This is a genomic window from Lentilactobacillus senioris, from assembly GCF_026798195.1.
Lineage (GTDB): Bacteria > Bacillota > Bacilli > Lactobacillales > Lactobacillaceae > Lentilactobacillus > Lentilactobacillus senioris_A.
Genome location: NZ_JAPQEZ010000001.1, coordinates 1 through 57,671, shown reverse-complemented (window position 1 = coordinate 57,671; position 57,671 = coordinate 1). Strand labels below are relative to the sequence as shown.

At 40.4% G+C, this 57,671-nt stretch carries 50 protein-coding genes (1 of these 50 running past the window's edge); 36 read left to right on the top strand and 14 right to left on the bottom strand.

Annotation, left to right across the window (positions count from 1 at the left end; translation table 11 throughout):
• Both OXT66_RS00250 and OXT66_RS00245 read left to right on the top strand, forming a co-directional pair.
• Positions 1–136 carry the 3' portion of an NADP-dependent oxidoreductase gene (locus OXT66_RS00250; protein ID WP_268595079.1) on the top strand. Its footprint begins 965 nt before the window's first position, so only the last 136 of its 1,101 coding nucleotides appear in the window; the start codon falls outside the window, past its left edge; its stop codon occupies positions 134–136.
• A gap of 30 nt (positions 137–166) precedes the next feature.
• Positions 167–595: a pyridoxamine 5'-phosphate oxidase gene (locus tag OXT66_RS00245; protein WP_268595078.1), complete on the top strand. Its 429-nt coding sequence runs from the start codon at positions 167–169 to the stop codon at positions 593–595.
• A 36-nt stretch (positions 596–631) separates the two neighbouring features.
• On the opposite strand, the gene OXT66_RS00240 is transcribed toward OXT66_RS00245, so the two are convergent.
• Positions 632–1,213 carry a DUF4811 domain-containing protein gene (locus tag OXT66_RS00240; RefSeq protein ID WP_268595077.1) on the bottom strand — a complete coding sequence of 194 codons (582 nt, stop codon included), beginning with the start codon at positions 1,211–1,213 and terminating at the stop codon, positions 632–634.
• Between the two features lie 165 nt (positions 1,214–1,378).
• Between OXT66_RS00240 and OXT66_RS00235 the strand changes: the two genes are divergently transcribed.
• Complete coding sequence (locus OXT66_RS00235; protein ID WP_268595076.1) at positions 1,379–2,326, top strand: aldo/keto reductase; 948 nt, start codon at positions 1,379–1,381, stop codon at positions 2,324–2,326.
• A gap of 758 nt (positions 2,327–3,084) precedes the next feature.
• Here the strand turns inward: OXT66_RS00235 and OXT66_RS00230 are convergent.
• On the bottom strand, positions 3,085–4,020 hold the full coding sequence (locus tag OXT66_RS00230; protein ID WP_268595075.1) for an alpha/beta hydrolase: 936 nt from the start codon (positions 4,018–4,020) through the stop codon (positions 3,085–3,087).
• A 160-nt stretch (positions 4,021–4,180) separates the two neighbouring features.
• On the opposite strand from OXT66_RS00230, the gene OXT66_RS00225 reads away from it, so the two are divergent.
• The 6 genes from OXT66_RS00225 to OXT66_RS00200 all read left to right on the top strand — a co-directional run bounded on the left by OXT66_RS00225 (position 4,181) and on the right by OXT66_RS00200 (position 10,062).
• Positions 4,181–4,522 carry a PadR family transcriptional regulator gene (locus tag OXT66_RS00225; RefSeq protein ID WP_268595074.1) on the top strand — a complete coding sequence of 114 codons (342 nt, stop codon included), beginning with the start codon at positions 4,181–4,183 and terminating at the stop codon, positions 4,520–4,522.
• Positions 4,522–5,199: a DUF1700 domain-containing protein gene (locus tag OXT66_RS00220; RefSeq protein ID WP_268595073.1), complete on the top strand. Its 678-nt coding sequence runs from the start codon at positions 4,522–4,524 to the stop codon at positions 5,197–5,199. Before OXT66_RS00225 ends, OXT66_RS00220 begins: the two co-directional genes overlap by 1 nt.
• Positions 5,183–5,995, top strand: coding sequence for a DUF4097 family beta strand repeat-containing protein (locus OXT66_RS00215; protein ID WP_268595072.1), 813 nt, complete (start codon positions 5,183–5,185; stop codon positions 5,993–5,995). Before OXT66_RS00220 ends, OXT66_RS00215 begins: the two co-directional genes overlap by 17 nt.
• A 111-nt stretch (positions 5,996–6,106) precedes the next feature.
• Positions 6,107–7,297 (top strand): iron-containing alcohol dehydrogenase, encoded by a 1,191-nt coding sequence (locus OXT66_RS00210; RefSeq protein WP_268595071.1) that lies wholly within the window; start codon positions 6,107–6,109, stop codon positions 7,295–7,297.
• 194 nt (positions 7,298–7,491) lie between these two features.
• Positions 7,492–8,919 carry an arginine-ornithine antiporter gene (gene arcD, locus OXT66_RS00205; protein ID WP_268595070.1) on the top strand — a complete coding sequence of 476 codons (1,428 nt, stop codon included), beginning with the start codon at positions 7,492–7,494 and terminating at the stop codon, positions 8,917–8,919.
• A gap of 21 nt (positions 8,920–8,940) precedes the next feature.
• Positions 8,941–10,062, top strand: coding sequence for an aminotransferase (locus OXT66_RS00200; RefSeq protein WP_268595425.1), 1,122 nt, complete (start codon positions 8,941–8,943; stop codon positions 10,060–10,062).
• Positions 10,063–10,320: 258 nt separating this feature from the next.
• Here the strand turns inward: OXT66_RS00200 and OXT66_RS00195 are convergent, their stop codons facing one another.
• Complete coding sequence (locus OXT66_RS00195; RefSeq protein WP_268595069.1) at positions 10,321–11,511, bottom strand: multidrug effflux MFS transporter; 1,191 nt, start codon at positions 11,509–11,511, stop codon at positions 10,321–10,323.
• Positions 11,512–11,629: 118 nt separating this feature from the next.
• Between OXT66_RS00195 and lepB the strand changes: the two genes are divergently transcribed.
• Positions 11,630–12,217, top strand: coding sequence for a signal peptidase I (gene lepB, locus OXT66_RS00190; RefSeq protein WP_268595068.1), 588 nt, complete (start codon positions 11,630–11,632; stop codon positions 12,215–12,217).
• 40 nt (positions 12,218–12,257) lie between these two features.
• On the opposite strand, the gene OXT66_RS00185 is transcribed toward lepB, so the two are convergent.
• Positions 12,258–12,899 (bottom strand): histidine phosphatase family protein, encoded by a 642-nt coding sequence (locus tag OXT66_RS00185; protein ID WP_268595067.1) that lies wholly within the window; start codon positions 12,897–12,899, stop codon positions 12,258–12,260.
• A 102-nt stretch (positions 12,900–13,001) separates the two neighbouring features.
• On the opposite strand from OXT66_RS00185, the gene OXT66_RS00180 reads away from it, so the two are divergent.
• The 3 genes from OXT66_RS00180 to OXT66_RS00170 are packed head-to-tail and all read left to right on the top strand — an operon-like array spanning position 13,002 to position 15,771.
• A complete protein-coding gene (locus OXT66_RS00180; RefSeq protein WP_268595066.1) occupies positions 13,002–13,763 on the top strand; it encodes an exodeoxyribonuclease III in 762 nt (253 codons plus the stop codon).
• A 50-nt stretch (positions 13,764–13,813) separates the two neighbouring features.
• Positions 13,814–14,386: a DUF536 domain-containing protein gene (locus OXT66_RS00175; protein ID WP_268595065.1), complete on the top strand. Its 573-nt coding sequence runs from the start codon at positions 13,814–13,816 to the stop codon at positions 14,384–14,386.
• 59 nt (positions 14,387–14,445) lie between these two features.
• Positions 14,446–15,771 (top strand): C1 family peptidase, encoded by a 1,326-nt coding sequence (locus OXT66_RS00170; protein WP_268595064.1) that lies wholly within the window; start codon positions 14,446–14,448, stop codon positions 15,769–15,771.
• Positions 15,772–15,805: 34 nt separating this feature from the next.
• Here OXT66_RS00170 and OXT66_RS00165 read toward each other — a convergent pair whose 3' ends face one another.
• Positions 15,806–16,354, bottom strand: a complete 549-nt coding sequence (locus OXT66_RS00165; protein WP_268595063.1) for a hypothetical protein — start codon at positions 16,352–16,354, stop codon at positions 15,806–15,808.
• Between the two features lie 185 nt (positions 16,355–16,539).
• Here OXT66_RS00165 and OXT66_RS00160 point away from each other — a divergent pair, with 185 nt between their 5' ends.
• Together OXT66_RS00160 and OXT66_RS00155 are read left to right on the top strand one after the other, a co-directional pair.
• The gene (locus OXT66_RS00160) at positions 16,540–17,241 is read left to right on the top strand and encodes a response regulator transcription factor (RefSeq protein WP_268595062.1); all 702 of its coding nucleotides are present in this window, start codon (positions 16,540–16,542) and stop codon (positions 17,239–17,241) included.
• Complete coding sequence (locus OXT66_RS00155) at positions 17,219–18,499, top strand: sensor histidine kinase (RefSeq protein WP_268595061.1); 1,281 nt, start codon at positions 17,219–17,221, stop codon at positions 18,497–18,499. The genes OXT66_RS00160 and OXT66_RS00155 overlap by 23 nt, the downstream gene beginning before the upstream one ends.
• Before the next feature lie 601 nt (positions 18,500–19,100).
• On the opposite strand, the gene OXT66_RS00150 is transcribed toward OXT66_RS00155, so the two are convergent.
• Together OXT66_RS00150 and OXT66_RS00145 are read right to left on the bottom strand one after the other, a co-directional pair.
• Positions 19,101–20,267 carry a hypothetical protein gene (locus OXT66_RS00150; RefSeq protein WP_268595060.1) on the bottom strand — a complete coding sequence of 389 codons (1,167 nt, stop codon included), beginning with the start codon at positions 20,265–20,267 and terminating at the stop codon, positions 19,101–19,103.
• A 68-nt stretch (positions 20,268–20,335) separates the two neighbouring features.
• On the bottom strand, positions 20,336–20,485 hold the full coding sequence (locus OXT66_RS00145; protein ID WP_268595059.1) for a hypothetical protein: 150 nt from the start codon (positions 20,483–20,485) through the stop codon (positions 20,336–20,338).
• Between the two features lie 85 nt (positions 20,486–20,570).
• On the opposite strand from OXT66_RS00145, the gene cls reads away from it, so the two are divergent.
• Complete coding sequence (gene cls / locus OXT66_RS00140; RefSeq protein WP_268595058.1) at positions 20,571–22,031, top strand: cardiolipin synthase; 1,461 nt, start codon at positions 20,571–20,573, stop codon at positions 22,029–22,031.
• A gap of 396 nt (positions 22,032–22,427) precedes the next feature.
• Positions 22,428–23,018: a sugar O-acetyltransferase gene (locus OXT66_RS00135; protein WP_268595057.1), complete on the top strand. Its 591-nt coding sequence runs from the start codon at positions 22,428–22,430 to the stop codon at positions 23,016–23,018.
• A 32-nt stretch (positions 23,019–23,050) separates the two neighbouring features.
• Here OXT66_RS00135 and OXT66_RS00130 read toward each other — a convergent pair whose 3' ends face one another.
• Complete coding sequence (locus tag OXT66_RS00130; protein WP_327058984.1) at positions 23,051–24,211, bottom strand: hypothetical protein; 1,161 nt, start codon at positions 24,209–24,211, stop codon at positions 23,051–23,053.
• 2 nt (positions 24,212–24,213) lie between these two features.
• On the opposite strand from OXT66_RS00130, the gene OXT66_RS00125 reads away from it, so the two are divergent.
• Together OXT66_RS00125 and OXT66_RS00120 are read left to right on the top strand one after the other, a co-directional pair.
• Positions 24,214–24,342 (top strand): hypothetical protein, encoded by a 129-nt coding sequence (locus tag OXT66_RS00125; RefSeq protein WP_268595056.1) that lies wholly within the window; start codon positions 24,214–24,216, stop codon positions 24,340–24,342.
• A 42-nt stretch (positions 24,343–24,384) separates the two neighbouring features.
• The gene (locus OXT66_RS00120) at positions 24,385–24,591 is read left to right on the top strand and encodes a hypothetical protein (RefSeq protein WP_268595055.1); all 207 of its coding nucleotides are present in this window, start codon (positions 24,385–24,387) and stop codon (positions 24,589–24,591) included.
• Positions 24,592–24,624: 33 nt separating this feature from the next.
• Here OXT66_RS00120 and OXT66_RS00115 read toward each other — a convergent pair whose 3' ends face one another.
• Positions 24,625–25,515 carry an ArsR/SmtB family transcription factor gene (locus OXT66_RS00115; protein ID WP_268595054.1) on the bottom strand — a complete coding sequence of 297 codons (891 nt, stop codon included), beginning with the start codon at positions 25,513–25,515 and terminating at the stop codon, positions 24,625–24,627.
• Between the two features lie 210 nt (positions 25,516–25,725).
• Between OXT66_RS00115 and OXT66_RS00110 the strand changes: the two genes are divergently transcribed.
• From OXT66_RS00110 to OXT66_RS00100, 3 genes are all read left to right on the top strand, one after another.
• Positions 25,726–26,703 carry a glycoside hydrolase family 43 protein gene (locus OXT66_RS00110; protein WP_268595053.1) on the top strand — a complete coding sequence of 326 codons (978 nt, stop codon included), beginning with the start codon at positions 25,726–25,728 and terminating at the stop codon, positions 26,701–26,703.
• Between the two features lie 17 nt (positions 26,704–26,720).
• Positions 26,721–28,037 (top strand): oligosaccharide MFS transporter, encoded by a 1,317-nt coding sequence (locus tag OXT66_RS00105; protein ID WP_268595052.1) that lies wholly within the window; start codon positions 26,721–26,723, stop codon positions 28,035–28,037.
• A gap of 108 nt (positions 28,038–28,145) precedes the next feature.
• Positions 28,146–29,642: an alpha-N-arabinofuranosidase gene (locus tag OXT66_RS00100; RefSeq protein WP_327058983.1), complete on the top strand. Its 1,497-nt coding sequence runs from the start codon at positions 28,146–28,148 to the stop codon at positions 29,640–29,642.
• Between the two features lie 42 nt (positions 29,643–29,684).
• Here OXT66_RS00100 and OXT66_RS00095 read toward each other — a convergent pair whose 3' ends face one another.
• Complete coding sequence (locus OXT66_RS00095) at positions 29,685–30,734, bottom strand: aldose epimerase family protein (protein ID WP_268595051.1); 1,050 nt, start codon at positions 30,732–30,734, stop codon at positions 29,685–29,687.
• 405 nt (positions 30,735–31,139) lie between these two features.
• On the opposite strand from OXT66_RS00095, the gene OXT66_RS00090 reads away from it, so the two are divergent.
• From OXT66_RS00090 to OXT66_RS00075, 4 genes are all read left to right on the top strand, one after another.
• Entirely contained in the window at positions 31,140–32,756 is a 1,617-nt protein-coding gene (locus tag OXT66_RS00090) for a xylulokinase (protein WP_268595050.1), read from the top strand.
• A gap of 7 nt (positions 32,757–32,763) precedes the next feature.
• Complete coding sequence (locus tag OXT66_RS00085; protein WP_268595049.1) at positions 32,764–33,492, top strand: L-ribulose-5-phosphate 4-epimerase; 729 nt, start codon at positions 32,764–32,766, stop codon at positions 33,490–33,492.
• A 21-nt stretch (positions 33,493–33,513) separates the two neighbouring features.
• Complete coding sequence (araA, locus tag OXT66_RS00080) at positions 33,514–34,938, top strand: L-arabinose isomerase (protein ID WP_268595048.1); 1,425 nt, start codon at positions 33,514–33,516, stop codon at positions 34,936–34,938.
• Between the two features lie 424 nt (positions 34,939–35,362).
• Complete coding sequence (locus OXT66_RS00075; RefSeq protein ID WP_268595046.1) at positions 35,363–36,460, top strand: GntR family transcriptional regulator; 1,098 nt, start codon at positions 35,363–35,365, stop codon at positions 36,458–36,460.
• Positions 36,461–36,503: 43 nt separating this feature from the next.
• Here the strand turns inward: OXT66_RS00075 and OXT66_RS00070 are convergent, their stop codons facing one another.
• Together OXT66_RS00070 and OXT66_RS00065 are read right to left on the bottom strand one after the other, a co-directional pair.
• Entirely contained in the window at positions 36,504–37,022 is a 519-nt protein-coding gene (locus OXT66_RS00070) for a QueT transporter family protein (protein WP_268595045.1), read from the bottom strand.
• 83 nt (positions 37,023–37,105) lie between these two features.
• Positions 37,106–38,416: an NCS2 family permease gene (locus OXT66_RS00065; protein WP_268595044.1), complete on the bottom strand. Its 1,311-nt coding sequence runs from the start codon at positions 38,414–38,416 to the stop codon at positions 37,106–37,108.
• A gap of 220 nt (positions 38,417–38,636) precedes the next feature.
• Between OXT66_RS00065 and OXT66_RS00060 the strand changes: the two genes are divergently transcribed.
• The 9 genes from OXT66_RS00060 (at position 38,637) to OXT66_RS00020 (ending at position 52,267) form a co-directional block, all read left to right on the top strand.
• Entirely contained in the window at positions 38,637–39,209 is a 573-nt protein-coding gene (locus OXT66_RS00060; RefSeq protein WP_268595043.1) for an NAD(P)H-binding protein, read from the top strand.
• Positions 39,206–39,553: a hypothetical protein gene (locus OXT66_RS00055; protein ID WP_268595042.1), complete on the top strand. Its 348-nt coding sequence runs from the start codon at positions 39,206–39,208 to the stop codon at positions 39,551–39,553. The genes OXT66_RS00060 and OXT66_RS00055 overlap by 4 nt, the downstream gene beginning before the upstream one ends.
• A gap of 339 nt (positions 39,554–39,892) precedes the next feature.
• On the top strand, positions 39,893–43,426 hold the full coding sequence (locus tag OXT66_RS00050; RefSeq protein WP_268595041.1) for a PD-(D/E)XK nuclease family protein: 3,534 nt from the start codon (positions 39,893–39,895) through the stop codon (positions 43,424–43,426).
• Position 43,427: 1 nt separating this feature from the next.
• Entirely contained in the window at positions 43,428–47,186 is a 3,759-nt protein-coding gene (gene addA, locus OXT66_RS00045) for a helicase-exonuclease AddAB subunit AddA (protein WP_268595040.1), read from the top strand.
• A 90-nt stretch (positions 47,187–47,276) separates the two neighbouring features.
• A complete protein-coding gene (locus OXT66_RS00040) occupies positions 47,277–47,867 on the top strand; it encodes a L,D-transpeptidase (protein WP_054671952.1) in 591 nt (196 codons plus the stop codon).
• Positions 47,868–47,986: 119 nt separating this feature from the next.
• Positions 47,987–48,784 carry a transporter substrate-binding domain-containing protein gene (locus OXT66_RS00035; RefSeq protein WP_056977235.1) on the top strand — a complete coding sequence of 266 codons (798 nt, stop codon included), beginning with the start codon at positions 47,987–47,989 and terminating at the stop codon, positions 48,782–48,784.
• Between the two features lie 15 nt (positions 48,785–48,799).
• Complete coding sequence (locus OXT66_RS00030) at positions 48,800–49,495, top strand: amino acid ABC transporter permease (protein WP_268595039.1); 696 nt, start codon at positions 48,800–48,802, stop codon at positions 49,493–49,495.
• Complete coding sequence (locus tag OXT66_RS00025; RefSeq protein ID WP_268595038.1) at positions 49,495–50,235, top strand: amino acid ABC transporter ATP-binding protein; 741 nt, start codon at positions 49,495–49,497, stop codon at positions 50,233–50,235. Before OXT66_RS00030 ends, OXT66_RS00025 begins: the two co-directional genes overlap by 1 nt.
• Before the next feature lie 151 nt (positions 50,236–50,386).
• A complete protein-coding gene (locus tag OXT66_RS00020) occupies positions 50,387–52,267 on the top strand; it encodes a S53 family peptidase (RefSeq protein ID WP_268595037.1) in 1,881 nt (626 codons plus the stop codon).
• A gap of 294 nt (positions 52,268–52,561) precedes the next feature.
• Here OXT66_RS00020 and OXT66_RS00015 read toward each other — a convergent pair whose 3' ends face one another.
• Entirely contained in the window at positions 52,562–53,095 is a 534-nt protein-coding gene (locus OXT66_RS00015; RefSeq protein WP_268595036.1) for a GNAT family N-acetyltransferase, read from the bottom strand.
• A 285-nt stretch (positions 53,096–53,380) separates the two neighbouring features.
• Between OXT66_RS00015 and OXT66_RS00010 the strand changes: the two genes are divergently transcribed.
• Positions 53,381–56,080, top strand: coding sequence for a hypothetical protein (locus tag OXT66_RS00010; RefSeq protein WP_268595035.1), 2,700 nt, complete (start codon positions 53,381–53,383; stop codon positions 56,078–56,080).
• Between the two features lie 47 nt (positions 56,081–56,127).
• On the opposite strand, the gene OXT66_RS00005 is transcribed toward OXT66_RS00010, so the two are convergent.
• Positions 56,128–57,294, bottom strand: a complete 1,167-nt coding sequence (locus tag OXT66_RS00005) for a thiolase family protein (RefSeq protein ID WP_268595034.1) — start codon at positions 57,292–57,294, stop codon at positions 56,128–56,130.
• Positions 57,295–57,671: the final 377 nt, after the last annotated feature.

Here is a 57,671-nt window from a genome sequence, read left to right as displayed (position 1 = left end):
AGGTACCACCTTAGGAAAAGTTTTAGTTAATGTTAGTCAACCTAAACCTAAGGAAATTGAAGAAGATTTAGAACCAGTTGTAGAATCAGAAACACCAGAAATTTCAACTTCGGTTACTCCAACAGAAGCTGAATAGCGGTTAAATATTAAGAGGGGAGCAGGATTGATGGAGACTGAGATGATGAACCAAGCGCTACAAGCGGCTGATAGATTAGCGTTAAGCACGTCGCTAGCTAATTTAGCGGATGTGAAAATTGTTAATTTCGTGTGGTACCCTGAACGACCAGGCGTGTTATATTTTGCTGCACTCAAAAATAGTGCTGCTATTGCTGTTTACGAACAACATCCAGATGCGGCGTTAGTTACGATCCCTCGTGATGAAACATTACAGGGTTTATTTGTCCGATCCCACCACGTTAATATTGAGCATGCCGCTCAAACGATGCCAGAGTTATTACCTAGGTACTTGGAATTAATTCCAGGCTATCAAAAAATCTGGGATGCTTTAGGAGAATCATTAGTGGCCTTTGAAATTAAACTGCCATCAGCGGTAGTGACCTCTGCTTTAGGAAATAAACAAACTTTTAAGTTCTAACAAAAACCAGCCCTCACAATTAGTGAATGGCTGGTTTTAATATGCGGCAATTTTGGCTTGTTTGATTTGTTGTAGCGTGTTGGTATCTAGTAGATGCTGGTTTTTAGCTTCGGTGACACTCATTTCTACCCAGCTGGAGTTAATGTTGAAATAGTATGATTTATGGTCGAGTTGGTTATTATTGTGCGAAAAATCAAACCAAAATTGACTGTCAGCAGAATTGTAGAGCCAATAGCCAGTCTTGGTAATCAAGGTGGCTGGTTGTTCGATCAGGGTCACCTTAGTGATGGCCGCTTGTGAATCAGTTTTAGAAATGGTGGGCTGATCGGGATATTGTTTGAAATAATAAACTCGTTTTTGATTATTAGGAGTGCCATCATCGTAAAGTAAGATTTTAGGGTGATCCTTGATGGGAGAATAGAGCATACTACCACTAGAATCAATGAACATATGCATTCCATAATGGTTTTGGTGGTTAGTAGCAATTAAGTAACTAACCAATGCTATTAATATTAAAGTGACACTGATGATAATTGGGCGAAATTTCCATTTGCGGTGAAATAAATACCCAATCAGAATCAAGATTAAGACAATTCCAATTCCAATTCCAATTAACATGTTTGATCTCCTCTTAAAAACGTTGCTTTATTATTATTGCTGAAATTAAATGATTTGACTAGTCTTAGTTTGTGAACGTTAGTGATTTTTAGAAAAGGGATTGGGTTATTTGATTGATCTCTGTATAATGAATCTTAAAATAGCGATTACAAGGAGGAAATTGAGATGACACAAGCAAACGTAACCATTGGTAAGAGTGATGTAGAATCAACGCCGTTAGGATTAGGCACCAATGCAGTTGGTGGGACGAATCTTTTTCCAAATTTGCAAGATCAAACGGGGTTAGAGATTGTTAAGGCAGGACTAGATAACGGTATTAAATTATTAGATACTGCCTATGTCTATGGGCTAGGCCATTCTGAAGAATTAGTTGGCCAAGCTATTAAAAATTACGATCGACATTCCTTTGCACTAGCTACTAAAGGGGCTCATGATTTTAGTAGTGGCAGTGAGGTAATCAATAACGATCCAGCATTTTTAATTGCTCAAGTAGAAGCCAGTCTTAAACGACTCCAAACTGACTACGTAGATATTTACTATATTCATTTTCCGGATGACCATACCCCAAAAGCCGAAGCAGTGGGGGCCTTACAACGGTTAAAGGAACAGGGCAAGATTCGGGCAATTGGTGTTTCTAACTTCTCACTAGCTCAAATTAAAGAAGCTAATGTGGATGGATATGTTGATGTAGTAGAAGATGAGTATAGCTTATTACATCAAGAAAATGCACAGGTGATGATGCCTTACCTAAAGGATCATCAAATTAGTTTTGTACCTTACTTCCCATTGGCTTCAGGGTTATTAACCGGAAAATATACTAATGAAGTAACATTTACAGATGATGATATTAGAAGTCAGATGCCAGACTTTACTGGCGAGCGCTTCAAACAGATTTTAGCGGCGGTAGATCAAATTCGACCAATTGCAGCTAACCATAATGCTGATGTTGCCCAGGTAGTCTTAGCCTGGTACATGCAAAATCCGTTAGTTTCGGTTGTCATTCCGGGAGCTAAGCGACCAGAGCAAGTCGCAAGTAATGCGACAGCTATGCAAATTGAATTAAGCGTGGCAGAATACGAAACGATTTTTAAAGCCTTTGCTGCTTTTAAATAAACGAAAAGAACGCGATTGAAGTCGCGTTCTTTTTTATTGGTACTCAAAAGTACCCGAAGCGTAGTAGTCGGCTGAGTTTCAAAAAACAAAACTCTAGCCAACCTTGCGAAGGTTCAACTAAATTCCTTTCAGAAATTTAGTTTCTCTCTCCAGCACTTTATAAATCGGCTTCACCTCACTACTTTTTCCGTCCAACATAAAAATGCTAAATAACGATTTGAAAAGCAAATCGAACTATTCAGCATTTTTTCATTGGTACTCAAAAGTACCCGAAGCGTAGTAGTCGGCTGAGTTTCAAAAAACAAAACTCTAGCCAACCTTGCGAAGGTTCAACTAAATTCCTTTCAGAAATTTAGTTTCTCTCTCCAGCACTTTATAAATCGGCTTCACCTCACTACTTTTTCGTCCAACATAAAAATGCTAAATCACGATTTGAAAAGCAAATCGAACTATTCAGCATTTTTTCATTGGTACTCAAAAGTACCCGTGAGGTTCAGCACTGTAATCTAAAACGGCTTCGGCACTCAACTAACTCACCTAACTACAAAATAACAGGTAGCGGCATGCGCCGAACTACCTGTTATTTTTAGGTTAGAAACTCGTTAGTTCCCGAGTCCCTCAGCACTCTATCCTAAATCGGCTTCAACCAACTTATTTCCTCCGCCTAAATAAATAACAGTCAATAGCGACCATTCGGGCCGAACTATTGACTGTTATTTGCTTAGTGCTCAGAAATAAACCATGTTGGTCTCAGCACTCTATTCAATCAAATACTCATCCAAAAATTTCTTAACTCTTCGGCGGTATTCCTCTGGATTAATCCAAAAGCTTTCTGCATGCGTAGCATTAGGAACAATCCACTTTTGTTTAGGCCCCTTAGTAGCCGCATAGTTTTCGTTAACCATCTCAGTCGGAACGTAGGTATCTTTTTCACCGTGGATGAAGAAAATTGGTAGCTTATTGTTAGCCAATTGATTAATAGAGGAAACTTGTTTCAAATTAAACCCTTGGCGGCGTTTGTTAATCAAGCTCACGGCAGGCACAATTGGATATTTGGGCATGTGATAGAGCTGTTTTAACAAATAGGTCAATTCACTATTAATATCTGAATAGCCACAGTCGGCAATGATTAATTTGACTTGTTCCGGTAGTTTTTCACCACTTAGCATTTCTACTGTGGCTCCGCCCATAGAAACCCCAAAGAGCACAATGCAGGTATTGGCGCCACCGTAGTTAATAATTTTGGCGATCCAATCCAGATAATCTAAGCGGTCTAGCCAGCCAAAGGTAATATATTTACCGGCAGAATTACCGTGAGCTCGACTATCGGGAAGCAAAACGTTAAAGCCTAAATCATGAAACATTTTGGCATAATTGGCCATGGTTTCGCCATTGCCCTTATAGCCGTGGGCTACGATAACAGTATCTGTACTGTAATGTTCAGCTGGAATAAAAATAGCACTTAGTTCTTCATCTGTATTTTCATTTAAATGCCAGATTCTAGTCGGTTGGGTGTGAAGCCAATCAACATAACCATAATAATCAGCAGCGTATTTTTGTTTTTCTGCAGAGGTGGGTGGGACTTCGTTAACCCGGTTAAAAACAAATTTATATAAACGTTCGGAAGCGTCTAGCAAGCCGGTTGCCGTAATAAATGGAAGGGCAATCGCGGCAGCAACGGTTTCTTTTTTCATGTTAGTTCAATCCTCCTACGAGCTTTAAATAGCATATTACCAGTTTTAGCACGCATTTGAATTAATTTCAACGGATCTGCCTCCAACTTAAAAAAGGTTTGACGTCTATACTATATGTCGTATAATATTAAATTGTAATTAATAAAGGACGGAAAAAACTATGGAAATTCAAATTAGTTCGGAATTGTTAGATGGTTTAGTGCTCTCTCTGTTAACTAAAGAGGATTATTACGGGTACGCGATTACTCAAGAAATTCAAAAGACAATTAATATTTCTGATTCGACCATGTATCCGGTATTAAAACGACTGCAAAAAAATGATTGGTTGACTACTTATGATCAACCATTTCAGGGACGCAATCGGCGCTACTACAAAATTACGACGACAGGAACTGAACATCTAGAACAATTATTAGGGGCTTGGAAAGTTTATAAGCAGAATTTGGATAGTATCTTTGATCAAACTCAAATTCCGCCAGTGGCTTTAGGAGGACAGGGATAATGGCAAGGGATGTACAACAATATTTAGCTGAATTAAGAAATCGCTTGGTGGGACATTTAACCGCTGAAGAAATTGATGATGTAGTGGAATTTTACGCCGAATACTTACAAGACGCGGGACTAGTTACCAAATCAGAAGTGGAAGCACGTTTGGGGACCCCCAAGCAGCTGACCCATAAGGTGTTAGCAGATTATTCTATTAACACGGATGAAAGCCATTCGGAGGCTGGTTCTAGTGATCAAGCGGTTAAAGAAAAAATTCAAAAACAGGACGGCCGGTCCAACGTAATGTTGATTTGGTTGGTGATTTTAGGAATTGCGTCAACGCCATTAACGATTCCGCTAGCTTTAGCGGTGTTAGCAGTATTATTTGCGGGAGTGCTGACCGTAGGTGCTTTATTATTTGCGGCCGTTGTAATGGTGGGAACGGCATTTGTGTTATCAATTGCTGCTATTTATATTGGCATTATGATGGTACTAACGAACGCTAACGTAGCACTCTTTTACTTAGGAGTCGGGGTCACCGGTCTGGGAGCCCTGTTTATTGGCATTCCAATTGCAATTAGTGTGTTAAAGTGGGCCGTTGCTATGATTGCGATTGCGATCAGTTGGCTTTACCGTAAGATCACTAAGAAGCAACCGAAAGTAAAGGGGGATAACCATGAAAAAACTAATTAAATTCGGGGTAGTACTGTTTATTGGTGGATTAATTGCTACCTTTATTGGTTGGCGAATGGGTGGGGTTCAACCAGTGTCGATCGGCAAAGACTTGGAACCTAAGATTGTCCATGAAGAAGTTCGGAACAAAACTTTACCTACGATAAAAGAAATTGATCTAGATGTTACGGATGCTAACATCGCAATTCGGCGTGGTAAGCACTATAGCATTCGCTTAGAAGATCGAAACGTGGGAAAGCCTACTTATCGTGTGAGTCAGCAAAAATTAACGGTAACTCAAGATTGGAGTGACAGCTTTAGCGGGGGGATCGATTGGCAAGCTGCCCCGGTCCACAATATTGTCATTATGGTGCCAGAATCAGCGGTATTAACGAACGTGAAAATTAATAATGCGAATGGTCAGATTAACTTGACTGATAATTATATTAATCGCTTAGAGACTTCTCAAGGTGATGGTGATTTATTTGCTACTAGGGGAACGATTAAAAATTTTGTGATTAACAGTAATGATGGTAACGTGCATCTAACTCAGCTGAGGGTTACTAACGGACAAGCCAAACTAAGAGATGGTAGTTTCGAAATGGATAGTGGTAAACTAACTAATAAATTAGTGGTTAACAACTACGATGGGCTTAACCGGGTGAACGGTGTTGCAGCTAAGGGTTATTACCTACAAACTACTGATGGAAAAAACCGACTTAAGAGTAAAACCAGTGACAGCCCAATTATTCAACATGCAGAACAAACTCCGTTAATTAAGTTGATTAATCATGATGCCAATAACGTTGTTAATTAAAAACCAAGAACTTTCGGTTAATTTTAGCCGAAAGTTTTTTAGTCTTTAAGTGCCAACTTTACTTACTTGTCGTATAATGGGCTTACTACTTATAAGGAGGCCCCAATTACTATGCAAGATTTTCGCTTTCATAATACTACGGACATTCGCTTCGGAACTGACGTTATTGATGCCGGTTTACACGATGCGGTAACTCAATTTGGTAACAATGTGTTGCTCGTTTATGGTGGGCAATCGATTAAAAAATCAGGATTATATGATCGAGTTAAGGCTTTATTGCACGATCTAAACATTACGGAACTTTCCGGAGTGGAACCTAACCCTAAAATTGATTCAGTTAGAGAAGGGCAACGTTTAGCTAAGGAAAACAACGTGGACGTTGTGTTGGCCGTTGGTGGTGGTTCTGTTATTGATGCCAGCAAAGTCATTGCTTCTGCATACTACTACGATGGTGATCCTTGGGATTTAGTGGTTAAGGCTAACGGTGCTGATCGGATGAAGTTAAACCAATTACCAGTGGTTGATATTTTAACTTTGGCAGCTACGGGAACCGAAATGAACTTTGGTTCTGTGATTTCTAATCCTACTACCCATCAAAAATTAGGGACTCAAGGTCCTAATAGTCCAGCCGTGTCTTTCTTGGATCCTACCTTGACTTACACAGTTTCAGCTTGGCAAACTGCAGCGGGTTCTATCGATATTTTCAGTCATTTGACGGAACAATATTTTGATGCTCAACCAGCTAACGATGCTTCCAAAGGGATGATCGAAGGTTTGATGCGGGCAGTAATTAAGTGGGCCCCAATTGCTTTGGAACACCCTGATAATTACGATGCGCGGGCTAACTTAATGTGGTCTGCAACGATGGCCCTTAACGGAATCGTTCGGTTAGGCGGCCAAGATGGCTGGACCGTGCACTCCTTGGAACACGAACTATCAGCTTACTACGACATTACCCACGGGGTGGGATTAGGAATCCTAACTCCCCGCTGGATGAAATTTATCTTATCAGACGACACTGAAGCATTATTTGCTCGCTTCGGTCGTAACGTTTGGCATATTGATAATGGTAGTGATCGTGAAATTGCTGAATTAGCCATTAAGAAGACTTATGAATGGTTGAATCTGATGCAAATTCCAATGACCTTACCAGGTGTTGACATCAATGATGATCAATACTTTGATGCTATGGCGCAAAGTGCCGTTAAAGTTGGTCATTTAGACACCGCACCTTACGTAAACTTGAGTGTAGAAGACGTTAAGAAGATCTATCAAGATTCAATGACGCCAGAAGAATTTTAATATTAAATAATGAGATCCTAGTTTCTACTTTATTAGTGGTGATTAGGATCTTTTTATCTGGCCTAATTTAAATTATGAACAAAAGGGGGGTGCTTATGTAAAGAAAAAATGAATGCCAACCATTAGATTTGCCATTAGGGTATTATTATCATTAAAATAAACATAATCATAATAGAGGTTAGGATGTGAAGACGATGAATAAAGATGAACTAACTGGTAATGTAAACGGAATTAGTCTGCCGTCTTTAATTGCGATGGTAATTACGTCTGCTATTGGAGCGGGAATCTTTGCGTTAACGTCTGACTTAGCAGTGGGGGCTTCGCCTGGTCCAGCCTTGATTGCTTGGGGAATTGTAGGGTTTGGCATTTTAATGTTAGCCCTTAGTTTAAATAATTTAGTGTTAGAACGTCCAGAATTAGAAGGAATTTTTGCTTATGCTCAGGAAGGTTTTGGTGACTTTGCTGGTTTTATTAGTGGCTGGGGATATTGGCTGTCAACCTGGTTAGGTAATGTGGCCTTTGCCACTGTGATGATGAGTGCGATTGGTTACTTTGTACCGGCATTTAAATCAGGGCAGAGTGTGATTGCTATTGTGTGTGCCAGCATCGTTTCGTGGACCTTAACTTGGTTTGTTAGTCGTGGGGTGGAAAATGCAGCGTTTCTTAACGCCATTATCACGATTTGTAAGCTGATTCCACTCTTCACGTTTATTGTCATCGCCATTTTCTTATTTAAGAGTCAAATCTTTACCGCCCATTTCTGGAACAATGTATCTGGTAATTTTAACGGTGGAAAAGGCGTTGGTGACCAAATTAAGAATTGTATGATGGTGATGATGTGGGTTTTCGTAGGTGTCGAAGGAGCCGTAAACTTATCTTCAAGGGCTAAACGTAAATCGGATGCCGGTAAAGCTACCATCATAGGTCTATTGTGTTTAATCTTAATTTACGTTTTAGCATCTATTTTGCCGTATGGTTATATGAGCCGTACAGAATTGATGAATTTAGATCAACCGGCGATGGTTTACATTTTTAAAGATATGGTTGGCACTTGGGGTGGAGCGTTTATTAGTATCGGGCTAATTATTTCATTGTTTGGTTCCTGGATTTCTTGGACCATGTTACCGGCAGAAACAATGCGGCTGATGGCTGATGAAGGACTTTTACCTAAGTTTTTTGCTCGAGAAAATAAATATAAAGCACCATACATTGCCTTAATTGTTACTGCTGGTCTAGTGCAACTGTTCTTAATTTCACTGCTGTTTATGGATAGTGCTTATAATTTTGCTTACTCCCTTTGTACGGCAGCTGTGGTAATTAGTTATATCTTTGTTGGGGCTTACCAAATGAAATTTGCTTGGCTTAAACAGCAAAAGGGGCAAGTTTTAATCGGCTTTTTGGCCTTAGCCTTTCAATGCGTGGGAATATACTTAGCTGGGTTACAATATGTATTATTATGCTTAATTGCATATGTACCTGGAATTTGGTTTTTTGTCAAAGCCAGAAAAGAAAAGCATCATGATCGCGTGTTATTCCCATATGAATGGATTTTGACGGCTTTAATTTCCCTCGGCGCAATAATTGGAATTATGTTATTATTGATGAATAAAATTTCGGTTTAATGCATAAATGGAGGAATGATGATGGTAGAGATTGCTGGATTTGGTGTTGAAGCATGGTTAAATGAATGGGAAACCACGGCCCACTATGATATTTCCCAGAGTACGATTGCATCATTAACGTTAGCTGAATTAGTGGCTTTGGATCCGTCAGCTGGTGCACAATTATTAACAGATATTAAAAAAAGCAAGTTGAATTACGGCCATATCGAAGGTTCCTCGGCATTTAAGCAAGCAGTAAGCCAATTATATGATCACATGCCGGCAGAAAATATTTTGCAAACCAATGGAGCTACGGGAGCTAATCATTTGGCCTTGTATGCCTTACTTAATCCTGGCGACCATGTGATAGCTGAATATCCATCGTATCAGCAATTGTATGATATTCCTAAATCATTAGGAGCTGAAGTAGATTTTTGGCCGATTGAAGAAACTCGCGACTGGCAGCCCAGTTTGGCTAAACTAAAAGAATTGATTCGTCCGGATACGAAAATGATTTGCTTAAATAATGCCAATAATCCGACTGGCACCGTATTGGACCGTTCATTTATGAAACAAGTAGTAGCCATCGCTAAAACAGTGGGAGCATATGTTTTAGTCGATGAAGTTTATCAACCATTAACGGCTGACTTGGATTACAAATCAATTGTGGATTTGTATGAGCGCGGGATTGCCACCAATTCACTGTCAAAGACTTATTCAGTTCCGGGAATTCGAATTGGCTGGACGGCTTCTAATGCAGAAGTGGCCGACATTTTTCGGACGTTTAGAGATTACACAATGATTTGTGGGGGCGTATTTGGTGATGTGGTGGCCACTTATGTATTACAACATCGCGACCAAGTATTGGCTCGCAACCAAGAACTAGTCGGGCGTAATCTTAAAATATTAACCGATTGGGTAGCTCAAGAACCGCGTGTATCGTTAGCAATTCCGCAAATGGTATCGACTTCGTTTCCTCGCCTAGAGATTCCAGAAGCAACTGAACCATTTTGCCTCCGACTACTAAAAGAAACCGGGGTACTCTTGGTGCCGGGAGAACGGTTTGATTTGCCTGGTCATGTGCGGTTAGGATACTGTGCACCAACACAGGTATTACAAACCGGTTTGAAATTGCTATCTGAATTTTTGCGACAATACGATTAAAAAGTGAGCTTAACTATTTCATATTCTTTTTTTAAGTTGGGATTAAGGCGGAGTGATTATTATTACAGCATAGTCAATTACAAATTGACTTCTTCAAACATCTAATAGGTTGTAAAGAGGTGACCGCAGCTAATCGACAAGGCCAAGGCGGGACTCAGCATCCCGATTAAACCAAACTCTAATCTATTCCACTCTATTCTTACTAATTATCCCCCTTACAAAAAAACCACCGCAAATGCGGTGGCTTTTTTATGGGAACTAGCGCTTGTAGTTAACCCGTTTGAGTAAACTTAATCCGGCAGCACAACAGAAGACTAGGGCAGCTGCCATTGGGGTATAGGTATGAGTTCCCATTAAGCCCACAATGGGAGACATTAAACTGCTGACAGCGTTTTGGAAAACTCCCATTAAAGCAGAGGTTCCGCCAGCATTACTACTGTTACTGTTCATGATGATCGAAGTGATCGTAGTAAGGAGCATTCCAATAAAGATAACAATAAAGAACACTAAGGAAATCACTAGGAACAAATTATGCCACATGAACGAACTGGCCAAGAGGATTAAACTTAAAACTCCGGCGCCGGTAAACGCAAACCAGGTTTGCGATAGAATCGAATATTTTTGGGATAAACGACCAGGAAGTGCTGATCCTAAAGCAATTCCTATTCCATTTAAAGCATAAAGCAAACTAAAGCTTTGCACTGATACGTGAAACTCGGTTTGAAAAACAAATGAAGACGCGGAAATATAACTGAAAAGGGCGCCGTAGATTAAGCCGGCTAAAATAATTAACCGTAAAAAGCTGCGATCAGTTAAGAGCTTAAAGGTGTCGGTAATCGTAGAAGTGGCACTGCCAGTGATCCGATCAGCTTCGGGTAACGTTTCGGGTAGGCCCACAAAAATGGCGATGACAACTGCTAAGCCGATGATGGCTAGTAAAACGAAGATACCTTTCCAGCCGGTATATTTAACCAAAAAGCCCCCAATGACCGGAGAAATAACTGGAAAAATACCGTTCACTGCAGAAAGCATCGCATAGAATTTGGTTAGAAGGGCGCCAGAAAACATGTCTCTGGCAATAGCTCTAGATAACACTTGGCCACTAGCGCCGGCCAGTCCTTGAATGAAGCGTAAACCAATTAGCATGTAGGCAGAAGTGCTAAATGAGATTAAAAGTGAAGTAATTCCAAAAATAGCAAAACCAATTAAAAGGGGATTTTTACGACCGTATTTATCGCTTAGTGGACCGGCAATAATTTGCCCTAAGGCTAATCCTAGTAAACAAGAGCTTAAGCTCATCTGAATTAAACTAGCAGGAACGTTTAAAAAGGTGCTCATTTCGGGTAATGCTGGTAAGTATAAGTCAATAGATAACGGACCAGTAGCACTGATGGTTCCCAGTAAAATAGTTAACCAAATACGTTTAGCAGTAGAGGGGTTAGTGTTCATAATTGCCTTCTTTCTATTAGATAGTTCGGAGTTTTAAGCCATAGGTCAACTTATGGTATAATCGATTGTGATTAAGTGCTGCCATGAATACGACAGCAAATAAAAGGAGTATTAGTTGATGAAAACAGTTAAAGAAATACTCAGCTGGGTTGTCCCAATTGCGATTGGGTTAATCATTGCTCTATTATTACGGGCATTTGTTGTGACCGTAGCTCGAGTAGATGGGCCTTCAATGGAACCTAACTTGGTAAATAATGAACGGATGATCGTTTGGCGACAAGCGCCAATTAAGCACTTAAGTGTAATTGTTTTTGATGCCTATGGAGAAGATCCTAGTGCTAAAACTAAGGGAACAGATTACGTTAAGCGGGTAATTGGCCTCCCAGGCGATACCGTTTCTAGTAAGGATGGTAACTTGTACGTTAATGGTAAGCTAGTAAAACAAAACTTTATTAGCAAGTCAGAACGCACTTCCGGTACTGGTAATTGGGATTTGAAGTCCCTCTCATCTCAATGGAGTGAGTATAACGGAGTTACCAAGGTTCCTAAGGGACAGTACTTCGTAATGGGTGACCACCGTAGTGTTTCTAATGACGGTCGTTATTGGGGCTTTGTCTCTAAGAAGAACATTATCGGGGTGGTAAAGGTTCCATTTTGGGAAACTGATAAAACTCAACGCGATAACGTTAATAAGTTAGCATATTAATTAGCTAAAAAGCTGGTACAAATTGTACCGGCTTTTTTTATTATCCATTATATTCAATAATTTGTGCGTTGCTAGGGTCAGTAACGTCAAGTTTGGTGATACTACCATTATTAGGTTGGGGCATAACTGGTTGGCCGGGTGTTAATAAAGTCGCTAAGGTTCTAATATAGGTACCATGGCTCACTACGATAGCCGCTTGTCCATCCTCTAAACTGTTGCTCAAATGAATTAGTGCCTGGTTTATTCGTTGAGCTAATTGATCACCCGTTTCTGCTTCGTGAAAGGGGTCTGCGGCATTCATGAAGTCACGAATTTTAAGAATGCCATACTGTTCAACTAGATCTGGTTGGTGTCGGAATCCCTTAGGACCACCAATCATGTTCCAGGTTAACTTAGAGTCTAATCCTTCAAAGGAGCCAAAGTATGCCTCTCTTAAATCAAGAAGGCGTTCTGGAACTGGCATTGGTTGATTTTGTTGAGCCAAAATAATATCTAAGGTATCCATTGCTCGACCTAAATCTGAGCTAGCTGCGTAAGTAAAAGTGACTCCAGCTAATTTATTACCGGTGGTGGCGGCCTGTTGTTTGCCTAACTCGGTTAAGGGGGAGTCAACCCAGCCCTGCATTTTATTGAAGTGATTCAACAGGGTTTGTCCGTGACGAACTAAATAAACTGTTTTCATAATTACGGCCTCACTTAAATTAAACTGCTTCAATTTTAGCATATCTGGCCAGGCACACCAACCAGGCTATGATAAACTAAGGGTAATTGAGGAGGGAAGTTAATGACAAAGTTAATCTCTTGGAACGTTAATGGTATTAGAGCTGCAGTTAACACGCATGACTTCATAGCTACCTTTAACCAGTTGGATGCTGATGTTTTTTGTATTCAAGAAACTAAGGTTCAAGAAGGGCAAATTGAATTGGAATTACCTGGCTATCATCAGTACTGGAATTTTGCGGAACGTAAGGGTTATTCTGGAACTGCTATTTTTACCAAGGAAGAACCGTTATCCGTTTCTACTGATATTGGTAATGAAGAATTAGACCATGAAGGGCGGGTAATTACTGCTGAATACGCAAATTATTATGTGGTGTGCTGCTATACGCCTAATGCGCAACCGAAGTTAAAGCGTTTGGCGTTTCGCCAACAATGGGATGCTGTCTTTTTAGACTATCTCCAAAAATTGAATGCTGTTAAACCAGTAGTAGTTTGCGGAGATTTAAATGTGGCTCATGAACCTATTGACTTGAAAAATCCCACCAGTAATCACCATAACCCCGGCTTTTCAGATGAAGAACGAGCTGATTTTAGCAACTGGTTGGCTGCAGGATATGTAGACTCATTTAGAATGCTGCATCCGAATGAAGCAGGGATTTATTCTTGGTGGAGCTATCGCTTCCATGCCCGTGAGAATAATTCGGGGTGGCGGATAGATTATTTTGTCGTTAGCGAAATTTTGGCGGATCAAATTGCGGCGGCTGAAATCTTAACTGACATCTACGGTTCCGATCATTGTCCAGTAGAACTTGATTTTGCAAACTGACTTCGCGAACTAGTTTGCGATGTGCTATAATGTTTAGCGAGGTGAACAGTATGTCAGAATCTATTAAAGATATTGCCGATGAAATCGGGGTATCGAAAACTGCCATTCGCAAACGAATGACGGACGAGTTCCGAAAAACGCGAACTGAAAAACAAGGTAATAAAATTTTAATTACCGATGAAGGGGTTGCGGAACTAAAGGAACAATTTAAGGCCAGCGGAATCACTGAACAAGATACTGCTGAAGATGACGATCAAGTTGATTTGGCACGTCAAGAGCTAGGTGTCTTGAGCGAGCAATTGACCAGTCAGTCTGATCAATTAAAGGAAAAGGATCGTCAAATTGCTGAATTACATAAGTTGTTAGATCAATCTCAACAGTTACAGTTAGATGTTCAACAACGAATGAAGCAATTAGAAACCAGCAAGGCAGAGGTTAAAGCAATTGAAACAGCTGAACAACCACAGGCTGACAATGAAGCAAAACCAGGTAAAGTGAAGTTAGAAGGCCAAGCTGATGAGGCGGAAACTGAAAAAATTAATCCGTTACCTCCTCGCAGTGAAGATGCAACTAGCACCACTACCAAAAGAAGATGGTGGCCATTTGGTCGCCAAAAGAAATAAAAAGTCGGCTGAAGGCCGACTTTTTTAACATCAAAATAGATTAGAAGGGAAATGATAGTATGGCACAGTTTGGTCAACCATTAGAACCAGCAGAATTAACCCAATTAAGCAATTCGTTGCATAAAGATCCCAATGCAGAAGTGTTAACTAGAACTATTACCCACAATGGTATCGACGCAGCGGCGTTTGATCCACAAGTGGCAGTGAGATTAGATCCGGTCTTTTCCTTAGAACTAGAAACGGGCAAAGTCACTAATCAAAAACGGAGTGGACGGTGTTGGCTATTTTCAGCTGCTAATATGTTGCGGCACCAATTTGCTAAGCAATACAAAGTGAAAAATTTTGAACTCTCTGAAAAATATCTATTTTTCTGGGACAAAATTGAACGGGCTAATATTTTTTATGACCGGGTGATTGCCACAGCTAGTCGGCCGTTATCTGATCGAGAAGTGAGTTTTTACTTTGAAATGCCAGATGACGACGGTGGGCAGTGGGATATGGCCGCAGCATTAGTTGAAAAATACGGAGTGGTGCCGGTTAGTGTCTATCCAGAAACAGCCAATTCTGAGGATACAGGTGCGTTAGCTGCCAATTTGAACCGGAAGTTAAGACAAGATGGCCTGCAATTACGGCAACTGATTGCAGAAGAAAAAAGTGATGCTGAAATTATTGCGGCCAAGGAAAACATGCTTGCTGCGATTTATAAAATTACCGCCTACGCCTTAGGCGAACCGCCAATGCAGTTTGACCTAACGTATCGCGATGATGATAAACAGTATCACCGAGTAACTGGTTTAACCCCGCAACAATTTTATCAAGATTATATTGATATGGACTTAAGTGAGTATGTGACGGTGACTAATTCACCGGATAAACCGTTGAATCAGTTATATCGATTACCTAGTGAAGAAAACGTGGTGGGCGGTCGCCAAATTCAATTTTTAAACGTGGAAATGGACGTATTGGAACAGGTAGCGTTAGCTCAGTTGCAAGATGGCCAAGCAGTTTGGTTTGGTAACGATGTAATGCAACAAATGGATCGAAAACGGGGATATTTAGACAGTAATTTGTACCGCTATTCCGAACTGTTTGGCGTAGAGTTACAGATGACTAAGGCTCAACGCCTAGAAACCCACGAAGCAGCAGTGTCTCACGCCATGACCCTTACCGGTGCCGAAGTGGTGGCAGATAAGGTAACTAAGTGGAAAGTTGAGAATTCTTGGGGCGCTAAAAACGGTGAAAACGGCTACTTTACGATGAGTGCTGATTGGATGAACGACTTTGTATACGAAGTGGTCGTGAATAAAAAGCATCTAACAGACACGCAACGAGAATTATTAACTAAAGCGCCGGTGGAATTACCTGCTTGGGATTCACTTGCGTAATAAAAAAACATGCCGATTGGCATGTTTTTTTATGTTATTGAACTGCTACTAAAACTTGATTGGTTTTATCGTAATCTAAATCACGAACTACCTTGTAGCCAGCTACTTTTAAGCCGGTAGTTTTATTGGTGCCACTGATTGGATTGCCTACGCTAATAGTTTGATCCATATCAAGTCCACTTAGTTGCCCCTTCATACTGATTACGGGTTTGGTCTTGGATGTGTTTTTGAAGGTGTAAGTTAAAGTTCCTTGCTTGTCTAATGCATTGGCCTTCTTAGCGGCATCAAAACTCTTATAAATTTTATCAACACTATAGATAGTTACCTTGTTGCCTTTGAAGTAATAAGCATCAAAGCCAGATTTACTTTTGGCGTTTAGACTGCCAGCCATGTACCATAATTTGTTACCTTTAGTTAAGTTCGTTTTGGCGTCGGTGTTATTTGGGTTGGTGTTTTGCATACTTGCTTTACTACTGTCATTACTACCATTAGATTGGGACTTAGAATTACCGCAGCCGACCAAGATAAGAGCCAGTGCGAATGCAGCACTTACTGCAGTTAAAATTCGAATTGCTTTTTTCATATATATCACCTCTCCGGCTAAAATATCATAAATATTAGGGGAATACTAGCCTTTTAACTTTGAATTAATAATTCTTTGATAAACTGAAACCGGAGATTAACATAAACGAAACTTAAAAAAGAAAAGGGTCTCATTTGACTTTTGGGAAGCAAAACTATTTACTATAGATATTACGAGGTAAAGATATGAATAAACCAACAATTTTAATTGTCGAAGATAATAAAGAACTGGCCAGTGGGCTTGCGGATTTTTTAACGGATACCGTTACCGTTAGAAACGCTTATGATGGTTATACCGGTGAAGAAATGGCACTGGATCCTGATGTGGATTTGATTGTCTTAGATATCATGTTACCGGGACAAGACGGGCTGGAATTACTGAAAAATATTCGCCAATTTGGTAATGATACGCCGGTTTTAATTTTGACGGCCAAAGATACCATTGTGGACAAATTAAAGGGATTTCAAGCGGGCAGTGATGACTATTTAACTAAGCCGTTTCATCGAGAAGAGCTGTTGATGCGGGTGAAATCATTACTGAAACGCGCCGGAAAATTAAATAAAGAAACTACGGTTTCCGGTGGTCCGATTACTTTGGATTTGGCCAAGCATACGACAAATGTTGCTGGTCAACCGGTGGACTTGAAAGGTAAGGAATTTGATTTACTTCAATACCTATTAGAAAATCCGGAAATGATTATCACTAAGGAACAGATTTTTGATCGCTTGTGGGGCTTTGATTCGGAAACGTCGCTCAGTGTCGTAGAAGTCTATATGAGTAATCTCCGAAAAAAGTTAAAACCATTTGCAGCTGACGGAATGATTAAGACAATTCGTAACGTGGGCTACATTGTGGAGGTGAACGATGAAGGAACAAAAACAGATTAACCAAAAGCAGCAACGTCGGTTTTTTGTGGTTGAATTTTTAGCACTAGCGTTTTTATTTGGATTATTGGGGATTTTGGTGAGTCACTTTTTTGAAGCATCGGTCTACTCTAATATTGACCAAAATATCGTCCACCAACAAAAAATGGTTTTGCTACGACCAACTGAAAGTACCCAAAATAACGGCCAGCTCAATCCGGGGGATGGGGGACCAACTCGGTTTCAAGCAGATACTGTAATTTACAGTGATTCTGGCAAAATTTTGAACACCGCAACGTTGGGTAATCGCTATGCGGTATTAAAAAAGCTTAAGTTCAATCCAAAAGCGACGGGACAACTGATGACCCAAACCGTTAATGGCAATTCCTTTCGGACGGTGTTGATGAAAGTTAAAAATCAAACCACCAAACAGGTGAACTATGTTTTAATTGCCGAAAATATTGATACTCAAACCAGCATTATTAAGGAATTTGATAAGTTGTTGATTATCATTTTGGTAATCTTTTGGTTGGCGGCGATCTTAATTAGTTACGCCCTGTCGAGTTACTTTATGGGGCCAATTTTGCGATCATGGAACAAACAACAGGAATTTGTCTCTAACGCGGCTCACGAGCTGCGGACGCCGTTAACGATCATTCAAAACAAGTTGGAATATTTGTTTACTAAACCCAAGTCACAGGTGATTGATGAGACCGAACCAATTAACCAGGCCCTTAATGAAACCAAGCGGTTAAGTCGCCTGACGTCAGAATTGTTGACGGTGGCGCGTTCTGATTCTAATCGAATGCAGGTAGATCCAGTAGCGATTAAGCTATCTGATTTTATGCAAGAAACGGTTGAGCCGTACGTTGAGGTGGCTGCTAGTCAAAACAAGCAGTTAAGCTTTGGCAATACAGTAGATGGGTTTGTTAAAATTGATGTGGACTTACTGAAACAGGTATTAGTCATTTTATTAGATAACGCCTTGAAATACACCAAAGCCGGTGATCAAATTAATGTTTTTAGTGAGCCCGTCGGTAAAAACTCATGGAAATTAACTGTTTCTAATACGGGTGAATCGATTTCTGATGCTGATAAACAACGAATTTTTGAACGTTTTTACCGGGTCGATAAATCTCGCAATCAAGATACCGGGGGTAACGGTTTAGGTTTGTCCATCGCTAGTTGGATTATTGGCCAACACCACGGTAAAATTACCGTAACTGATGTGGCGCCAACGGGCGTGGCGTTTATCTGCACGTTACCAAGAAATTTTAAGTAAATAAAAAGTAGGATAGGGATGCCTAAGGCACCCCTATTCTACTTTTTGGTTGGCAATGTGGTGGTTACTGTTCCTTACAATACCCCGTAAAACGGCTTCAACCAACTTATTTCCTCCGCTTAAATAAATAGCAGTCAATAGCGATCTTTCAGGCCGAACTATTGACTGCTATTTTCTTAGTGCTCAGAAATAAACCGTGTTGGTCTCAGCACTCTACTAAAACGGCTTCACCTCACTGCTTTTTCCGTCCAACAAAAAATGCCAAATAGCGATTCAAAAAACAAATCGAACTATTCAGCATTTTTCTATTGGTACTCGAAAGCACCCGTGAGGTTCAGCACTTTATCCTAAATCGGCCTCTCAAAGCAAACAGTTCCACCTAGCTCAATTAATTCAATAGCGATTCAAACTGCGAATCGAACTATTCCTGCTCTTTAGAATTAATCCTCAATGATTAACGGTTCTGTCAGCACTTTAGTCAAAAAACGGCTTCAGGACTCAACTAACTCACCTAACTACAAAATAACGGGCAGCGGCTTAATGCCAAACTACCCGTTATTTTTAGGTTAGAAACTCGTTAGTTACCGAGTCCCTCAGCACTTTATTTAACTTCCGTCGTTGGGAAACGCAGGACAGCGGCGTAATCTGCTTGTACTGGCATTTCTTCTTCAGGCAAGACATAAACGTCACCGTTGAAACCAGTAGTGGTAATTGCCAAATCGTTTAGCAAGTTGCTTGGATGCCCTTCGGTATCTTTACTGTCAAATTGAACGTGGTTAACGTCCTTTTCAGCCACGTAAGCACCATCTTTAACGAAGAGGGTAGCAACTGAGCCCGCCATTGCGGCTTCCGCAATTTTGTTAATATCGGTAAGGGTCTTCTTAGCGCCAGTAGCGTTATCGAAACGATCTGCCAATTCTAAGATTGTTAGATGGTTGTATTGGGCGTTAACGTTTCGCACCATGTCTAGTAATTCTTTGTGAGAAGTTTTGAGACTAGGAATCTTTTCAAAGCGCACATCAGAAAGCATCTTGTTCTTAGTGATTTTTCTGAATTCTCCTTGGACAGCTGGTTCAGCTGCTAAAACAACTGGTAAATGATCCTTGTTGGTAAAGTTCTTGATTACGTATTCATCTACTGCTTGGAAGTAACGAAGTTGATCGCTTCTATCAGATTCTTCTTTAGGATCGTAGCCCCGCTTGAAAGTAGCACCATGGCCACGGCCGTGACCAGCAGATTTTAATTGTTGATCATCAGCAGGGATGTAATCTCCTAAGGCGTCTGTTAGGGTGGAAGGAGTATCAGCGGTAACTTCTGGCTCTTCAATTACCCGGTTTTGGATTTGGAAGAGATGAAATGAATTCTTCCGCAAAACAACCAAATTGTATGCTAGTGGGAATTGGAAGTCTTTGAGTAATGGTAAGACTTGCATAGTGTCGCCCACTGCAAATGCTGGCTTAGCTGGGTAGTTAAGTCGGAACATGTTGATTTGATCCGCAGTAACGTAGATGGCTAGGCCTTGAGAAACATCGTTGCCTAGAGTTTCGGTTTGGAGTAATTGGTTTAATTTAGCTTCATAGTCAGGCCAGAATTTGCTTAAGTATTTTGATAGGTATGCTTTTTTGGCTTGGGCAATCAAACTATTGAGTTGAGTTTTGTCTTCTACGGAATTGTCCGCTTTAGGATTTAAAGGAAGCACAATCGTTACGATCGGTCCTTTGTGAGCTGAAACCGTTAGTAAGTTTTTAATATCTGCATTAATAGCCATAATTGATCCCTCCAAATTAACTTTTGTGATTAAGTTCATCTTATCACGGATGATTTTAAAATGGTGTTTTAACGATTGAGGGTGCGATAAATCAAGTACAAAATAAAGGCAACAATGACGGCAGCGCCAATCATTGGCTGGTTTTTAAAAAGTTCGTGGAGAATATGGACGGAATGAATTCCGTGAACTCCCGCAAATAAGACAATTTTAGGTAACATTTTTTTCCAGCTTCTTTCTAGTATCAAGGTGTAATTTGAGTTATATTAATACTATTATTGATCAAGATATAGAAAGGAGTCGATTATGTCAATTGACTGGCAAGCGGTTTTTAATGTAATTGTAGTGGTCAATGCTGTCTTAGCTATCATAACTGTTTTTAAAGAAAAACGGGATATTGCGGCCATTTGGGCTTGGCTCTTAGTGTTAATTTTTCTACCAATCGTGGGGTTTGTTGCTTATGCTTTTGTAGGCCGGCAACTCCCCCAAAACCGATTATTTAGATTACATAACCACGTGCAAATGCAAATTAATGATCGCTTAACTGAACAACGAAAACAAGCGGGCAACCAGGATCAGACTCCTGCTGATTTGGTGGCGGAAAAAAATCAAACCGTGGTCCAGATGTTTAAAGAAACCGATGCGGCGTTTTTGGCTCGGAAAAATAAAGTCAAGGTGTTTACTAAGGGAACTGATTTGTTTCACCGCTTGATTGAAGATATTGAAGCGGCTAAAAAAAGTATTCATATTGAATTTTACACGTTTTACAACGATCAAATTGGTAATGAAATTTTAAATTTATTGGTTAAAAAAGCGCAAGAAGGCTTAGAAGTACGGGTGATTTATGATTCTTGGGGCTCCTTAGGGACAACCCGGAAGTTCTTTGAACCTTTGCGCAAAGCTGGCGGCTATGCCTATCCATTCTTGAATACCCACTCTGCTATCTTGGATTTTCGGTTAAACTTTCGGGATCACAGAAAAATTGTGGTGATCGACGGGATGATTGGCTATATCGGTGGTTACAATATCGGCGATCAGTATTTAGGCCGGAAGAAAAAGTTCGGTAACTGGCGCGATACCCATCTACGAATTATTGGTTCTGGAGTCTTTGGATTGCAATCACGATTTATTTTAGATTGGAATGCTACTAGTCCGCATGACCAAATCAATGAGGCTCAAGTAGATCCGAAGTATTTTCCAGTTACTACCACCAAAGGCTTGGTGGACATGCAGATTGTTTCCAGCGGCCCCAACTCTGAGATGCAGCAAATCAAGATGGGGTATATTAAAATGATCTTAAAAGCTAAACAGTACTGCTGGATTCAAACCCCATATTTGATCCCAGATGATAGTGTCTTGGATGCGTTGCGAATTGCGGCTAAATCCGGAGTAGATGTGCGAATTATGTTGCCGTGTATGCCGGATCACGCCTTCGTTTATCGGGCGACGCAGTATTACGCGCATCAATTAGCCGATGAAGGGGTAAAAATCTACTACTATCAAAATGGCTTCTTACACGCCAAAACGATGGTGATCGATGGCGAAATTGCTTCGGTAGGGTCAGCTAACTTGGATTATCGTAGTTTTAAATTGAATTTTGAAATTAATGCTTTCTTGTATGATGAGAAGTTGGCGGCGGAATTGACGGATATTTATCAAAATGATATTAGTTTTAGTGAATTACAAACGCCAGAAATGTTTGAACAGCAGTCTACTTGGCTGAAGTTCAAGCAAACGTTTAGTCGGTTACTATCGCCGATCTTGTAGTTCAAGCAAGATAATTGATCTTATGGTGAGAGGCGCTCTATAATTAATTTGAAAGATGATAGTTGCTATTTGGTTGGTTACACCAAAGCGGTGGTACTATGTCAGCGAACTAGACAGCTAAATAGTGGGACGCCATTGATGGTTTGTTAGGTAAATGAGCAGAGAAAACGTAATGCTCATTTTCGCTTTTCTAGTAGGGAAACCAGGTGTCTTCGGTAATTCATCTTTCATAATTGGTTCTTTAATAAGGTCCACCCCGACCGACATGCCAATTAGGTGGGAGTAAAAGCTCCTGCTTTTTTTGTGTCTTAAATATCATTTATAAAAAAAGTTGCCCGGATAAATATTATCATTTACAATCGTATTTATCCGGACAAATATTAAGGGGTAAATTATATGCCAATTGAAGACACTAGAAGTGAACGAGAAAAAATGATTGCTGAAGAACCTTACAACGTACAAGATCCAGAGTTGGTGGCCGATCGTATTCGGGCTCAACAACTATTTAAGGAACTCAACACGACAACGTTAACTGACTTAGACCGTAATGCCCGAATCGCTAAGGACTTGTTTGGGTCCACTGGAGAAAAGATTGAAGTGCGCCCCGACTTTAGCTGTGATTACGGTTATAACATCCACGTAGGTGAAAATTTTTTTGCTAACTGGAACTGTATTTTGCTAGATACCTGTCCCATTAATATTGGCAAAAATGCCTTGTTAGCTCCCCGCGTGCAAATGTATTCTGCTAGTCATCCGTTTGATATTGAACGTCGAACTCATTGGATTGGGACTGGCGCAAGTATTAACATTGGGGATAACTGTTGGATTGGTGGCGGTGCGATCATCACCCCGGGAGTTACGTTAGGTGATAACGTGATTGTAGGAGCTGGTTCGGTGGTCACTAAATCCTTTGGGGATAATCTGGTGATTGCAGGTAATCCGGCAAAAGTGATTAGGGAATTGGATCCAAATGAAATTAGACAATAAAAAACACAGCTAGGGCTGTGTTTTTTATTTGCTTATAGTTGGTATTTAATCTCTCTTTGATTTGTTTCTATAACCTTATGATTAGTTAAATCAATAAGCCGTTGTGGATAAGGAGCGTTACTTTCCACAATTACCGTGTTATTTTCCTGTTTAATAATGCGACCATTGATTGCTTTGAAGCGACCGTTATCTTGATATACATAAACTTCTTGGCCAAAACCATTTAGGTAAGCAACTAATTCTTCTCCCATGTCCCAGTCGTCTTCTCCGGTGTAACCATCTGGGAAAAGACGAGTGAAGATGCCACCATCCGAAGCAAAAATAGATTGACCAAAGCGATTTCTCGATAGATCTGGTCGGTTTAAATTAGGACCGGCAATGCTATAAGTAGAAGCTGCTTCACCGGGGGTTAATTTTCGATCAGTGGCTGTGGCGTTAGAGTCATACATATAAAGGACCGCAACGGTTCCTCGATATGCAGCTTCTACTAATTCTGGGTCGAACAATTCGCGACCAGTAATTAAGGCTGAAGCAGCAGTGACGCCTTCCCAAAGTGAATGGATCATATAAGACAAAGCTTCCCACCAGCGATCGGGGCTTTGAGAACGAAAATCATTGCTAAAACCAATGTTAGCCTTTAATAGTTCACCATAAATGGCTGCTTCTTTAGGGTGACCAGCTAAAGCTAATGCCCCTGCGGCAGGACCAAATCCGGCATTATCAAAGAAATGTTCAGTCATTGCTCCGGCTAGAGTTGGAGCATCGGTAGCCATTCTATTTGTGGCAGCTTTCCAGGAGGCAGAAATTTCTTTGTATTCTTGATCTAGATGATTGGCTTTTAAGGCTGTTAGTAAATCATTGAAGTATAAGAAGTACTGGCCCATCATTTGGGCCTCAGCTTTTCCGCGTTCATTATCATGAAGATCTGGGTTAACCCGAACATCAAAGATTTGGGCCGCCCATTTAAGGTATGTTTGAGGAGTATTTAACTTAAGGTCAGATGCATCGCATTGGGAAAGCAAGAAGAAAAGGTGAGCGATATATTCTAGATCCATTACCCGATAAAAGTCTCCGTAAACCTTGGCTGGTTTCTTTAAGTCGCCATCTACAAACCATTTGGGAATAACGTATTTGACTGCACTAGTTTCTACTTGCTGAATACATTGTTTACGATTAGCAACTTGGGAATCCATTCATGCAGGTATCTAATTATTGTAAGGGCCAGGCATTAGTACCTCATGTCGAAGTGCCTACCTATAAATCACGGGAATTTGCAGCCGTTCCTTATTTGGATTCGATTGCTACTTATGATGAAACTAGTTAAACAGTTACTATTTTTGCTGAAAATAAAAACCAAACAGAAGCGATGGACTTTGAAATTAAATTAGCTGATCTGGATTTGGTTGGAGTACTTGAAGCTACTCAGTTTAGTGGCTACGAGCCTAAAGCTGATAATAAGGACGGTAAGATGAAATTACGTGATCTCACAGATGTTAAATTAATCGACGATCAACTTATCGCCACATTGGAACCATTATCTTGGAACATGATTAGAATTTCAGTTGCCAATTAAAAAAACCACCTTTCGAAAGAAAGGTGGTTTTTATTAACTATAAAACAATTTCATTTCAATATCTTGATCATAATTACCGAAATGAGAACCAAAAATGGTACAACCACCTTGATTAACGGCTTCTTCTTTGATGGCGAACCTTACTGAAATGATATCGGAACCGTTATCGATATCGGTTAAAGAAACTTCAGAAAATGGTTGGCCATCTAGATAACTACCATGGTCGGTAATCCTAAAGGTTTTTAGAATTCCGTATTGATTAACATTATCCGGGACCCATTTAGGGGTGAATTTTCCCCTAGTATCTGAAAAATCTCCCGGGCTGGTCCAAGTACCAACTTCAATGTTATTAACAAAAATAGTAATGTCACTAGGCCAAACGTTATTAGAAAATGGAAATTCTGATCCTAATTCTGCTGAGATATCTAGCATTTCTAAGTTATCAGATTTTTTCAAATAGTTTGGGAAATGATATTCTACAAAGCCTTTAGTCCACCAAATCATGTGGGCGTTAATTCTATTCGGATCCATGAAGTAGGCGGGGATATCAACTTTACCGATAAAATCTTTCATTCCGGCTAGTCCACAAGAAGGTTCCACCGAGTAAGTAGTATAGTGACCTACTGGTACTTTGATAGTATAGGATTCAAAGCTAGGATAAATTCGATTAGGAAAGTGAACGTTAATGTTGTCTACTTTTAGGGAGGAAACTTTTTGATGTCCTTGGCGCTTAAAGGTGATTAGTTGTGCTTCCGCTAACTTGTTGAGGTGCATTAAAACAATTGAGTTGCTTAAGTCTAATTCACTAGCCAGATCTTGAACGCTCATGTGCTTTTCGGATAGTAATTGAATAATTTGCAGGCGAATAGGACTGGCCAATGCTTTATAAACTGGTAGTGAGGTGTTAGAAATATCTAAATCCATTATTTATTCTCCGACTTCAATTAAAATTAATAAAAACATGAATTTTAAAAATGTAAACGGTTCATAAAACGAAGTTATTATAACATAAATATGAAACCAAACGAAAAAAATTATATTATTTCATAAAAAGGTATTGCAAACGCTTTCGACTTTGGTTAAGATTATCTCGTAAAAAGTTATACGGACAAATAAAAAGGAAGGCGATTTATAATGACAAATATTGAAAACCAATATACAGATCCGCTAATCGTTCAACGTGCAGATCCATATATTTATAAGCATACTGATGGGTATTATTACTTTACCGCTTCCGTTCCAGCCTATAATTTAATTGAAATTAGACGTGCTAGAACTCTTGAAGGGCTTGCGCACGCAGCTCCAAGAACTATCTGGCGAAAACACGAAACTGGACCAATGAGTCAATTGATCTGGGCTCCAGAACTTCACTACATTGATGGTAAGTGGTTCATTTACTTTGCTGCCGCAGAGACTACCGCTTTTGATGAAAACGGAATGTTCCAACACAGAATGTTCTGTATTGAATGCGATAAAGATAATCCGATGGAAAGTGAAGACGATTGGTTTGAACATGGCCAAGTTAAAACCCCAATGGATTCATTCTCATTAGATGCAACCTGTTTTGAAGCTCACGACAAACTTTACTATGTTTGGGCTCAAAAAGATCCTGAAATTGCTGGTAACTCTAATTTATACATTGCCGAAATGGAAAATCCATGGACCCTTAAGTCCGATCCAGTAATGTTATCTAAGCCAGAATATGATTGGGAAACTCACATTTTCTCAGTAAATGAAGGTCCTGCGGTAATTCACCGAAATGGTCGTTTCTTTTTAACCTTTTCTGCAAGCGCTACCGACGAAAACTATTGTATGGGAATGTTAAGTGTTCCTGATGATGTTGATTTGCTAGATGCTACTAACTGGACTAAATTTGACAAACCAATTTTCCAAAGTGACTTAGCAACTCATCAATATGGTCCTGGTCATAATTCATTTACCGTTGCAGAAGATGACCAAACTGATATTTTGGTTTACCACTGTCGTAATTACACGGACATTAAAGGTGATCCTTTGTATGATCCTAACCGACACACTAAAGTTCAAGCGTTTACTTGGAATGAAGATGGTACTCCTAACTTTGGTAAGCCAGTTCCTTATAACTATAAATAACGAGGAGAGTGGAGATTTTGGATACTAATGACGTAAGTACTAATGAAAAAGCTGCCAAAGCGGAACTTGATCATCAAGAACCTAATGGCAAAAAAGAAAGAAAAAACTTCTGGGGCTTCCCATTTACTGATTTTACCTATTTCTTTATTTGGGCAGTTGTTAACGGTTATTTAACTTTATGGATGGAACAAGTTGGTCACTTAAATGGTGCTGAATCAGGGGCCGTGTTCTCCATGATGGCCGGAATTTCTTTAATTTATCAACCAATTTTTGGTGTTATTTCTGATAAGCTATTATTCAAAAAGAACCTGATTTTGATTATCGCTGCTGCTGGTCTTTTAATCGGACCTTACTTCCAATGGTTATTCTTACCATTAATGCAGGTTAATTCATTCTTAGTTGCCATTGTTACTGGTGCGTTTCTAAGTTTTGTATTGAACGGTGGGGTTTCCGTTATTGAACAATACGTTCAACGGGCTAGTTTAGCTAACCACTTTGAATATGCTCATGCTCGGGTTGGTGGTTCAGTTGCCGGGGTAGTTGCTTCACTTGTTGCCGGTCGCTTGTTCCTTTGGAGCCCTAACTCAATTTTTTGGGCATGTACTGTTGCTGCTGCTTGCTTAGTATTACTCTTGGTTTTCAGTGATAAAATCGATATGGATAACGCTGCTGCCGCTGGTGATACTTCTGATTCTTTGGATTGGAAAACTGTTTTATCTGTTTTCAAAATTAAGAACCTTTGGGTTTTAGCAATTTTTTACATGGGTGCTTCTGCCTTGTTTGATGTTTTTGACCAACAATTTATCATCTTCTTTAGAACTTTCTTCCATACTGCTGCACAAAGCACTTTGGTATATAGTTACATGACTTCTGGTCAAACGGCTATTGAATTCTTATTAATGTTCCCAATGCCATGGATCATTAACCGAATTGGTTCTCGAAATGGTTTAATTGCTTATGGTTTCATCACTGCACTTCGTATTTTGGGATCAGCACTTTCTCCAAACTGGATCTGGGTTGTTGGGTTCCGTTTGTTGGCCGGTTTAGAAATGCCACTGCTATTGACTTCAATCATGAAGTACATTGCCGGTGCATTTGATATTCGTTTGTACGCAACGATTTATGCTTTGGCATCAAACTTTGCTAAACAGATTTCTGTATTTATCTTCTCTAGTGTTGCTGGTAATTTATACGATACTATTGGTTACCAACACACTTACATTTGGATGGGAATCTTTGTTGTTGTAATTACTATTTTTGCAGCAATATTCTTGAAGAAAGAAGATCCTATCCAAGCTGGCGAAAGGGATAAGGATGGGAATCCACTCGCTTAACCGTTCCACCTCATAAATAAAATAAAGTCAGAAAATCTCTGGTTTATCAAATTTAGGATCAATTAAAAATTTGGTAAATCGGAGTTTTTTAGAAGGAGGACATAAATCATGAAAGCAAATGTTTATTTAAATAAACGGGATCAGATAGGCAAAATCGATCCTAGATTGTGGGGATCGTTTACAGAACAGTTGGGGAGATCTATTTACGAAGGAATTTATCAACCAGATCATCCATTAGCTGATGAAGATGGATTTAGAACTGATGTGATTGAAGCCGTTAAATCTTTGAATGTTCCTTTGGTTCGTTATCCTGGTGGTAACTTTGTTTCTGGTTATAACTGGGAAGATGGAATTGGCCCTCGTGATCAACGACCGACCCGATTGGATTTAGCTTGGCGTAGCATTGAAAGTAACCAATTTGGACTACATGAATTTATGAAATGGTGTCAAAAGGTAGGGGCAGAACCAGATATGGCTGTTAATTTAGGCTCAAGAGGAATTGATGCCGCTCGCAACTTGGTAGAATACGCTAACTTTCCTAAAGGCACTTTTTGGAGTGATCTCAGACGTCAAAACGGGGCTGAAGAACCATTTAATATTAAAGTTTGGTCATTAGGAAACGAAATGGATGGTGACTGGCAGATTGGGCATAAGACAGCCGAAGAATATGGTCGCTTAGCTCATGAAACTGCTAAGGCAATGAAACTAGTTGATCCGTCCATTGAATTGATTGCTAGTGGTAGTTCCTTACGAACCATGACTACTTTTGGTGAATGGGAAGAAACGTTACTAGACCACGTTTATGATGATGTTGAATACTTATCGTTGCATCAGTACTATGGTAATGAAGACAATGATTTACCTAAATTTTTATCTTCTTCAGTGGACTTTGATGGCTTTATTAACGACGTAGTGGCGATTTGCGATGCAGTAAAAGCTAGAAAGCATAGCTCTAAAACCATTAACCTTTCAATGGATGAGTGGAATGTTTGGTATCATTCACATGCTGCAGACGATGCTCAAAAACCTTGGCAACATGCTCCTCATTTATTAGAGGATCATTATAATTTTGAGGATGCTTTGGTAGTTGGTGGGCTGGCTATTACTTTGATGAAGCATTCTGATCGGGTTAAGATAGGTTGTTTAGCCCAGTTAGTTAACGTCATTGCACCGATTATGACAAATGCCGAGGGAACCCCAAGTATTTGGTATCAATCAATTTTTTATCCATATCAACAAGTAGCAAAATACGGCCAAGGAATTTCTCTTAATTCTCAAGTATTAGTAGATTCATATTCTAGTGGTAGTAACGAGGTTCCCTATTTAGACACGGTGTCTGTTTATAATCCGGAACAAAATGAAATTGTTATTTTTGCTGAAAATAAGTCGCAAGATAATATGCAATTAGCCGTTAATTTAAATGGATTTGAATTGGGAACAATTAAAGAGGCAACTCAATTTGCTGGATATGATATTAAGCAAACTAATGAAGACCAAGTGATGCAATTAGAAACATTAAATGATGTAAAAGTAGTTACTGATAAAGTGCAAGCAGAGTTACAACCCTTGTCTTGGAATATGATTAGGGTGAAAGTAAATAACTAATAAAAAACGCATTCCAGAAGGAATGTGTTTTTTATTAGTTATCTAAAAGGAAATATGATAATCAATTTCTTCAGTTTTAGTTTGACCATCTTTTAGAATTACATCACCAAATTGAGGTAGGCGAGTTGAATCTGGGAGGGTCTGAGCTTCAAGAGCTACACCTTCATAAGGTTTACCAACCCCGTTTGTCTTGATGAAATTCATGTTTTCTTCGGTAAATGAATTGGCAGTAAATACTACTAATCCGTTTCTACTTGACCGGATGCTGACCGAACGCTTAGTTGCTGGGTCGCTAAGCACTGCGATTTCATTGTTATCAGCGGGATTAACCTTGAAAATATCGTCAAATCCTTTTTCAGTCGTGTTGCTCATTTGTTTAATAGCATCGCCTAATTTGGTGTTTTCTTTAAAATCAAATGGCGTATTTTTATTGTCTAATAGGTTTCCAGTAGGGACTTTGATTTCGTCAAACTCTAGATGACTATCGGAATTGATCATTAGATTGTGGTTTAAGATGTCTGATTCGTTACCTAAGTTGAAGTAGGTGTGGTAGGTAGGATTAAACACCGTATCATGACCGTTTGCGGTAGCCGTAAATGATAATTTAACCGTATTATCTTCGGTTAGTTGATAAGTAATGGTGGTATCTAAATCACCAGGAAAGGCGTCGTCGACTTCTTTTTGAACGTGATGGAACTTGATGACGGGAACGTTATTTTCTGTGGTGATTTCACCGTCCCAAACTTGAGAATTAAAACCATGGGGGCCGCCGTGCAAATTAGTAGGTCCTTCATTAGGTTGTAACTCAAAAGTTTCTGAACCTAACTTTAATTGGCTGTCTTTAATTCGGCCGGCTGTGCGCCCAATAGCCATAGAAACATAAAAAGGATTAGCTAGATAATCAGCTGCGTGAGGGTAATTTAGTACTAAGTTAGCATCTGAACCATCGCTAGTAGGGACTTTAATTTCATACAAAGTAGCTCCCAAACTAATTGCAGATACTGTTACACCGTTTTCGTTAGTTAGCGAAAATTTAGTGATGGGCTGACCGTCGTAGTGGTCAAAAAGAGTTTCGGAAGTGCTGATAGTCATAATGATCCTCCTAAATAATAGTAAACGTTTTCACTTAATCGTAAAATATTGATCCGGATAAGTCAATTAGTTAATCGAAATTATGGCTATTTATTGGTGCTGGCACCATAAATATGACAAGGGAAATTGAGCAAATGGTGAAAATGGATTCAAGAAAACCAATTATGTTAGTAAAATTACTAATTTTAAAACAAATGAAGTAAATTGATATTTTATACGTACAAATAAATAAATTGTATTGATTTGTATGGACAAATAGTTTAAAATACTTTGTATCAATAGTTTGAAACCGCTTCAAATGAGTTGGGATTGATCCGTATCTATTTAAAGGGCGGAGACTTAACGAGCCCTTAAATCAATGGAGCAATTGAACTAATAATTTACAAATTAATTGGAGGTTTCACCATGAATCTATTAGAAACTTCTCAAGCCATCCAAGCCGGCAACGTTTCTCTTGGTATTGAATTGGGATCTACCCGAATCAAGGCCGTTTTGATCACTGCCGATTACCACACGGTGGCTGCTGGGAGCTATAACTGGGAAAACAAACTAGAAAATAACGTTTGGACTTACTCACTAGAAGCTGTTTGGACTGGGATTCAAACTAGTTACAAACAACTAGCTGCAGAAGTACAAAGCAAATACCATCAACCAATTACCAACATCAAATCAATTGGAATCAGTGCCATGATGCATGGCTACTTAGCCTTTGATCAAGCTGATAATTTGTTGGTACCATTCAGAACTTGGCGAAACAACATTACTGGTCAAGCAGCTGATGAATTAACTAAACTATTTAACTTTAATATCCCACAACGTTGGACCATCGCTCATTTATACCAAGCAATCTTAAATGACGAAGCCCACGTTAATGAATTAGATTTTGTAACTACCTTAGCGGGTTACGTTCACTGGCAACTGTCAGGAGAAAAAGTATTGGGTACGGGGGATGCTTCTGGGGTCTTCCCAATTGATCCAGCTACTGGTTACTATGACCAAAAAATGCTTGATCAGTTTAGCGCTCAAGCAAACGTTAAGAAATACCCTTGGAGCATTGAAAAAGTCTTGCCAGCCGTTAAACCAGCTGGTCAAGCAGCGGGACAATTAACTGAGACGGGAGCGAAGTTATTGGACCCAACCGGAAACCTCCAAGGTGGTAGCTTGATGGCACCACCTGAAGGGGATGCTGGAACTGGAATGGTTGGTACTAATAGTGTTCGGCAACGAACTGGAAATATTTCGGTAGGAACTTCTGCCTTTTCAATGGTGGTCTTAGACCAAAGTCTAAAACAAGTGCACCGAGATATTGATATGGTAATGACGCCGGATGGCTCACCAGTTGCCATGGTCCACGTCAATAATTGTTCTTCAGATATTAACGCTTGGACTTCACTATTTGGTACTTTTGCTCAACGGTTAGGTGTTGATATTCCGGCCGACAAACTCTACGGCACGTTATTCTTGGAAGCTACGCGTGCTGATCCTAACGCCGGTGGCCTCATCAACTACAGTTACTTATCCGGGGAAAATATTACCAAGATGGATGCAGGACGTCCCTTGTTTGTTAGAACCCCTAACAGTAACTTCAATTTACCTAACTTTATGTTGACCCAGTTGTACGCTGCGTTTGCACCTTTAGAAATCGGAATGGAAATCTTAACCGAAGAAGAAGGCATCCAAACTGACGTCATGATCGCTCAAGGGGGTCTCTTCAAGACTCCGGTGATTGGTCAACAAGTTCTCGCAAATGCCTTGAATATTCCAATTACCATTATGGAAAACGCTGGTGAGGGTGGCCCTTGGGGCATGGCCGTGTTAGCTGAATTTGCTGAAAATGGTGACGGCCAAGACTTAGCTGATTACCTAGACAGCAACGTCTTTAGCCATCCAGAAACGATGACGTTAAGCCCAGAACCTGCTGGTGTGACTGGTTACCAAGAATTCTTGAAGAATTATGTAGCCGCATTACCAGTTGAAGGCGAAGCTATTAAAACGATTCCTGATCAAAACGGAGGTAAATAAGTAAACGATGTTAGAAAAACTAAAACAAGAAGTCTATGATGCCAACATGCAACTACCAGAATTGGGATTAGTTACCTTTACTTGGGGTAACGTTTCCGGAATTGACCGAGAAAAAGGGTTATTCGTAATCAAGCCTTCTGGAGTTGACTACGAAGATTTGAAACCTAGCGACATGGTAGTCGTTGATTTAAACGGGGAAGTAGTCGAAGGAGAAATGAATCCTTCTAGTGACACTCCTACACACACTTACCTTTACAATCATTTTCCAACTATTGGGGGGATTACCCATACCCACTCTCCATGGGCAGTATCCTTTGCGGCAGCTAAGATGGACATCCCAGCTGTTAGCACCACCCATGCCGATACTTTCTTCGGCGATATTCCTTGTGCCCCAGCCTTGACCGAGGCTCAAATCAAAGAAGCCTACGAATTAAACACCGGTAAGGTGATCGTAGACGAATTTGAAAAACGGGGAGTAGATCCTGATGCAGTCCCAGCCGTTTTGGTTAGTCAACACGGACCATTCTCATGGGGTCCTACACCAGCCAAGGCAGTGTACAACGCCAAGGTATTGGAAGTCGCAGCCGAAATTACTTATCACGGTTTACAAATGACCCGCGACGAAATTCACGTTCCACAATACTTGCTTGATAAGCATTACTACCGGAAACACGGTGCTAACGCCTACTACGGTCAAAATAGTGCCAAATCAAAAGATCATGCAGCTCACATCTAACAATAAAAGGAGATTTTAATCATGAAAAACACACAAGATTACAAGTTCTGGTTCGTTACTGGGAGTCAATTCTTATACGGTGAAGATCAACTTAAGCAAGTTGGTTCTGATGCAGAAGACATCGTTAACAAATTAAACGCTAGCGGCAAATTACCATACGAAATTGTTTACAAGGGCGTAATGACCACTGCTGATGGCATCACTGACTTCATGAAAGAAGCCAACTACCACGATGAAGTTGCCGGGGTAATGACTTGGATGCACACCTTCTCACCAGCTAAAAACTGGATCCGCGGAACTAAGTTATTGCAAAAACCTTTGCTTCACTTAGCAACCCAATACCTCAACAACATTCCTTATGACACAATCGATTTTGACTACATGAACTTAAACCAAAGTGCTCATGGTGACCGTGAATATGGTTACATCAACACTCGTTTGAACAAGAACAACAAAGTCGTTTACGGCTACTGGGGTGACGAAGACGTCCAAGCAGAAATCGCTTCTTGGGAAGACGTTGCCGTAGCTTACAACGAAAGTTTCAAGATCAAAGTTGCTTTGTTTGGTGACAAGATGAGAAACGTTGCCGTTACCGACGGTGACAAGGTAGAAGCCCAAATTCAAATGGGTTGGACTGTTGATTACTATGCAGTTGGTGACCTAGTTGCTGAAATGGACAAGGTTTCTGACGAAGATATCGACAAGAAGTACAAAGAATTAGGCGAAACCTACACTATGGTACAAGGTGACAACTCAGCCGAAAAATTTGAACACAACGTTAAGTACCAAATTCGCGAATACTTTGGTTTGAAACGTTTCATGGATGATCGTGGTTACACTGCCTTCTCAGATAACTTCGAAGATCTTTACGGCATGGAACAATTACCTGGCTTGGCTACTCAATTATTGATGGCTGAAGGTTATGGTTTTGCCGGTGAAGGTGACTGGAAGACCGCTGCCTTTGATCGTTTGTTGAAGGTATTGAGCCACAACAAGCAAACTGCCTTCATGGAAGATTACACTTTGGATCTTCGGAAAGGTCACGAAGCCGTATTGGGATCACATATGCTTGAAGTTGACCCAACCTTAGCATCTGACAAACCAAGAATTGAAGTTCACCCATTGGATATTGGTGGCAAAGAAGATCCAGCTCGATTGGTATTTACTGGTTCTGAAGGCGAAGGAATTGACGTAACTATCTCTGACTTCCGTGATGGTTTCAACATGATTAGCTATGCAGTTAACGCTAACAAGCCTGAAAAGGAAACTCCACATTTGCCAGTTGCTAAACAACTTTGGACTCCAAAGGTTGGTTTGAAGGCCGGCTCAACCGCTTGGATCTACGCTGGTGGTGGTCACCACACTGTCTTCTCATTGGCAATTACTGAAGAACAATTGGCTGATTTAGCTAAGATGTTTGACATGAACACAACGGTGATTGACTAGTAATAAGTGTGACGAGTACCGGTAAAAAGGGGAGAATTAATTTAAAAATTGGAAATAGTTCGATCTTTAGATCGCTATTAACAATTTTGAATTAAGCGACTCTTTTTGGTACAAGGAGCACGAGAAGTAAGTGTGAGTAAAGCGGTTAGTCAGTGAGTATAGTGAAATTTAATTTTAATAGTTCGATCGGATTGTGATCGCTATTAAATTAAATAAACTAGACGGAACTGGCTGCTTTACGAACACGTTGGTGCTAGAGTGCTAAAAAAGTCGCTTAATCATTGAATAAAAACAAGCGAGGCCAAATTTGCCTCGCTTGTTTTTTAGTAAATTTCACAAAGTAGCATTGATAGCTGGTCGGATTAGCGAAAAACTGTCATAATAATGGTAATAATTAATTTGAGTGGAGAAACTAGGGAAGTTCATGGCAACTAAATACGAAAACGTCAAACAAGACTTAAAACAAAAAATAACCTCCGGAGAATATGCAATTAACCAAAAATTGCCGACAGAATCCGTATTAATGGCTAAGTATAAGGTTAGTCGTTACACGGTTCGACGAGCTATTAGCGATTTAGAAAATGATCACTTCATCTACAAAATCCAGGGTGGGGGGATGTACGTCGATGATTGGCGACAAAAGGACACCCATTCCAAGAAGGAAAATAAGTTTATTGGGTTACTGTCAACGCACATTGCGGATTACATTTTCCCTAATATTATCAACGGGGTCGATCGAATGATTTCTGATCATGGTTATATGCTAGTGATCAGTAACACCCATAACGATCAGGAACGCGAGCGGGAATCTTTAATGGAAATGCTGGATAAAAACGTAGCGGGACTCATCATTGAACCAACTCAATCAGCATTACCAACTACTAACGCTGATTTGTACGATCGAATTCGAGAACTTGGCATTCCGACGGTATTTATTAACGCGATTTATCCGGAAATGGAAGCTGATTTTCCTTACGTTACTACTAATGACTACGGTGGAGAACGCAAGCTAACTAACTATTTGATTGAACAAGGGCATAAACGTATTCTAGGGATTTTCCAAGTGGATGATATTCAAGGGGTCCGCCGGATGGAGGGCTTTACGGCAGCCTACCGGGAACATCCAGATATTTTCTTGGACGCCCAAATTTTGATGTACCAATCATCTGATAAGTTGGTGAACGTGTTTGAGCGGATTGAAGGTTACTTAAAAGGTCCTGACCGGCCATCGGCGATTGTTTGTTACAATGATCAATTGGCCATTCAGGTAATTGACTTGGTACGGTCACTAGATTTAACTGTGCCCACTGACATTTCAGTGGCCGGGTTTGATAACTACCAAATTGGGGCGTATATCGATCCTAGTCTAACCACCATGATGCATGAAAAAGAAAAGATGGGTCATGATGCTGCTGATTTGTTATTACAACTAATTGACGGCAAAACGGACGGCAAATCGATCGAGTACGATCCGAGCTTAGTAGTCCGCGGTTCTACTGGTCCGCATAAGAATAAAGAGTAAATAAAAACTGGAACTTCGACGAAAAGGTCAAAGTTCCAGTTTTTTATTTACTTAAATCAAAGCGTAAATTAACGAAATACAAGACTACCGCGCCCAAAGTCATAGCAAGAAATTCACCAATGGCGGTAGTGAGGTACGCGCCCCAGAACGTAGGCCAAAAGGCGGTATTACCCACGTAGGCAATTTCAAACGCGATGATGAACATGTAAAAGGTAGCGATTAAAACGGAAGCTGCTAAGCGAGCTGGCACTGATTTCATGTTTCTAGTTACCAAGTTAATGGTTACTAAGGCGATTAATGTCTCAGCCGTCCCCACTACTAAGTCGATGGGACCTAATGAAGACATCATGTTAGAAACAAAACAACCTAGAGTCACAGCTAGCACATAGCGCTTATTAAACGCGGCTAAATTGTTGAGCCCTTCAGAAAAGCGTAACTGAATCGGGCCAAAACTAAAGGCTGCAAAGACCATTGTAATCACAATGTAGAGGGCAGCAACAACGGCAGCTTTGGTTAAATCTAGGAGGCTGTCGATGCCGAATAAACCAGTCTTAGAATTCATCACAAATTCCTTCCTTTATTTAATTTTAGTTGAAATCAACCGTCTCAACTTTACCGCTTTTTGCTACCCGGGTCAAAATTAGTTTAGCTGTTTAAAATCCATAAGAAGATTACGAAGACGACTGCTAAGGCGTACATCATTGCAGACACTTCTTTGCCGCGTTTAGCTGCGATCATGGTGATTGGGTAAACGATGAAGCCTAACGCAATTCCGTCAGCGATACTGTAAGTAAATGGCATCCCTACCATGATTAAGAAGGATGGTGCTGCAATTTCAAATTCTTCCCAATGAACTTGTTTGAGGGATTGAGCCATTAAGATTCCAACAATAATAAGGGCAGGAGCGGTTACTTGAGTAGTAATTACTGAAAGTAGTGGGGAGAAGAAAGTGCCTAAGATGAACAAAATCCCAACCACGATGGTAGTAAAACCAGTCCGACCACCGACAGCGATTCCGGCTGAAGATTCAACGAAGGCGCCCATTGGAGAGGTTCCTAAAACAGAACCAACCATCATAGTAGAAGAGTCAGCGATTAAGGCTTTTCCAACGTTAGGAATCTTATTGTCCTTAATTAAACCAGCTTGTTGAGCTAAGCCCACTAACGTTCCAGCGGTATCAAAGAACGTTACTAATAAGAAGGTCAGGACCACGACGACCATTTGGACTGAATCGATGTTACCAATATGGGTGATCGCTTGACCAAATGTAGGAGCAATACTTGGAATGCTAGAAACTAAGTGAGTAGGAAGCGGAATTAAGCCCACGGCCATACCCAAGATAGTATTTAAAACCATTCCGATAAAAATAGCTCCCGGAATTTTCATGCTCATCATTACTAAGGTAATCACTAATCCAAAGATAGTGATCCACGTGGTGCCAGTATGTAAACTACCTAGGCTAACCAGCGTTTCTTTGTTGCCCATTACTAACCCACCGTCTTGCAAACCTAGAAAGGCGATGAATAAACCAATCCCACCACCGATAGCGGCTTTTAAATCAGCGGGGATGGCATCGATGATTTTTTCCCGGAGCTTTAAAGCGGTTAGGATGATGAAAATAATAGAAGCAACGAAAACGCCAGAGAGCGCGGTTTGCCATTCGACGTGCATTCCTAAGCAAACGGAATAAGCGAAGAAGGCGTTGATTCCCAAACTAGCTGAAATAGCGATGGGATAATTGGCTAAAAATCCCATTAAGAAGCACCCAAAGGCAGAAGCAAAGGCGGTAGCTGTGAAGATGGCACCCTTATCCATACCGGTAACGCCTAAGACGTTGGGATTAACGAATAAAATATAAACCATGGAGACGAAGGTAGTGATCCCGGCGATCGTTTCCTTCTTAAAATTGGTGTTTCGGTTTTCAAAATCAAAATATTTCGAAATCGAATTTAACATAATAGCAATCTCCTTTGAATAAATGTTCGTGTTTATCATAAAAACAACAAAATAATAATAACATTATTCAATAAATATGGCAATCTCCGAACTTAAAAAACAATTTATTTTCATAAAGTTCTGATTAAGCCCTTAAAATTCGGTTGACGATTAGTTTTCTTTAACGAGCAATTCAACTATAATGAAGCAATAGTAAATATTATTAGTAAAGGATAAGCTAGTGCTAAAAATAATGGTGTTGGGAGCCGCATCGCCGGTTTCTGAATTAGTAATTGAAGATCTAGAAATGAATGCGGATATTGATTACGTATTTTATAACAGTGACGTGGTAACACCCAACGAACTGCAAATGGCGTTGAAGGACGTCAACGTAATTTACTGTAATTTACCGGCTGAGGATATTGATCAAAACATTTTGACGGTGTTTGAAGTATTGCGATCCCAGCAGCAAGTGCTAGACCGGTTTATTTTGCTTACCGAAGTGGGTGTGAATGGTGAGTTAAACGATCAAGCGCAATTAACTGCTGAGCAACGAGAAATTCGGTGGCAACAGCAGTACGCAATTAAAATTATCGATGAAGAAGAAATCAACTATACGGTCATTAGGCAGAGTCCACTAACCAATCCAGGATCAGATAAATTAACTATCTACCAGGAAGGAACACCAATGCCGCAGGGAACAGTGAGTGTTACCAACGTTGCCAAAATTAGTTTGGAAGCTTTATTCACTGAAAAATTTGTTAACCAATCTATTGGTCTAATCGATCGTTTGACTACGGAGGAAGCGAAATGACAATTAATCTACAAACCGCGGAGTTGCAAACCATTAAGGAACGATTAGCCCAGCGCAACGCAGAATCTCATTTTGTGATTGTGCTGCTACATTCCAAAGAAACTCAAGAAAAAATGCATATCATCACCGATTACGAAAGTTACCGCATTATGGCTGATCAAAATCGCCAATTATTTGAATTTAAAATTGTTAGAGATATCGTGCCGATTACTGAAAATTTAGCGTACTGGGCATATGCATCTGACAACCTAGCTGAACACCCTGAAAACGAAAATCAATCTATTTTGGCTGATTTAGACAAGTACACAGAGTTAGTCTTAGCGGAAAATAAATTAACTAATTAAGCTTTAATACGCAAAAAAAGTGAAGGGTAATGCCGTTAGGCGTTATCCTTCACTTACGTTTGTGAAGAGACCGGGTGAGTCTCTGTGGTAGTTTGACGAAAGAAGTTGGCGGGTTTGTAATATTATCGTTTGAAGAAATATTATATGCTGCTTGTCGATTACGTTCTGAGATTCTTAGGAAGAATTTTGATTTTCAATCAGTACCAGCTTCTTATGGTGAAACAATCAAAATGATTCACCAAGTCGTATCTAATGATAGTCATTTTAACCGCAAAATTCAACCAAAAAGGATCGCTTTTTTCACAAACGTTCAGAATTAACCAAAGGGGGTTAACGATTATGGCGCTTCAATTTATTTTGGGCACTGCTGGTATGGATCACCAACAAGCAATTATTGAACAGATTAAGAAGCAACCAACTCAAACCGCATTTTACCTGGTGCCTAACCATATTAAATTCGAAAGTGAAGTGCAGGCGTTGAAACACCTTCAAGATAGTGAGCAGGCAACGGTAGCTACTAGCCAATTACAAGTGTTGTCTTTTTCACGGTTAGCTTGGTATTTCTTGCGCAATCATCCGGTTTACCAAAAGCAACGGATTAGTGCCACCGGAACTAATATGGCAATCTACCAAATTATTATTGACCGGCAAGCGGATCTATATTTATTTGATCAGGAAGTGCACCAAGTGGGTTTCACTGAACAAATTGCCAAGCAAATTACTGAGATGCAAAACGGTAATGTTTTACCTGCGGACTTGCAGCAACTGTTGGCAGGCCAACAATTATCTAATGATCTCAGTGATAAACTCCATGATTTTGTCATTGTATATGAAGAGTATCTAACCCGGATCACCGAACGATTTTACGATGGGGCTAATATCTTGCGCTTACTGACGGAATATCTGCAAACCGTTGATTTGAGTGAAACTGATTTTTATATTGATGGTTTTTCTCGGTTTACGGCTGTGGAATTACAATTAGTACAAACCTTAATTCAGTGTGCCCATAAAGTAGTGGTGTCATTGGTTTTAGATCATCCTTATCCGGTAGAGTTACCCGATACAACCAGTTTGTTTTATCAATCGGCTAAGACGTTTTGGCAGTTATACCATTTTGCAAGTGATAACCAAGTTCCATATTTAGCACCGATTACCACAACTACACCAAGAATTTGTCCACCCTTAATGGCATTAGAACAATACTGGATTGCTTCGAATACCTTAAATGCCCAGTTGCCCGCTCCACAGCAATTAGGCGATGCAGTTCAGGTGTTTCAAGCTGATAATCGGTATTCTGAATTAATGCAAGTAGCCACCAGAATTCGCCAAGCAGTATCCAGTGGTGAATATCGTTACAGCGACGTTTTGATTTTGACGCGCCATTTGGACCAGTATCAGCAGTTTTTAGCCCCCGTCATGGAGTTAAACTCAATTCCGTTTTTTGAAGATCAACAAAAAACGATGGCCGACCACCCATTAGTAGAATTAATCTCAGCGTTATTTGCGGTGCAAACTCCCGATAAAAAGCGGCGGAGCTATCGGTATTCTGATATGATGCGGTTACTAAAAAGTGAATTGTTGATTCCAATGGTTGACGGTCAAGCTATGCCTTTGAGCCAGTTTAGACGTTCCGTGGCGTTAACCGAAAACTTAATCTTAAAAAACGGTTATGAAGGATATGCCTGGCTGCAAAAAGAAGATTGGCCTTATGGCACGGCTAAGGTGGATGCTGACGACCTCATGGTAACTAGTAAAGACCAAGCTTTAAGTGAGCAAGTCAATCAGATTCGGCACTTTATTCAAGCAATTCTACCACCGTTTTATCGTAAATTATTTAAGGCTAAAACTAACCGGGATGCTGCTGCCATTTTGTATAATTTCTTAGAAGCTAACGGGGTGTTATCACAACTCGAAGGTTGGCGGCAAACTGCTGTGGACGACGGTAATATTACCCAAGCTAACGAAATTGAGCAGGTCGTTAATAACTTAAACAGTTTATTAGATGAAGAGGTTATGATCTTAGGTGACCAACCATTTGTCTTTGCTGATTTTTGGCAGCTGTTATTAACTGGATTTCAAAATGCTCAATATTCTGCTATTCCGTCAACCTTAGATCAAGTTCGAATTTCTGAAAGCGGAATTGTGCAGACTAGCAACCGTAAAATTACGGTTATGATCGGTTCTACAGACAATAATATGCCGGCCCAACTTACCAATGACCAACTATTTGGGGACGATGATTTAGTTCAACTTCAAGAACAGCTTGCTGAAGGTCAGTATTTAGGTGACGATAGTGGTTTGCAAATGGCTGGGGAACCCTATTTAAATTATTTGGCGTTTACTAGTAGTAGTCAGCAACTCATCTTTAGCTATTGTCCTCAAGACGATGATGAGGGGAGTGCGGCCATTTCACCATACGTCAGTCGAATTCAGAAGTTTTTTGAAATTCCGACGCAGCACGCACCCGCAATTCCAACGGCTAGTGAAGATATTTTGCCGTACTTGGGAACTGCTAGAGCCACGCTGCACCATTTAATTCAGGTGATCCAAGCCGCTTATGCGAAAGATCAACCGTTACCTCTAGCTTGGCAGTTAGTGTACCAAAAACTGCGGTACCAACCTCAAACTGCTGATCTGACCACGAAATTATTGCGCAGTATCGACTACCAAAACGTGCCGGCCCAGTTAAATCCAGACATCGTGACCGGGTTATACGGGCAAGCCATTGATACTTCGATTTCACAATTAGAACTGTTCTACCGCAATCCGTACGAATACTATTTGCGATATGGTTTGCGATTACAAGAACGCGAAGTTTTCGATTTATCGACCCAAAGTACCGGCCAGTTCTTCCATGAAGCGCTAGACCGAGTAGTGAAAATCACGAATGATAATCAACAAGAATTAACGGAATTAAGTGATATCGAAATCGCTAACCTGGTTAAGCAAGTGGTTAACGAAATTATTCATGATCCTAGTCAGTTACAGTACGTCATCTTGACTAGTTCAGCGCGAATGCAATATTTGACTAACCAACTAACACAGACTGTGATTCAGATGGTGCAAACAATGCGCAAGCAGGGACAACTGACCCCAATGCGACCTAAGCAAACGGAATTGATTTTTGGCCAAGCGGGGCCTAATACCCTGAAGGGGTTAGATTTTGCGTTGCCAGAAAAACGTGAAGTACACGTGCGCGGGCGTATTGACCGAATTGATAGTATCAAGGTCGATAACCAAAGTTATTACGGAGTAGTGGACTACAAGTCTGGTGACAAGACTTTTGATTACGCACAAGCCTATGATGGGACTTCTATGCAGTTATTGACTTATTTAGATGTCTTACGGAAAAACTTAGATCTAATTACCGATGACGAAGAAGCCTTACTGGCCGGAGCTTTGTATTTGCACGTTTATAATCCGCGGTTTACCACGGAGAAGTTGCGTAAAGCGGATTATGATTTGGAAAAGGCCTTACTGGAGGCCCACACCTATAAAGGCTTAATCGTGGATGATGCACCATTAGTGGATGAAATGACCAAGGAAGTTGAACCGGGGCAAAAGTCCTTGGTTTATCCATTAAATCGTTTAGCAAAGGGAACGATCGCCAAAAAGAACACCTTGATTAATCCTAGCGACCTCAATGCCTTTTTGCTGCATAATGAGGATCTGATTAAATCAGCTGCTCAGCGTATTTTTGCTGGAGATAATAGTTTAATGCCAGTGAAATACGGTCCTAATGATACGGCGATGCAGTTTACGCCGTATAAAGCAATTATGAATTTTGATCCACTACTACCACAAAACAACTACCGAATGCCAACCAAGTTAACGGTTAAAGAAGTACTAGATTCACTAAGGGGGCAACAATAGGATGGAATATACTGCGGGCCAAAAACAGGCCATTAATGATCATCCCGCTGGTAACATTTTGGTATCCGCATCAGCTGGTTCCGGGAAAACGCGGGTTCTAGTCGATCGGATTATCAAAATGGTAGTGGAAGATGGAATTAATATTGACCAACTATTAGTGGTGACGTTCACTAATGCAGCCGCTAAGGAAATGAAGGAACGACTTCAAAGCGCGTTACGAAAAGACTATCAAGATGCCAATGATCCTCAACTAAAACGGCATTTGCTACGACAAATTCAAAAAGTGCCGGTGGCAGACATCACCACCATTGATGCCTACTGCCAAAAATTAGTCGGGCGCTATTACTATTTGTTGGGCTTAGATCCCAATTTTCGTTTATTAACTGATAGTACCGAAGTGAGCTTGTTACAAGAACAAATTTGGGCTGACGTGCGCGAACAATTATATGCTGATGATGAAACCGGAGAGTTTGCGGCGTTAACCGATAATTTTTCTAATGATCGCAGTGATGATGGGTTAACCAACTTGGTGATGGAAATGTACCGTTTTGCTAACGTTAACGAAGACCCTACTGGTTGGTTAACGGCAGCGGCGTCGTTTTACGAATTAGACACCGAACAATTAACCCAAAGTCAGCTGTTCATAGACGATATCCTACCAGAATTAAAAATCACCTTAGAAAAAGAACTGTTGGTAACTGACCAAATTATTCGTAACTCTCAAAAGGCAGAGTTACTTAAGGATGAAGAACTGGGCCAAAAATTAAAAACACTTTTGACTGATTTAAACGCTCAGGTGGCAGCCGCCGATTGGAACCAACTAAGAGCTACTTTAGGTCAAATTAAACTACCTATCAGTACTTTGCGAAATGCGGAACCGGAACAAAAAGCGGTGCATAAACAAAATTTAGACTTAAAAAAGGAAATTAAAAGTAGTCTGGATAGCCTCCGGACGGATTATTTCGAATTGGATGAAGAACACACCGTAGCCTTGATTAAAGCAGCTGCTCAGCGGGTGCAATTGTTAAGTGAAGTGGTAACGCAGTTCTCTGAGGCCTATGACTTGGCCAAACGCCAACGGCACGCCATGGAGTTTATTGATGTAGAACATGCGGCCTACGATATTTTGACGTTGGATACTGAACCGGGCCACCAGGTACGGGCCAAGTTACAGAGCCAGTACGTGGAAATTATGGTAGATGAATATCAAGATAACAACCAGTTACAAGAAGCAATCTTAAGTCAGCTAGCTAATCCCCAACGAGGCAACCGGTTTATGGTGGGGGACGTTAAGCAGTCAATCTATCGGTTCCGTCTATCTGATCCAACGATGTTTATCGAGAAGCAAACCGCTTATCAACAAGCAGATACTTCTGATGAACTGATTAACTTGGCCGAGAATTTCCGTTCAATGGCCAATGTGGATCACTTCACCAACTTGATCTTTCAACAGGTGATGGATCGCAAAGTAGGAGAAGTGGATTATACGGGGGCTGCTTATCTGAAGTTTGGTGCTACGTATTATCCGGAAAACGTGCAATTACCGGCGGAAATGTTACTATATTCTACTGATGCCACTGCTAAACCGGAATTAGCAGTTAACGCTAGTTTTGTGCCAGAAGACGGGGCTAGCGGCCAGGCGGAAATTATTGCGCAACGCATTCGCCAATTAGTCGACGACCAGGTAGAAATTTTTGACCGCCAGAGCCAACAAATGCGACCGATTAAATATCAAGACATTGCGATTTTAGCTTCCACCCATAATAACGACCTCACTATTTCCGATGTGTTTAGTAAATACCAAATTCCGGCAATGATCGGGCAAGCTCGGAGTTATTTTAAAACCACCGAAATTCAAATCATGATGGCCCTGTTAACGATTATCGATAATCCTTATCAAGATATTCCATTAGTGGCAGTGTTGCGGTCGCCGATCGTAGGCTTAGATGAAAACCAACTGGCATACATTCGGATTAACCATAAAACCGGCAATTATTATCAAGCGGTGTTGGATTTTCACGAGCAGTTTCGGGAAAGTGAGGCAACCGAGTTTGGTCGCCGGGTTTATGAAATGGTGGACCGTTTCTTAAGTCAGTTGACTACTTTCAAGGATCTGGCCCAACAAAATGATTTAGTGGCCCTAATCTGGGCGATTTATGACCAAACTGGATTCTTAGACTACGTAGGTGGGATGCCCGCTGGTTACCAACGCCAGTCTAATTTGCATGCGCTATATCAACGAGCATCTCAGTACGAACAAACTAGCTTTAAAGGATTGTTTGCGTTTGTTCAGTTTATTGAACGGATGCAACAGCGCGATGATGACCTTGGTCAAGCTAGCATCCAAACCGGCGATGATGCCGTGACGGTTACCACGATTCATGGTAGTAAGGGGTTGGAATTCCCGGTAGTATTCGTTAATGATCTGGGAAAGCAATTTAACCAACAGGATTTACGCCAACGGTACGTCTTAAACGATCATCTAGGGGTCGGAATTTCTTACTTTAACCCCCAAACCAGAGAGGTCAGCGATACCCTACAAAAACAGGTGATTAAAAATCGTTCGAAGCGGGCCGCCGTTTCCGAAGAAATGCGGAAGCTCTACGTGGCTTTGACCCGAGCGGAACAAAAATTATACCTGGTAGCTAATTTGAAAAAAGCACCTGAATCGGTGTCGGAACTAGTAACTGACTGGCAAGCAAAAACAAGTGCCGATCAATTATTATTGCCAGAAGCATTGCGCGAAAATGCTAATAGTTATCTGGACTGGATTGAGCCAGCCGTTTCGCGGCAACCGGATGTAGTCGCTACCTATGGGGATAGTTTGGGTAGTTCCGTTTTAGCGGATGATCCTACCAAAATTCAAATTCACTTAATTACTGATCAGCAGTTGGCTGAAGCTCAACCCGCCCAATTAACTGGGAGTCAGCAGGCTAAAGAGTGGATGAATAAGATGACTCCGCAACCCAATTTAATAGACGAGCCAAACGGAGCGGGAAAAAGAACTAGTCGAACGCAAATCGATGCGATTCTTGATTTTAATTACCCTTATCAAGCAGCTACCAAAACGACAGCTTACCAAGCCGTTTCCGAAGTTAAACGGTTATTTGATGATCCGGACAACGTTGAATTGGGGAACTATCAATTATTAGACGTTGATCAAGTGGGGGCTAAACAAGCGGCATTTACTACTCCGTTGAACCGGCCTCAATTTCTCCAAGAACAACAGGCTCCTAAAGCCACTGAAATCGGGACAGCGACCCACTTGGTACTTCAACAATTGCCGTTAACCGCGGCACCAACCGACGAAACGATTCAAGCAGTTATTGAACGCTTGGTTACCGCTAACGTGTTAGACGCCACGGTGGCCCACCAAATTAATGGCAACCATATTCACCAATTCTATCAAAGTGAATTGGGCCAGTTGGTGGTCGCCAATGAAAAACAAACTAAACGGGAAGTACCGTTTTCGTTATTGATGCCGGCGCAACAGATTTTTACCGGCTTTGAAACTGATCCAGCACAGTCCGTCCTAATTCACGGAATTATTGATGGTTACACGATTAATGATGATGAGTTGATTCTGTTTGATTACAAAACCGATCATGTGACTGGTGCGGATTCAATTGAACAAATTGTGGAACGCTACAAAGGGCAGTTAGAACTTTATGGCATTGCTTTGGCCCACGTGTTAGACCGGCCGGTCACCCATAAGTATCTGTTCCTGTTAGATAGTGGAGAAACGGTGGAAATTAAATAAATTAGAGTGGAACTTGAAATTTTTAGCAAATACGGGTAAGCTATTGATGTTACTTTATTAAAATAAGTGGTTTAATTATTAGGAGGACTTATGAAAAAAGTTATTCGTGTCTGTATGGCCTTGGCCTTAGTGCTTATTATGGCCGGATGTTCCAACGGCAAACAGGCTAACTCGAAAACCGAATCTAATACGGCTAGCAGTAGCTCTGCCAAAAAAAGTCCAGCCAAAAAGGCAGCCCCAGTTATTAACTGGCGCAAGTCATCTGAAAACAAAGCTTACCCGACGATTACTAACCAAAACGGGCGGTATTTGCGTGTCTCAATTAAAAAACAACGGGTGTACGTAATGAGTGCGAAAAACAAAGTACTTTACACTATGTACGCTTCCACCGGTAAAGACGATTCAACTCCTAAGGGAAACTTCAAGATTCAAAGCGAACGCGGCGATTTCTTCTTTAACCAAGAGTCTAAAGAAGGAGCTAAGTATTGGACTTCCTTTAAGGATCACGGAATCTATCTTTTCCATACGGTACCCACTAACTCTAAAGGCCAATACATTAAGTCAGAAGCCAAACAGTTAGGGAAGAGTGCGAACTCACACGGTTGTGTGCGTTTGTCTGTACCGGATGCTAAGTGGATTAACCAAACGGTCCCAGTGGGTACTAAAGTGGTTATTCGTTAATTAAACAGCAATTACTTAAGTGAAGTTAGGATTTAAAAACGACGGGGACAGTGTCTGCACCCCGTCGTTTTCTGCTTAAATGAGGGTTATATCATTTTAAATTTATTGGAGGAATTATCATGAAGAAGTCAAATCTCAAGAAGTTAACTGCCCTGATTACCGCAACTCTTGCCATTGTGCTGGTATTAGCTGGCTGTGGTAAAAAACAATCTGCTGATTCAGAACTAGTAACTCCTAAGACGTTAACCGTTGGTTTGGAAGGGACTTATGCTCCTTATGCTTACCGCCAAAATGGTAAGTTACAAGGATTTGAAGTTGAACTAGGTCAACAAATGGCCAAGAAGATGGGACTTAAAGCTAAATTCATCCCCACTAAATGGGATTCTTTGATTGCTGGTTTGGGTGCTAAAAAGTTTGACGTAGTGCTCAACAACATCACCGTTACACCGGAACGGAAAAAACAATTTATTTTCTCCACTCCATACATTTACTCTAAGTCAGCTTTGATTTTGCCTAAGAACAGTAAGATCACTTCTGTGGACCAAATTAAAGGTAAGACCTTCCCCGAAGGAACTGGGACTGAAAACTCAATTCAAGCTAAGAAATTTGGGGCTAATGTGATTCCATCTGAAACTTTCCAAAATACGGTAGCTTTGATTTCTCAAGGTCGAGCTCAAGGAACTATCAATTCTCGGGAAGCCTTCTTAAGTTGGGCTAAGGATAATCCTAAAAACAACTTAAAAACGATGAACATTTCTACCGATAAAATTGCTGCTTCTGAAATTGCCGCAATGTTTAACAAAAACTCACCTAAATTACGGACTAAAGCTAATAAAGCTTTGAAAGAATTACGAGCAGATGGCACCTTGGCTCGTCTTTCTAAGAAGTACTTTACCGCTGATATTACTCAAAAATAGTTAGGAGTTGAAGTTATGTGGCAAACAATCAGTGACTCACTGCCACAATTAATTGCGGCGGGAATTAAATTTACCATTCCGCTAGCAATTATTTCGTTTATCTTTGGCTTGATTTTAGCGGTGATTACTGCTTTGATTAAGTTGGCTCGACCCAAAGGCAACGTGCTGGTTAAGGCGATTTGGGGTGTGCTAGACGCTATTGCGTACTTTTACGTCTGGCTGTTTCGGTCAACGCCGTTATTAGTCCAGTTGTTCATCATTTTCTTTGGGCTACCCAATATTGGAGTGCAAATCCCGGCCTTTACCGCAGCGGTGGTGACTTTTTCGTTGAACACCGGGGCGTACGCTTCGGAAAATATTCGGGCGGCGTTATTATCCATTCCAGATGATCAATGGGAAGCGGCGGCTACTTTAGGTTTTAACACCCGGCAAACGTTATTTAAAATCATTTTCCCCCAAGCCATTCGGATTGCTTTACCAACACTATCTAACGAGTTCATTGGCTTGGTGAAGGATACGTCTTTGGCTAGTTCCATTACCATTTTAGAAATGTTTACCGTTAGTCAAGAAATTACGGCGAAAAACTACCAACCACTCTTGATGTATTGCTTGGTAGCGGCACTATACGCGGTGGTCTGCTCCCTCTTGAGTATTTTGCAACACTATTTGGAAAAGCATGCCAACCGTTACATTAAACGGGGTGAAAGCTAATGATTGAATTAAAAAACGTAGTTAAACAATATAAAGAAAAACTAGCGTTAAACGACATCAATGTTACTTTTGCCGATGGCGAGAGTACCGTCATCGTGGGGCCATCAGGATCTGGTAAATCAACACTGTTGAGATCCATTGATTTGTTAGCCAGACCAGATAGTGGGACGTTAACAATTGATGATTTAACCGTTGATTTTAGTAAACCCATTTCTCAAAAAGCCACCTTTGCTATTCGGCGTAAGTCGGGCATGGTGTTTCAAAATTGGAACTTATTTCCGCATCTGACCGTGATGAAAAACATTACGGAAGCGCCTCGAACAGTGCTGAAACAATCTAAGGAACAAAGTGAACAACGAGCTCACGAACTCTTGCAGATGGTGGGACTAGATGAGTATGCTAACCAATATCCTAGTCAACTATCTGGTGGGCAACAACAACGAATCTCAATTTGCAGAGCGTTAGCGATGCAACCAGAGTTCTTGTTATTAGACGAACCAACTTCAGCGTTAGATCCTGAATTAGAAATGCAGGTTTTACGTATTTTAGAGGATTTGGCTAAGCGCGGCCAAGCAATGATCGTAGTAACACACAACATGGAATTTGCACGGTTAGTAGCCCAAAAGCTCATTTTCGTCGAAGACGGCAAAATTTTATTTACCGGTCCGACAGAAGAGTTCTTTAACTCAGATAATGCTCGAATTCAAACTTTTTTGGCCGGTTTATCTCTGGCTGAATAACCTAAAAACCCCTCATTTTTAAAATGGGGGGCTTTTTTTATAGTTACGATAATAATAGAGTTCACTGAGCTAATACGACCTCATCTTTTTAGAAAGATGCTAAGATGAACCTAGAAATAAGAAACTGTATTGACTATATAGGGGGGAAATAATGAAACATAGTAAAAAATACTATCTACTAGGGGCATTAAGTCTTTCGTTGGCGTTAGGATTTGGGGGAATCTCTGCTAGTGCTAAGGCGAAATCCACACCAGTTAACGGCAATAAACAGCAAACTTTTGATGTTGTTTTGAAAAGTCGTAATGCCAGTCAACTAACTAGTTATACATATGCTGTAACTAATAAGAACAGTGCTAATTACCGCAAGTATTTAACACCAGCACAATATGCCCAAAAGTTTGGTCAAAGTAATGCTACGGTTAAGCAATTTCAAAACTACTTTAAGAAGTATCATCTAAAAGTGACGGTTTTTGGTGGTAACTCTGTGTTAGTAGTTAAGGGAAAAACTAAGGATATCCAAAAAGCCTTCCACGTTAAATTGGTTAATAAAGCCGTGTCTGGCGGGGAAATGATCCAAAATAAAGCTGATAAGATTAATTTGCCAAAGTCCTTGTACAAAAACGTAATGTCCATTACGGGATATGCTAACGTTTTAGATACTACTAACAAGAAAAAGTTGGCTTATAAATCTAATTTAGTAAAGCAACCAGCTGCATTGGATCAAACAACCAATAACACATCAACGGACAACACAAAAAATCTAACGCCCCAAAAATTCATTAACCGCTACAATGTTTCAGCATTGTATAACTCTGGTCAAAACCTAGGTCAAGGTAAGACCGTGGGAATTATTTCTTTTGCCAACTTTAATCCATCGGATGCTACTAAGTTCTGGGCGATGGAAGGAATTCCGGTAAAGGCTAACCGAATTAGTCAAGTTCATACTGATGGTAATAAAGGTACCTGGGATAATATGGATGAAACTACTTTAGACGTCGAACAAGCAGGGGCTGTAGCACCACAAGCTAATATTCGGGTGTACACCAGTAATCAAAATGGTCCTATTTCTATGATTAACAACTTGGCGATGGCAATTGGCGAAAATAAGGTCGATTCACTATCCACTAGTTGGGGTAAAAATGAAAAGATTGTTGCTCAAGAACAAAAGCTAGGAATTGTGCCTAAACAATACTTCAATATTTTAAACCTGCTATTTAAGCAAGCCGCTGTTCAAGGAATTAGTTCATTTGTAGCTGCTGGTGATAACGGAGCTTACGAAGGAGCTACTGATAGTGAGTTAACCACTGGGTTAGCAGTTAGTGAACCGGCCACTTCCCCATACGTAACTTCTACTGGGGGGACTAGTTTACCAGCCACTTACAAAATTAAGGGACAATCTCAACCATACCAAGTGAAAAAGGAACGGGCTTGGGCTGATGAATACCTATATCCTGAAATTCATAGTAACAAGAAAATTCCAGGCGCATTAAAGAGACAAGCTTACTTTACTGCTGGTGGTGGTGGTTTTAGTACCATTTATAAGAATATGCCCGCTTATCAAAAGGGCGTTAGTGGTACTCAAACTTTCCGGGCAGAACAACGCTGGAATTATTCTAAGGGTAAATTCAGTATGGTAAATCCTGTTAAAGTAGTTACTGGTACTAAGCAAGGACGGAATTTGCCAGATGTCTCTGCCAATGCTGATGAAACTACCGGTTACAATGTTTACATGTCTAAAGCTAATAATGGTGGTGGCGGTCAAATGAAGCCAATGGGTGGTACTAGTATTGTATCTCCTCAAATGGCCGCAGCTAGCGTTTTAATGAGTCAAAGTAATGGTGCGCGGGTTGGTTTTTGGAATCCAACTATCTACAAATTTGCTCAAAGTAGTGATTCACCATTTACCCCGCTGGACAGTGCTGAAAACAACACCAACTTGTATTACACTGGCCAACCAGGCAAACTTTATAACCAAGCAACTGGTTTAGGAACTATTGATTTTGGTAAACTAAACCAACAATTTAAAAACTAATTATTAATTAGTACAAATAAAAAGGAGTTGACGGTTAAGTCAATTCCTTTTTTTATGTATTTAACCTAGATTAAATACTGTATTTAATATTACTGCCATGATCATAATCACGACCATTAACCCGATGGAAAATTTTGTCCAGCTGCGACCATTTACTTTTCGTAAAAAGAAGAAGGTAACAATTAAACAAATGATACCAATTAAGTACATAATAATCAGTGCAAGTTGAACCCTACTATCTGCTTGTGACATTATCTCACCCCATTGGTTCTATTCTACAACAGGCGTTAATTGTTAATCAATGATCAATTGGTAAGCGAAACGAGGGGTTTCTTCGTGTTCATTTTCTTTCATGTAAATAATGCCTCGTTTTTCAAAGCCATTGCTAGTAATAACGTGTTGCATTCCCTTGTTATCAGGATGTGTATCAATTCGGATATCGTGATAACCCAAAACGGAGGAAACGGTAATTAGACCGCTCATTAACCGTTGTGATAGGTGTTGACCTCGGAATTTTGATGACACGGCGATCCGGTGGATGGCGGTATAACGACCTTCAACTCCGTTAATCCATTCGCCGTCGTGGATGCTAAGATAATTGATATCTAGCCCTTGGTGCAATGCAGCAAAACCGGCAATTTGTTTGTCCACAACTAAAACGTAGGCAATCCCATTTTTAACGTCTGTTTCCAGATCCCCATCATTCGGGTAGCCCTTTTGCCATTGATCGATGCCTTGTTCGTGTAAGAAGGCAATCGCCTCATGAATGATATTTTTGATTTCTGGGAGATCCTCGTTTGTTGCTTGCCGTAAGTAACTTGCAGCCATTCGTGTCACATCCTTCTGTTTTTATAGATTGGTTACGGGCTCACGCACTCATAACATAGGAAGAAATTATAATTCAAAAACATTTACTCCGCAACCAATTTTAACACCAAACGGCAAAATATTTTAGTAAAGAGCAAAAAGATATTTGAATGCGTTTCAATTATACATTAAGATTAAGGTAAGTTCGGTCTATAATGACCAGTTTAATCAAGAGAATGGTTATTATCAAAGTAAAGGTTAACGAACTAATTTACATAGATCAATGTTGACTTAGGGGTGAAATACATGGCAAAAAACCAGCCGCTGATAGGTTCTTTAGATGTGAATCAACCAGAAATAACGCGGTCTGAACTGCGCAAAAAACGAAAAAAAGATAAGAAAAGTAATGGTGGGGATGGCGATAACGCCAGCAAAGTAGTAAAAACTAAAGCAACTGATAAAGATAAAAAACCAAAAAACAAACCAAATAAAAAGAAAAAAGAATCTAAGCCACGAAAACCACGACCAAAAATTAACGTGTCGGAATGGATTAGCGATACCACTGCGGCTGTATTAGGTGCGCGAGAATATGCTTCTAGTCAACTTGGAGCAGAAGATATTCAAGTGGAGCAACAACCTATCGTGACTAATAAAACTGCCCAGTTAGTAACTGAAAATGATTTGAAGTTGCAACCAGAGGCACGCTTAGGTTATGGGGCTGCCATCATTGACTTAATGAAGATGCCAGTAGAGCGATTCTACTATTTAGTTTTATGGGTGAGCGGTAATGGTAGCCAAGATGTGATTAACCGGTCAACCGGGGCAAACTATGCCACCTACCGGGAACAAGTGATGGATCCCAAGTGGTTTGAACGGGGATACCAAACCGCAGCGGGTCAATTTGTGATGGCAATTGTGGGAGACGACAGAGATGACAACTCTCAAGCGGTAATTCCAGCACTTAGTCGGCGGTTAAGCCGGTTGACTACTCAACAACAAACTGATTTGGCTAATCAGTGGTTCCAGCACTTTAATAGTAACTTAAAGGGAAGAAATCCAGAGCGTAAACTCAAGAAAGCTAGCGATAAAAATCCTAAAAAAGCGGAAATTGATGAAAATAATCGCAGAATTGGTACCTTTATTAATCGGGAAATGACCCATAGCTTTGTTATGGATTATCGATTTGAAGATGGCGAACAATTATTAACGGAATATAACTATCAAGGCCCTGACTTTACTAAAACTTTGGATGAAAAGCTCAAGAAAAAATTAGAGTTTCAAGATCGAACTAGTCTGACTAACGCCATTCAACGGTTTATTAACCAGCCATTAAAAGAATTACTGTCCATCGCGGCGCCTATGGAATTTTATGATACGCTGTATAAGATGGCTACTAACGGTAGGGATACGGTTGGGGTGCCCGTGACAATGAGTACCGATAGGGAAGATCTAGCTTCAATTATTAATAACTATTATCAAGACATGATTAATCGATTGCGGTTATCTAAAAACATTGCCACGTCGGTATCCAAGCTAGGAATCTTGAATTTAGCTGGATTAAAAACTAGTGATAGTAAAGCGCCAGCTAATAATCAACGGGCTAACTACCAAGCTAAATATAGTTACGTTTTAGATAGTCGTGGTAATCAAATTTACAATGAAGTGACGGGACAAGCATTAAAGGTACGCTATGGAGTGCTTGAAAATCTCTATCAACAACTTCGTAAAGTTTTAATGATGCCGGTATTGGTTAGTTACACTCAAGTTCGTAATGATTTATTAAAACAAATAGATAATGGTGAATATACTAAGAGCCGGGATGTAGTTAACGTTGATTTAACCGATCCTAACTTGAATGCTGAAGATGTGGCTGAACAAGTAGCTCGCTATACAATTGATCAGTTGCTGGGGTTAGTGGGTAAAGGCCAATTTGATTACGAAAAGGGGATGTATTCCAAAACCCTGAAGGAATTTAATCGGATGATCAGATTAGATCCTAGTGTTCGGCGTTATGGTGGTAGTCGTTACCGGCTATTGCTTAAGCAAACGCGTCACGTTTATTTCTGGATTTATCAAAGTCCATTTGCAGAACACTTAAAACCTGGTGAACGCTCAGACATCGATAATCATCCTAATGCATTCTTGGGTACTGATCCGCATATGGTTACTAATCTATTGCAAAATGTTCGCGTAACTCACCGACCAGCACCAACGGATTGGGAAGATGAGATTCGTTTTGAAGACAATATCATTATCAAATTAATGAGAGATCAGGTAACTACCACCACCAAATTTGTGGAACAAACCGCTAAAAGTGTGAGTGACGTAGTTAAAATGATGGAACAAATCAACGGTAGTGGTTCTACGGATTTGACTGAAGTTAGAAAACAAGTGGCTATTTCTAACCATACTGCAGAACAAGCACATGAATTATCGGTGGGAATTCAACCATTAGAAACTGGAATTAATCAAGATGATTTGTTGCGAATTAATTTGGTAACTGATAAACTCCGCCAAAATGCAATGGCTTCCTTAAATATTGTTAATCAGGCCTTTTATCGAAGCCAAATGCGAGCTGCCGGGATTGAACCTAAGCCAGTTCAAAAAACTGGTGCGAAGCAACATGTTGCTCAGCCAGACAAGCTAGCAGTGATGTTGGAACAATCTAGTCAGATGATTAATGAAATCAAGCAGTTAAAGGGCAAAGTGGATACCACTATCCGCGATAGTGAACGGCTTAGACGAGAAAATCAAGATGGTAAAATTGAAACTTATCAGGCAATTAATCAAATGATTACACGGTTAACGGGACAAAAAGCGGAAGTTGATCAGTTATTGACGACCGCAACTCAGGCTCACTCTGAAGCTCGTTTAGCTGTTGATAATAAGCAACGAGATACAGCAATGCGGTCAGCTGATGAAGTGCTTAATTTAAGAGCTCAAGTTGATAATTTATCCCAATCATTAGCAGCGCAACGAGTTCAACTAACCGAATTAGCCAAATAAAAAAGGAATTATCACCCGCGGGTGGTAGTTCCTTTTTGTGTTAAGTACTAGATTTTAACTGATAATGCGGCTCCAATTCCACCACCCATACAAAGAGTAGCAATTCCGGAATGCTTATTGGTGTGGCGGAGGTTATAAAGCAAGGTGGTGACGATACGAGCGCCTGAGTCGCCTAGGGGATGTCCCAACGCGATAGCTCCACCGTTAATATTAATTTTATCAGCGGGGATATGAAGGTCACGTGTTACGGCTACTGACTGGGAAGCGAAGGCTTCGTTGATTTCAAATAAATCAATTTCTTCTATAGAACGGTTTTGGCGTTCTAATAATCGGTTAACAGCGTAATAGGGGGCGTAACCCATAATACTTGGGTCAATTCCGTGTTCAGCGTAACCGTTTAGCTTGGCTAGGACGGTAAGATGATGCTTCTTAGCGTATTTAGCGGTAGTAAGAACCAATGCTGCAGCACCATCGTTTAAGGTAGGAGCGTTCCCGGCCGTAATGGTTCCATTAGGGATGAACGCGGGTTTTAATTTAGCTAGTTTTTCTAGACTAGTGTCTGCACGAATCGATTCATCAACGGTCATAACATCACCGGATGGTAAGAGAATCGGGATGATTTCATCTGCAAATGCGTCTCGTTGATAAGCAGCTAGGGCTTTTTGATGGGATTCTAAGGCAAATTGATCTTGTGCTTCTCTACTGACATTGAATTGATCAGCTACGTTTTCACCGGTAATGCCCATTGGCATTTCAGAAAAAGCATCAGTAAGGCCATCGGTTTCTAAAGCATCTTCTAAGGTGATAGACCCAAATTTAGTTCCTGTTCGTTGATTTCTATTTAGGAAAGGAACGTTTGACATACTTTCAGTTCCACCGGCCACAATGATTTCGGCATTACCTAACATTAACTCGTTCATGGCGCTTTGAATGGCTTTTAATCCAGATCCACAAACTTGGTTAACCGTAAAGGCTGTGCTTTTCGAACTTAATCCAGCGTTGATTTCAATCTGTCGGGCGATGTTTTGACCGTTACCGGCTTGAATTGCATTACCAAAAATGACTTGTTCTACTAATTGTGAATCAATATTGGCTTGCTTCAAGGCTGCTTGGACTGCGATAGTTCCCAGCTCAACCGCTGAGTAAGAAGCAAGGCTTTTGTTTATTTTGCCGATTGGAGTTCTTTTGGCTCCGACAATAACGACTTCTTCCATAAGGTGTGTAAACTCCTTCGTGTCATATTTAAGCTTCCAGTATACACATTAATAGTTAGTTTAGCTAAATAGAAGCTTAATCTTAAATGGAAGTTTAACAGTTCTGCGGTTTTCATGACCTATACCACTACGTTTAGAGCCTTATAAAAGGAGGTTGGGAAAATCGTTTTAATTAATTTCAAATAAGTGTTGACACTTTTCTGTAAAGTTGGTATATTTATACATGCGCCAAACGAAAGAGACATCAACGAAAAAAGAAATTAAAAAAAGTAGTTGACAAATTAATCGCTTGGAGTTATAGTTAAATAGTTGTCACGAAGACGTGATCAACAAGGTAGACCTTTGAAAACTGAACAAAATATTCGATGAAAACAAAT

What these genes read in the sequence shown, in the direction of transcription:
- OXT66_RS00035 (WP_056977235.1), top strand. Translation starts at nt 47,987, where the DNA reads ATGAAGAAGTCAAATCTCAAGAAGTTAACTGCCCTGATTACCGCAACT.
- OXT66_RS00040 (WP_054671952.1), top strand. Translation starts at nt 47,277, where the DNA reads ATGAAAAAAGTTATTCGTGTCTGTATGGCCTTGGCCTTAGTGCTTATT.
- OXT66_RS00225 (WP_268595074.1), top strand. Translation starts at nt 4,181, where the DNA reads ATGGAAATTCAAATTAGTTCGGAATTGTTAGATGGTTTAGTGCTCTCT.
- OXT66_RS00085 (WP_268595049.1), top strand. Translation starts at nt 32,764, where the DNA reads ATGTTAGAAAAACTAAAACAAGAAGTCTATGATGCCAACATGCAACTA.
- addA (WP_268595040.1), top strand. Translation starts at nt 43,428, where the DNA reads ATGGAATATACTGCGGGCCAAAAACAGGCCATTAATGATCATCCCGCT.
- OXT66_RS00155 (WP_268595061.1), top strand. Translation starts at nt 17,219, where the DNA reads ATGAAGGAACAAAAACAGATTAACCAAAAGCAGCAACGTCGGTTTTTT.
- OXT66_RS00160 (WP_268595062.1), top strand. Translation starts at nt 16,540, where the DNA reads ATGAATAAACCAACAATTTTAATTGTCGAAGATAATAAAGAACTGGCC.
- OXT66_RS00235 (WP_268595076.1), top strand. Translation starts at nt 1,379, where the DNA reads ATGACACAAGCAAACGTAACCATTGGTAAGAGTGATGTAGAATCAACG.
- OXT66_RS00185 (WP_268595067.1), bottom strand. Translation starts at nt 12,899, where the DNA reads ATGAAAACAGTTTATTTAGTTCGTCACGGACAAACCCTGTTGAATCAC.
- OXT66_RS00030 (WP_268595039.1), top strand. Translation starts at nt 48,800, where the DNA reads ATGTGGCAAACAATCAGTGACTCACTGCCACAATTAATTGCGGCGGGA.
- OXT66_RS00025 (WP_268595038.1), top strand. Translation starts at nt 49,495, where the DNA reads ATGATTGAATTAAAAAACGTAGTTAAACAATATAAAGAAAAACTAGCG.
- OXT66_RS00015 (WP_268595036.1), bottom strand. Translation starts at nt 53,095, where the DNA reads ATGGCTGCAAGTTACTTACGGCAAGCAACAAACGAGGATCTCCCAGAA.
- OXT66_RS00230 (WP_268595075.1), bottom strand. Translation starts at nt 4,020, where the DNA reads ATGAAAAAAGAAACCGTTGCTGCCGCGATTGCCCTTCCATTTATTACG.
- OXT66_RS00055 (WP_268595042.1), top strand. Translation starts at nt 39,206, where the DNA reads ATGACAATTAATCTACAAACCGCGGAGTTGCAAACCATTAAGGAACGA.
- OXT66_RS00125 (WP_268595056.1), top strand. Translation starts at nt 24,214, where the DNA reads ATGCAGGTATCTAATTATTGTAAGGGCCAGGCATTAGTACCTCATGTC.
- OXT66_RS00050 (WP_268595041.1), top strand. Translation starts at nt 39,893, where the DNA reads ATGGCGCTTCAATTTATTTTGGGCACTGCTGGTATGGATCACCAACAA.
- OXT66_RS00240 (WP_268595077.1), bottom strand. Translation starts at nt 1,213, where the DNA reads ATGTTAATTGGAATTGGAATTGGAATTGTCTTAATCTTGATTCTGATT.
- OXT66_RS00245 (WP_268595078.1), top strand. Translation starts at nt 167, where the DNA reads ATGGAGACTGAGATGATGAACCAAGCGCTACAAGCGGCTGATAGATTA.
- OXT66_RS00095 (WP_268595051.1), bottom strand. Translation starts at nt 30,734, where the DNA reads ATGACTATCAGCACTTCCGAAACTCTTTTTGACCACTACGACGGTCAG.
- OXT66_RS00175 (WP_268595065.1), top strand. Translation starts at nt 13,814, where the DNA reads ATGTCAGAATCTATTAAAGATATTGCCGATGAAATCGGGGTATCGAAA.
- OXT66_RS00165 (WP_268595063.1), bottom strand. Translation starts at nt 16,354, where the DNA reads ATGAAAAAAGCAATTCGAATTTTAACTGCAGTAAGTGCTGCATTCGCA.
- OXT66_RS00110 (WP_268595053.1), top strand. Translation starts at nt 25,726, where the DNA reads ATGACAAATATTGAAAACCAATATACAGATCCGCTAATCGTTCAACGT.
- OXT66_RS00100 (WP_327058983.1), top strand. Translation starts at nt 28,146, where the DNA reads ATGAAAGCAAATGTTTATTTAAATAAACGGGATCAGATAGGCAAAATC.
- OXT66_RS00135 (WP_268595057.1), top strand. Translation starts at nt 22,428, where the DNA reads ATGCCAATTGAAGACACTAGAAGTGAACGAGAAAAAATGATTGCTGAA.
- OXT66_RS00010 (WP_268595035.1), top strand. Translation starts at nt 53,381, where the DNA reads ATGGCAAAAAACCAGCCGCTGATAGGTTCTTTAGATGTGAATCAACCA.
- lepB (WP_268595068.1), top strand. Translation starts at nt 11,630, where the DNA reads ATGAAAACAGTTAAAGAAATACTCAGCTGGGTTGTCCCAATTGCGATT.
- OXT66_RS00180 (WP_268595066.1), top strand. Translation starts at nt 13,002, where the DNA reads ATGACAAAGTTAATCTCTTGGAACGTTAATGGTATTAGAGCTGCAGTT.
- OXT66_RS00120 (WP_268595055.1), top strand. Translation starts at nt 24,385, where the DNA reads ATGGACTTTGAAATTAAATTAGCTGATCTGGATTTGGTTGGAGTACTT.
- OXT66_RS00215 (WP_268595072.1), top strand. Translation starts at nt 5,183, where the DNA reads ATGAAAAAACTAATTAAATTCGGGGTAGTACTGTTTATTGGTGGATTA.
- OXT66_RS00195 (WP_268595069.1), bottom strand. Translation starts at nt 11,511, where the DNA reads ATGAACACTAACCCCTCTACTGCTAAACGTATTTGGTTAACTATTTTA.
- arcD (WP_268595070.1), top strand. Translation starts at nt 7,492, where the DNA reads ATGAATAAAGATGAACTAACTGGTAATGTAAACGGAATTAGTCTGCCG.
- OXT66_RS00070 (WP_268595045.1), bottom strand. Translation starts at nt 37,022, where the DNA reads ATGAATTCTAAGACTGGTTTATTCGGCATCGACAGCCTCCTAGATTTA.
- OXT66_RS00150 (WP_268595060.1), bottom strand. Translation starts at nt 20,267, where the DNA reads ATGGCTATTAATGCAGATATTAAAAACTTACTAACGGTTTCAGCTCAC.
- OXT66_RS00020 (WP_268595037.1), top strand. Translation starts at nt 50,387, where the DNA reads ATGAAACATAGTAAAAAATACTATCTACTAGGGGCATTAAGTCTTTCG.
- OXT66_RS00075 (WP_268595046.1), top strand. Translation starts at nt 35,363, where the DNA reads ATGGCAACTAAATACGAAAACGTCAAACAAGACTTAAAACAAAAAATA.
- OXT66_RS00065 (WP_268595044.1), bottom strand. Translation starts at nt 38,416, where the DNA reads ATGTTAAATTCGATTTCGAAATATTTTGATTTTGAAAACCGAAACACC.
- cls (WP_268595058.1), top strand. Translation starts at nt 20,571, where the DNA reads ATGTCAATTGACTGGCAAGCGGTTTTTAATGTAATTGTAGTGGTCAAT.
- OXT66_RS00210 (WP_268595071.1), top strand. Translation starts at nt 6,107, where the DNA reads ATGCAAGATTTTCGCTTTCATAATACTACGGACATTCGCTTCGGAACT.
- OXT66_RS00145 (WP_268595059.1), bottom strand. Translation starts at nt 20,485, where the DNA reads ATGTTACCTAAAATTGTCTTATTTGCGGGAGTTCACGGAATTCATTCC.
- OXT66_RS00090 (WP_268595050.1), top strand. Translation starts at nt 31,140, where the DNA reads ATGAATCTATTAGAAACTTCTCAAGCCATCCAAGCCGGCAACGTTTCT.
- OXT66_RS00005 (WP_268595034.1), bottom strand. Translation starts at nt 57,294, where the DNA reads ATGGAAGAAGTCGTTATTGTCGGAGCCAAAAGAACTCCAATCGGCAAA.
- OXT66_RS00115 (WP_268595054.1), bottom strand. Translation starts at nt 25,515, where the DNA reads ATGGATTTAGATATTTCTAACACCTCACTACCAGTTTATAAAGCATTG.
- OXT66_RS00220 (WP_268595073.1), top strand. Translation starts at nt 4,522, where the DNA reads ATGGCAAGGGATGTACAACAATATTTAGCTGAATTAAGAAATCGCTTG.
- OXT66_RS00200 (WP_268595425.1), top strand. Translation starts at nt 8,941, where the DNA reads ATGGTAGAGATTGCTGGATTTGGTGTTGAAGCATGGTTAAATGAATGG.
- OXT66_RS00170 (WP_268595064.1), top strand. Translation starts at nt 14,446, where the DNA reads ATGGCACAGTTTGGTCAACCATTAGAACCAGCAGAATTAACCCAATTA.
- OXT66_RS00130 (WP_327058984.1), bottom strand. Translation starts at nt 24,211, where the DNA reads ATGGATTCCCAAGTTGCTAATCGTAAACAATGTATTCAGCAAGTAGAA.
- araA (WP_268595048.1), top strand. Translation starts at nt 33,514, where the DNA reads ATGAAAAACACACAAGATTACAAGTTCTGGTTCGTTACTGGGAGTCAA.